Annotated in this window: 44 protein-coding genes and 3 rRNA genes (2 of these 47 running past the window's edge); 19 read left to right on the top strand and 28 right to left on the bottom strand. The window is 70.7% G+C overall.

What is annotated here, in order from left to right:
- Nucleotides 1-342, bottom strand: the 5' end (the start) of a protein-coding gene (locus OG764_RS41820) for a carbohydrate binding domain-containing protein (protein ID WP_443056269.1). Its footprint begins 1212 nt before the window's first position; the window shows 342 of its 1554 coding nt (coding positions 1-342); the start codon lies at nucleotides 340-342; its stop codon lies beyond the left edge, outside the window.
- Between the two features lie 809 nt (nucleotides 343-1151).
- Between OG764_RS41820 and OG764_RS35630 the strand changes: the two genes are divergently transcribed.
- Complete coding sequence (locus tag OG764_RS35630) at nucleotides 1152-1841, top strand: class III lanthionine synthetase LanKC N-terminal domain-containing protein (RefSeq protein WP_443056267.1); 690 nt, start codon at nucleotides 1152-1154, stop codon at nucleotides 1839-1841.
- Nucleotides 1842-1956: 115 nt separating this feature from the next.
- On the opposite strand, the gene OG764_RS35625 is transcribed toward OG764_RS35630, so the two are convergent.
- Complete coding sequence (locus OG764_RS35625) at nucleotides 1957-2448, bottom strand: DUF1772 domain-containing protein (RefSeq protein WP_328972482.1); 492 nt, start codon at nucleotides 2446-2448, stop codon at nucleotides 1957-1959.
- Nucleotides 2449-2558: 110 nt separating this feature from the next.
- On the bottom strand, nucleotides 2559-3524 hold the full coding sequence (locus OG764_RS35620; protein WP_328972481.1) for an SDR family NAD(P)-dependent oxidoreductase: 966 nt from the start codon (nucleotides 3522-3524) through the stop codon (nucleotides 2559-2561).
- Nucleotides 3525-3655: 131 nt separating this feature from the next.
- Here OG764_RS35620 and OG764_RS35615 point away from each other — a divergent pair, with 131 nt between their 5' ends.
- The 3 genes from OG764_RS35615 to OG764_RS35605 all read left to right on the top strand — a co-directional run bounded on the left by OG764_RS35615 (nucleotide 3656) and on the right by OG764_RS35605 (nucleotide 6260).
- Nucleotides 3656-4849, top strand: a complete 1194-nt coding sequence (locus OG764_RS35615) for a sensor histidine kinase (protein WP_328972480.1) — start codon at nucleotides 3656-3658, stop codon at nucleotides 4847-4849.
- Nucleotides 4846-5499, top strand: a complete 654-nt coding sequence (locus OG764_RS35610; protein ID WP_328972479.1) for a response regulator transcription factor — start codon at nucleotides 4846-4848, stop codon at nucleotides 5497-5499. The genes OG764_RS35615 and OG764_RS35610 overlap by 4 nt, the downstream gene beginning before the upstream one ends.
- A 185-nt stretch (nucleotides 5500-5684) precedes the next feature.
- Nucleotides 5685-6260 carry a 3'-5' exonuclease gene (locus tag OG764_RS35605; protein ID WP_328972478.1) on the top strand — a complete coding sequence of 192 codons (576 nt, stop codon included), beginning with the start codon at nucleotides 5685-5687 and terminating at the stop codon, nucleotides 6258-6260.
- 24 nt (nucleotides 6261-6284) lie between these two features.
- On the opposite strand, the gene OG764_RS35600 is transcribed toward OG764_RS35605, so the two are convergent.
- The 3 genes from OG764_RS35600 to OG764_RS35590 form a co-directional block, all read right to left on the bottom strand.
- Nucleotides 6285-7277: an ArsR/SmtB family transcription factor gene (locus OG764_RS35600; RefSeq protein ID WP_328972477.1), complete on the bottom strand. Its 993-nt coding sequence runs from the start codon at nucleotides 7275-7277 to the stop codon at nucleotides 6285-6287.
- A 125-nt stretch (nucleotides 7278-7402) separates the two neighbouring features.
- A complete protein-coding gene (locus OG764_RS35595) occupies nucleotides 7403-7843 on the bottom strand; it encodes a hypothetical protein (RefSeq protein WP_328972476.1) in 441 nt (146 codons plus the stop codon).
- 98 nt (nucleotides 7844-7941) lie between these two features.
- Nucleotides 7942-8388, bottom strand: coding sequence for a hypothetical protein (locus OG764_RS35590; protein WP_328972475.1), 447 nt, complete (start codon nucleotides 8386-8388; stop codon nucleotides 7942-7944).
- 302 nt (nucleotides 8389-8690) lie between these two features.
- On the opposite strand from OG764_RS35590, the gene OG764_RS35585 reads away from it, so the two are divergent.
- Nucleotides 8691-12458, top strand: a complete 3768-nt coding sequence (locus OG764_RS35585; RefSeq protein ID WP_328972474.1) for an nSTAND1 domain-containing NTPase — start codon at nucleotides 8691-8693, stop codon at nucleotides 12456-12458.
- A 126-nt stretch (nucleotides 12459-12584) separates the two neighbouring features.
- Here OG764_RS35585 and OG764_RS35580 read toward each other — a convergent pair whose 3' ends face one another.
- The 3 genes from OG764_RS35580 to OG764_RS35570 all read right to left on the bottom strand — a co-directional run bounded on the left by OG764_RS35580 (nucleotide 12585) and on the right by OG764_RS35570 (nucleotide 14677).
- Nucleotides 12585-13148, bottom strand: coding sequence for a dihydrofolate reductase family protein (locus OG764_RS35580; RefSeq protein ID WP_328972473.1), 564 nt, complete (start codon nucleotides 13146-13148; stop codon nucleotides 12585-12587).
- A gap of 84 nt (nucleotides 13149-13232) precedes the next feature.
- Nucleotides 13233-13961, bottom strand: a complete 729-nt coding sequence (locus OG764_RS35575; protein ID WP_328972472.1) for a dienelactone hydrolase family protein — start codon at nucleotides 13959-13961, stop codon at nucleotides 13233-13235.
- Nucleotides 13962-14239: 278 nt separating this feature from the next.
- A complete protein-coding gene (locus OG764_RS35570; RefSeq protein WP_328972471.1) occupies nucleotides 14240-14677 on the bottom strand; it encodes a DUF6223 family protein in 438 nt (145 codons plus the stop codon).
- A gap of 197 nt (nucleotides 14678-14874) precedes the next feature.
- On the opposite strand from OG764_RS35570, the gene OG764_RS35565 reads away from it, so the two are divergent.
- Entirely contained in the window at nucleotides 14875-16002 is a 1128-nt protein-coding gene (locus OG764_RS35565; protein ID WP_328972470.1) for a sensor histidine kinase, read from the top strand.
- Nucleotides 15999-16661 (top strand): response regulator transcription factor, encoded by a 663-nt coding sequence (locus tag OG764_RS35560; RefSeq protein WP_328972469.1) that lies wholly within the window; start codon nucleotides 15999-16001, stop codon nucleotides 16659-16661. Before OG764_RS35565 ends, OG764_RS35560 begins: the two co-directional genes overlap by 4 nt.
- A gap of 308 nt (nucleotides 16662-16969) precedes the next feature.
- Here OG764_RS35560 and OG764_RS35555 read toward each other — a convergent pair whose 3' ends face one another.
- From OG764_RS35555 to OG764_RS35540, 4 genes are all read right to left on the bottom strand, one after another.
- On the bottom strand, nucleotides 16970-20197 hold the full coding sequence (locus tag OG764_RS35555) for a S8 family serine peptidase (protein ID WP_328972468.1): 3228 nt from the start codon (nucleotides 20195-20197) through the stop codon (nucleotides 16970-16972).
- Nucleotides 20198-20587: 390 nt separating this feature from the next.
- A complete protein-coding gene (locus OG764_RS35550) occupies nucleotides 20588-21355 on the bottom strand; it encodes an ATP-grasp domain-containing protein (RefSeq protein ID WP_328972467.1) in 768 nt (255 codons plus the stop codon).
- Between the two features lie 230 nt (nucleotides 21356-21585).
- Nucleotides 21586-23298 carry a YVTN family beta-propeller repeat protein gene (locus tag OG764_RS35545; RefSeq protein WP_328972466.1) on the bottom strand — a complete coding sequence of 571 codons (1713 nt, stop codon included), beginning with the start codon at nucleotides 23296-23298 and terminating at the stop codon, nucleotides 21586-21588.
- Between the two features lie 328 nt (nucleotides 23299-23626).
- Nucleotides 23627-24613: an NAD-dependent epimerase/dehydratase family protein gene (locus OG764_RS35540; protein ID WP_328972465.1), complete on the bottom strand. Its 987-nt coding sequence runs from the start codon at nucleotides 24611-24613 to the stop codon at nucleotides 23627-23629.
- 282 nt (nucleotides 24614-24895) lie between these two features.
- Between OG764_RS35540 and OG764_RS35535 the strand changes: the two genes are divergently transcribed.
- The 5 genes from OG764_RS35535 to OG764_RS35515 all read left to right on the top strand — a co-directional run bounded on the left by OG764_RS35535 (nucleotide 24896) and on the right by OG764_RS35515 (nucleotide 30278).
- The gene (locus tag OG764_RS35535; protein WP_328972464.1) at nucleotides 24896-26611 is read left to right on the top strand and encodes an FG-GAP repeat domain-containing protein; all 1716 of its coding nucleotides are present in this window, start codon (nucleotides 24896-24898) and stop codon (nucleotides 26609-26611) included.
- A 157-nt stretch (nucleotides 26612-26768) separates the two neighbouring features.
- Complete coding sequence (locus OG764_RS35530) at nucleotides 26769-27020, top strand: hypothetical protein (RefSeq protein WP_328972463.1); 252 nt, start codon at nucleotides 26769-26771, stop codon at nucleotides 27018-27020.
- Nucleotides 27017-27994, top strand: a complete 978-nt coding sequence (locus OG764_RS35525) for an ATP-grasp domain-containing protein (RefSeq protein ID WP_328972462.1) — start codon at nucleotides 27017-27019, stop codon at nucleotides 27992-27994. The genes OG764_RS35530 and OG764_RS35525 overlap by 4 nt, the downstream gene beginning before the upstream one ends.
- Nucleotides 27995-28556: 562 nt before the next feature.
- Entirely contained in the window at nucleotides 28557-29603 is a 1047-nt protein-coding gene (locus OG764_RS35520) for a serine hydrolase domain-containing protein (RefSeq protein ID WP_328972461.1), read from the top strand.
- Nucleotides 29604-29816: 213 nt separating this feature from the next.
- Nucleotides 29817-30278 carry a hypothetical protein gene (locus OG764_RS35515; RefSeq protein ID WP_328972460.1) on the top strand — a complete coding sequence of 154 codons (462 nt, stop codon included), beginning with the start codon at nucleotides 29817-29819 and terminating at the stop codon, nucleotides 30276-30278.
- A gap of 106 nt (nucleotides 30279-30384) precedes the next feature.
- On the opposite strand, the gene rrf is transcribed toward OG764_RS35515, so the two are convergent.
- From rrf to OG764_RS35500, 3 genes are all read right to left on the bottom strand, one after another.
- A 5S ribosomal RNA gene (gene rrf / locus OG764_RS35510) occupies nucleotides 30385-30501 on the bottom strand.
- Nucleotides 30502-30575: 74 nt separating this feature from the next.
- Nucleotides 30576-33698: ribosomal RNA gene (locus OG764_RS35505) — 23S ribosomal RNA — on the bottom strand.
- 286 nt (nucleotides 33699-33984) lie between these two features.
- Nucleotides 33985-35508 (bottom strand): 16S ribosomal RNA (locus OG764_RS35500).
- The 16S, 23S and 5S rRNA genes sit together here, the layout of an rRNA operon.
- 1014 nt (nucleotides 35509-36522) lie before the next feature.
- Between OG764_RS35500 and uppS the strand changes: the two genes are divergently transcribed.
- Together uppS and OG764_RS35490 are read left to right on the top strand one after the other, a co-directional pair.
- Nucleotides 36523-37239 (top strand): polyprenyl diphosphate synthase, encoded by a 717-nt coding sequence (gene uppS / locus OG764_RS35495; protein WP_328973274.1) that lies wholly within the window; start codon nucleotides 36523-36525, stop codon nucleotides 37237-37239.
- Complete coding sequence (locus OG764_RS35490; RefSeq protein WP_328972459.1) at nucleotides 37239-38834, top strand: oxygenase MpaB family protein; 1596 nt, start codon at nucleotides 37239-37241, stop codon at nucleotides 38832-38834. The genes uppS and OG764_RS35490 overlap by 1 nt, the downstream gene beginning before the upstream one ends.
- Before the next feature lie 108 nt (nucleotides 38835-38942).
- Here the strand turns inward: OG764_RS35490 and OG764_RS35485 are convergent, their stop codons facing one another.
- The 4 genes from OG764_RS35485 to OG764_RS35470 form a co-directional block, all read right to left on the bottom strand.
- Complete coding sequence (locus tag OG764_RS35485) at nucleotides 38943-40037, bottom strand: C40 family peptidase (protein WP_328972458.1); 1095 nt, start codon at nucleotides 40035-40037, stop codon at nucleotides 38943-38945.
- Between the two features lie 305 nt (nucleotides 40038-40342).
- Complete coding sequence (locus OG764_RS35480) at nucleotides 40343-41014, bottom strand: DUF4097 family beta strand repeat-containing protein (protein ID WP_328972457.1); 672 nt, start codon at nucleotides 41012-41014, stop codon at nucleotides 40343-40345.
- 197 nt (nucleotides 41015-41211) lie between these two features.
- Nucleotides 41212-42003, bottom strand: a complete 792-nt coding sequence (locus OG764_RS35475) for a hypothetical protein (protein WP_328972456.1) — start codon at nucleotides 42001-42003, stop codon at nucleotides 41212-41214.
- A gap of 298 nt (nucleotides 42004-42301) precedes the next feature.
- Nucleotides 42302-42832 (bottom strand): MarR family winged helix-turn-helix transcriptional regulator, encoded by a 531-nt coding sequence (locus OG764_RS35470; RefSeq protein ID WP_328972455.1) that lies wholly within the window; start codon nucleotides 42830-42832, stop codon nucleotides 42302-42304.
- A gap of 97 nt (nucleotides 42833-42929) precedes the next feature.
- Between OG764_RS35470 and OG764_RS35465 the strand changes: the two genes are divergently transcribed.
- Both OG764_RS35465 and OG764_RS35460 read left to right on the top strand, forming a co-directional pair.
- Entirely contained in the window at nucleotides 42930-44240 is a 1311-nt protein-coding gene (locus OG764_RS35465) for an SgcJ/EcaC family oxidoreductase (protein ID WP_328972454.1), read from the top strand.
- 89 nt (nucleotides 44241-44329) lie between these two features.
- Nucleotides 44330-44959 carry a class I SAM-dependent methyltransferase gene (locus OG764_RS35460; RefSeq protein WP_328972453.1) on the top strand — a complete coding sequence of 210 codons (630 nt, stop codon included), beginning with the start codon at nucleotides 44330-44332 and terminating at the stop codon, nucleotides 44957-44959.
- 70 nt (nucleotides 44960-45029) lie between these two features.
- Here OG764_RS35460 and OG764_RS35455 read toward each other — a convergent pair whose 3' ends face one another.
- The 8 genes from OG764_RS35455 to OG764_RS35420 form a co-directional block, all read right to left on the bottom strand.
- Entirely contained in the window at nucleotides 45030-45806 is a 777-nt protein-coding gene (locus OG764_RS35455) for an alpha/beta fold hydrolase (protein WP_328972452.1), read from the bottom strand.
- 142 nt (nucleotides 45807-45948) lie between these two features.
- The gene (locus OG764_RS35450; protein ID WP_328972451.1) at nucleotides 45949-46599 is read right to left on the bottom strand and encodes an HAD family hydrolase; all 651 of its coding nucleotides are present in this window, start codon (nucleotides 46597-46599) and stop codon (nucleotides 45949-45951) included.
- 122 nt (nucleotides 46600-46721) lie between these two features.
- The gene (locus OG764_RS35445; protein ID WP_328972450.1) at nucleotides 46722-47750 is read right to left on the bottom strand and encodes an ABC transporter permease; all 1029 of its coding nucleotides are present in this window, start codon (nucleotides 47748-47750) and stop codon (nucleotides 46722-46724) included.
- Entirely contained in the window at nucleotides 47747-48700 is a 954-nt protein-coding gene (locus OG764_RS35440; RefSeq protein ID WP_328972449.1) for an ABC transporter ATP-binding protein, read from the bottom strand. Before OG764_RS35440 ends, OG764_RS35445 begins: the two co-directional genes overlap by 4 nt.
- Entirely contained in the window at nucleotides 48697-49098 is a 402-nt protein-coding gene (locus tag OG764_RS35435) for a GntR family transcriptional regulator (RefSeq protein ID WP_328973273.1), read from the bottom strand. The genes OG764_RS35440 and OG764_RS35435 overlap by 4 nt, the downstream gene beginning before the upstream one ends.
- Before the next feature lie 224 nt (nucleotides 49099-49322).
- Nucleotides 49323-50366 carry a PP2C family protein-serine/threonine phosphatase gene (locus OG764_RS35430; RefSeq protein WP_328972448.1) on the bottom strand — a complete coding sequence of 348 codons (1044 nt, stop codon included), beginning with the start codon at nucleotides 50364-50366 and terminating at the stop codon, nucleotides 49323-49325.
- Between the two features lie 228 nt (nucleotides 50367-50594).
- The gene (locus OG764_RS35425; RefSeq protein WP_328972447.1) at nucleotides 50595-52196 is read right to left on the bottom strand and encodes an FAD-binding oxidoreductase; all 1602 of its coding nucleotides are present in this window, start codon (nucleotides 52194-52196) and stop codon (nucleotides 50595-50597) included.
- 126 nt (nucleotides 52197-52322) lie between these two features.
- Entirely contained in the window at nucleotides 52323-53153 is an 831-nt protein-coding gene (locus OG764_RS35420) for a glycoside hydrolase domain-containing protein (RefSeq protein ID WP_328972446.1), read from the bottom strand.
- Nucleotides 53154-54082: 929 nt separating this feature from the next.
- Here OG764_RS35420 and OG764_RS35415 point away from each other — a divergent pair.
- The 3 genes from OG764_RS35415 to OG764_RS35405 all read left to right on the top strand — a co-directional run.
- Nucleotides 54083-55561, top strand: a complete 1479-nt coding sequence (locus OG764_RS35415; RefSeq protein ID WP_328972445.1) for a sugar transferase — start codon at nucleotides 54083-54085, stop codon at nucleotides 55559-55561.
- A gap of 73 nt (nucleotides 55562-55634) precedes the next feature.
- Nucleotides 55635-56951, top strand: coding sequence for a nucleotide sugar dehydrogenase (locus OG764_RS35410; protein ID WP_328972444.1), 1317 nt, complete (start codon nucleotides 55635-55637; stop codon nucleotides 56949-56951).
- Nucleotides 56941-57671, top strand: the 5' portion of a protein-coding gene (locus OG764_RS35405) for a glycosyltransferase family 4 protein (protein ID WP_328972443.1). The gene runs 541 nt beyond the window's last position; only the first 731 of its 1272 coding nucleotides appear in the window; the start codon lies at nucleotides 56941-56943; its stop codon lies off the right edge, out of view. The genes OG764_RS35410 and OG764_RS35405 overlap by 11 nt, the downstream gene beginning before the upstream one ends.

Raw genomic sequence — 57671 nt, 5'->3', positions numbered from 1 at the left:
GCCGTACGACGGGCTGTTCGGCGTCCAGGTGGACGTGGTGCCGGTGATGCCGGTGCCGGTGGCGCCGAGGTAGACGTAGCTGCCCTGGACGTAAGCGCTCAGCGTGTACTGGGAGTTGGGCTGGACGCTGACGGTCTGGGTGCACTGGGCGTTGTCCTGGCCGGTCGGCGCGGCCTTGAGCGCGGAGCTGCCGGTGCGGACCGGGCTGCTGACGGTCGCGCCCGAGCCGTTGGAGCAGGTCCAGCCCAAGAGCCCTTTCTCGAAGCCGGGGTTGGCCACCAGCTCTGCGGCGGCGCCCTCCGTGGTGACGGCCCCGGCCGAGACGGATCCGGCGACCGCCATGCCGGTGGCGATGACGGCGACGGCGCTCAGCCCGGCGAGGGAACGTCTCAGGGCGCTCGGCGGCCGGTTCGCGGTGCGGCCGGCAAACGGCTGCGGGCCGATGTCGCCCGACGGCAGACGTGAGGTGCGTGGGGTGTGTGAGGTGCGTGGGGGGCGTGGCCTTCGATGGAACATGCGGTGCTCCCTTTTCCGCCGAACGCCATGGTCATGACAGTCACGTGGGGGCGTGGCGCCGGCTCTGGGCGAGGTGGGGACATGTGGGGCTGCCGGACCGGATCGTAGGAGCGGAGGGAGTGACGGTCAATAGGTCTGGACCAATGGTCTGAATATGTCGTGGAGTCCATCGATCGGCCGGCCGCAGGGCCCCGGGGACAGGAGCCGGACCGCGGGGACAGCCGCAGGATCGCGGGGACACGCACGGGACCGCAGGGACAGGGGCGGCCCCGGTGGCCTGAACCAAGCGATCCCCGACGACCCTTGACCTTCCGTCCGGACCCGGCGGTCTTGCACGGGGAGCGGGCGGGCGCAAGGATTGCATAGGTGGAACGCATATTCCGGGGCGCGTTCGGCCATCGGCGCCACGCATGAAAGGCCCTACGCGCCCGGCATATGCGCTCCCCGCTCCCTGCCCGGCACCGCCCTGCTGCCCTACCTTCACATCACGGGTCACCGAGCGAAACGGAACGCACATCCCGCACCGGGGATGCGCACGGGGAGGGGCATCCGCACGATTTGCACGAGATTTGCTCGAGATCCGTTCGAGATCGGTTCAAGTCAGTTCCGATAGGGCGAAGGGGGCCGCTGTGGACATGCGTCATGAGGTGCATCCGTACGTCGACGACCTGTTCGGTGATCCGCCGGTACGGTGGGCGACGCGGGGCGAGTTCTCCGCTGTCGGTGCGCCCTTGCCCGCCGGCTGGCGGGGCGCCACCCGGGGCGCGTGGGTCGACCGGAGGCCGGACGGCGTCGAACTCCCCCACCAGGGCTGGAAGATCCACGTCTCCGCCTACACGGACAATGCCGAGCACGTACTGGCGGTCGTGACCGGCTACTGCTTCTTCCACCGCGTGACGTTCACGTTCTTACGCAGTCCGGCACTGCTGGAGACGCAGAAGCCGAGGTACGCCTCGCGCGGCGCCGGCGGCACGTTCATGACGCTCTACCCGGTCGACGAGCCGGCCCTCGAACAATGCCTCGACAGCCTGGACGCGCTGCTCTCCGGTCAGCCCGGACCCCCCGTCGTCAACGACCTCCGCTGGCGCAGCGGGCCCCTCTACGTGCGCTACGGCGCCTTCCCCGAGCCCGAGCAGCACTGCCGGCCGGAGACCGACGAACCGCTCCTCGGCCCGCGCCGGACGTACGGCGCCCTCCGTCCGGACGTACGGCGCGCCGCGTTCGGGGTGCCCGACGGAGCGACCGTACCGGCCGTCCTCGCCGAGGCCCTGGCCGACCGGGACACCGCAGGCCGACGGACCGCGCGCCGACTCGATCCCTGGTGACCGGCGTCGAACGCCGCGCCGTACCCGTTCGGCGACGTCGGCCGGCCGGGGGCGCGGCGGCCGTCGTCGCCGAGGTCCGTGCGCTCGGGGTGCAGGCCCTATGGCCCGGCTCAGGTCATCGGGCCGCCGTTCTCCCCCGATCGGCCTCGGCGCCGGGTTGACGCAGGGCGAGAAGGATCAGGATCGCGAAGGCGGCGAACGCGGTGCCGGTGCGGGCCTGGTTGAAAGCCTCCCAGCGATCCAGGATCTCGGCGTGATCGACGGGCGCCGTGGTGACGGCCCACTCCTTGATCCGGCCGTTGATGGGCACGTTGCCGAACCGGGTTATCAGGAAGGACGCCAGTACCAACAGCCCCGCCCCGCCGGCCAGCCACCGCGCAGTACCGCGGGTCATGGCGGCGAGCGTTGCGGCGCTGAGTGCGGACAGCCCCATGGCGCCCTGCATGGTGATGCCGTTCATCTCCATCAGCCGGGCATGGAAGGACAGCCTCATCTCCAGCGGCACGGCGTCGAACGTGGGGACGAGGTTGGCCGCGCCGTAGCCGAACGCGCCCGCGAGGGCACCGGTGGACAGCAGGGCAAGACCCTTGACGAGTCGGACGAGCATGGAGAACACCTCTGTGGATCGGATACGTCGGCGGGTGCGGAGCGCCTGAGCCGTCCGGCCCGTCGCAGCAGCCCGCCGTGGCGAACAGCTGCCGGCTCGGCACCTCGCCCTCAGAAACCGCTCGGCTGCACCATTCTCCGGCCCGCGGTGCTGCCGCCGTCCACGGTGATCGACGCACCCGTCATATAGGGGAAGTCGTCGGACGCGAGCCCCAGCACGGCGCGCGCGATCTCCTCGGCATCGGCCATCCGTTCCAGGCCGTCGACGTTGAGCGGCCCCCACGCCCGCTTGTACTGCGTCCACCCCTCGTCCGGGATGCCCTGCGGGCGGACGAAGGGGGTGTCGGTGGTGCCGGGCAGCAGGGCGTTGATCCTGATCTCCTTGGGCCCGTACGCGAGCGCCGCGGACTTCACGATGCCCTGCACCGCCCGCTTGCTCGCGGTGTACGCGGCGCCGTTCGGCCGCGCCTGTTCGGCCGCCGACGACGAGGTGCAGATGATGACGCCGTGCTGCGCCCCGAGCATGTGCGGAATCTCGTACTTGATCGCGAGGAACACTCCCCGGGCGTTGGTGGCCTGGATGTCGTCCCACTCCTCGACGCTCATCTCATGGGGCAGCCGGCCGCCACCGATGCCGGCGTTGTTGAACGCCACGTCGATGCCCCCGTAGCGGCTCGCGACCCGGTCCACGAAGCTGCGCACTTGGGCGTCCACGCGGACATCGGCCTCGATGTACGTCGCTTCGCCACCCGCGTCCCGGATCTCCCGTTCCACCTGGCGCCCCAACTCGGCTCGTCTGCCGCAGAATCCGACGTGGGCCCCCTCCCTCGCGAATGCGTTCGCCGCCGCCCTGCCGATACCGGATGTGGCGCCGGTGATGAGCACCGACTTTCCCCGGAAGCGGTCGGCCTTGGGGCGGGGCCTCCCCTGCGCGCCTACCGCGTGGGCGGGGCCGCCGAAGGCCACGCTGCCCAGCCCCAGGGCGGTCACACCGCCGAGGAGGGACCGCCGCCCCACGGCGGAGTCCCCACCGGCGCCGGCACCCGTGTTCGTCTTCCCGTTCGCGTTGATGTCCATGACGATCACCTTCGCCGCCCGCGCCGGGCTCCCGGCTCCCTCCACGGGCCGGACGTCGCGGCCGATGGGAGGAGTCGGCCTCCTCCCATCGCAGGACCCGGGGCGTCCGGGCGTCCGCCTATCGTGGGGGCGTGAACCGACCTTGGATCGAGCGCGCGTTCGACACGAGATGCGCCGGCATACGGGTCCTGGCGCTTGCCGGCGTACTGATCGGGTACCTCCTGCTGCTGCAACGGCCGTCCGGGGCGCGGGACTGGGGCCTGGCCGCAGCGGGGCTCGTGGTGTGCCTGGCGGCGGGGAAGTGGGTGTTCGGTGCGCTTCTCGCGCAGTCGGCCCTGCTCGTGGTCGCACACGCGCTGGGCGAGAGCGCGGCCTCTTCGGTGAAGGTGCTGGCCGCCGTCACTCTCTTCGAGCTGGCGCTACAGCGGTCCGGTCGCCGCCCCGCCGCCGGAGCGGCCGCACTGGCGCTCGCCGTGGCCGTGAACCGCGCCGGGGATCTGCCCGGCGAACTCCTTCCGGTCCTCTACAAGATGGGCATCGTCGCAGGACTGCCCCTGCTCCTGGGCTCGTACGTACGCGTGACCCGCGACGCGGCACTGCACGCGCGGGAACACGCGCAGCAGCAGGAACTCCGCGCCGGACAACGGCTGCTGGCCGCCCGCGCCGCGGAACGAACCACCATCGCACGCGAGTTGCACGACCTCGTGGCCCACCACGTCTCCTCCATGGTGCTGCGCGTCGGCGTCGCCCGGCACGTCATCGCAGCCTCCACCACCACCGACCCGCGGATCACCGACGTCCTCGACGATCTGCACTCCAGTGCCGGCGCGGCGCTGGCCGATCTGCGGCGCCTGGTGGCCGTACTGCGCGCCCCGGACCGCTCCGGTCCCGACACCGGCTCCCTCGTCGCGCCGGGGGCACTCCCGGCCGCATTGGAGTCGGTGGTGGAACACAGCCGCCAGACCGGCCTGACCGTCACCGCGTGCGTCGATCCCCGTGTCACACGGCTCGACGCGGTGCGTGGCCTCGCGGTCCTCCGCCTGGCCCAGGAGGGCCTGGCCAACGCGGCCAAGCACGGCGGGCCCGGCGCACACGCCGAACTGGCCGTGCGGATGGCCGATGGCGCCGTCCACGTGACGATCCACGACGACGGCGCCGGACGGACCCGGCCACCGGCCCCCGGCCCTTCCGGACACGGCTTGATCGGCATGCGTGAACGCGTGGACCTGCTGGGCGGCCGGCTGGACGCCGGTCCTGCCGCTCAGGGATGGCGACTCACCGCCGAACTGCCCGCCCTCGCACCCGACATGGAGCCCCAGACGTGATCCGCATCCTCGTCGTCGACGACCAGCAACTGGTGCGCATGGGACTTCGCATGCTCTTCGAGCAGGCGCCGGACATCGAGATCCTGGGCGAGGCCGACAACGGCGCGGAGGCGGTGCGCCTGGCCGAACACCTCACTCCCGACGTCGTCCTCATGGACCTGAGAATGCCCGGCACGGACGGCATCACCGCCACCCGCCGCATCCTGGCCGCGCGTCCTGCCACCCGGGTCGTCGCCCTCACCACGTTCGACGACGACGACCACGTGTATCCGGTGCTCGCGGCCGGAGCCTGCGGTTTCCTCGTCAAGGACACGCCACCGGCCGAACTCCTGGAGGCCGTGCGCCGCGCCGCCGCCGGAGAAGCGACCTTCAGCCGGGACGTCCTCGGCCGCCTCGTCGCCCAGGCCCTCCACACCCGTTCCTCCTCCGACACGCCCACGGACATCCTGGTGCCGGCCGTCACACCGCGCGAGCGGGAGGTACTCGGACTGCTCGGCGTGGGCCTGTCCAACAAGGAGATCGCCGACCGACTGCACCTCGGGGTCACCACGGTGAAGACACACGTGGCCAGCCTGATGGCGAAGACGGGCCGGGACAACCGCATCCGTCTCGCCGTTCTCGCCGTCCTGTCCGGCATCACACCGGACTGACCTGCGCCTCACCGTCCGCCCCCACGGCTCACAGGGGGTCCGCGCGGCCACCCGCCACGCCGGCAGGACAGCGGCCTGCTCCCCGGCCCTGGCGTACCGGAAGCGGTCCGGAACGATTGCCCCGCGGAATTCAGATCGCGGAATTCAGATGATCGGAAGCGCGCCCGCTCCTATCCTCACTTGTCATGAACGGGGATGAGGACGCACACCTGCTGAACGTGGTCGATGTCGAAGCGACCTGCTGGGAGGGCATGCCACCGGCCGGAGAAGTCAGCGAGATCATCGAGGTCGGGCTCACTGTGGTCGACCTGCGCGCCGGACGGCGCCTCGCCAAGCACCGGATGCTGGTACGGCCGGCCCGCTCGCGCGTGAGCCCGTTCTGCACGGAACTGACCGGCCTGACGCAGGCCGACGTCGACCGAGGCATGTCCTTCGCCGAAGCGTGCCGGACGCTCGCGGCCGAGCACCGCGCCGGCCTGCTGCCCTGGGCCAGCTGGGGCGACTACGACCGCAACCAGTTCACCCGCCAGTGCCGGCAGGCGGGCACGCAGTACCCCTTCGGACGGCGTCACACCAACGCCAAGGTCGCGTTCACCGCCTCCTACGGACTGCGCCGGCGCCCCGGCATGGCCCAGGCCCTGCGTGTGGCCGGACTCCCACTGGAGGGCCGCCACCACCGCGGTGACGACGACGCGTGGAACATCGCCGCGCTGGTACTGGACCTGGCCGGACGCGGAGACTGGCCCGGCCACGAGGAATGAACGCGGGCCGTACCCAAGCAGTCTTCACCCTGCCCGGGTCACGGCGGACGGGCCGCGGACGGGTGGGGCGCCGCCAAGGAGGCGGGAGCCACGCACCAGTGCGGTGCCCAGTGACGTGACGTTGTGGTGGACGCAGCCGCCCTGACGACGGGTGGTGATCAGACCGGCCGCGCGCAGGACGCCGGCGTGCTGGCTCGCGGCGGCGGGCGTGACCCCGAGCCGGCGGCCGAGCTCGGTGGTGGACAGGCTGCCCGTCTCGATCGCCTGGAGTGCAGCGGCGCGCGTACGGCCCAGCAGCGACGGCAGGGCCGCACCGGCGGCCTCCTTCTCACCCCACACCGTCGTCCGGAACGAGAGCGGATCGAGCGACACCGGGAACTTCACCTGGAGCGGCGCGCACTTCGGCGCCCGGGGAACGTGGACCTGGACGGTGGGCCACAGGAAGAAGGACGGGGCCAGGAGCAGGCCTTGGCCCTCCAGGCGGATGTCGACGCAGTCGGGGTGGGCGATTTCCAGGACGGGTGCGCACCACCGCACGGAACGGTGCAGCGTCCCCAGCAGCGCCTCGACGCCCTGCTCCGCCATGACCCTGCGGCGGATGGCGATCTCGGCGTGCTGAACGGCCGAAATCCTCGGCCAGTAGGGCGCGATGGCGATGCGGTGGTAGGCGCGGAACGCAGCGCCCAAGCGGTCGAGAGCCGTCCGGTCGACCGCGGTGTCCTCCTGTCCGTCGGACAGGAGGGCGAGTGCCTCGTCGAGGCTCCGCGTGCCGCGCAGTGTCGTGAGGAGGTCGGGGCGCTCGCCGGGCCTGCTGCCGGGCGGCACGAGGTCCAGGAGTGGCCCCATCGTGCCGAAGGAGAACCGGGACCGGACGAGCGATCGCCAAGGCTCGAAGGCGGCCTGCTGGTCGCGTCGTTGGAGTGTGCGGATGCTGTCGACGGTCTCCGCGAACGGTTCCGGGGCGTGGGCGATCCGCGCGCGTGCCAGATCGTCGGCCGTCAGGTGGACCCGTATCACTGTGATCCGCGCCGGGTGGGAGCCATGGCACCTCGGTTCCGATGAGTGGTGTCCGGCCCGCCCGCCCGGGGTGTACCCGGGCGGGCGGGCCGGACTGGTCGGGTCGTGCCGGAATCCGGATGGGATCACCGGCAGCCGTCGTTGAACCTCCGGGTGCCGATGTACAGCTGGCCGGCGTTGTTCATGTCGACGGTCGAGCCCGTCGCCTGGACGGAGCCGACGGTGTTGCTGGCCCACACGGCACGGCCGGCGGCGGTGTAGATGACGAGGTTCCCGTCGGTCTGGTAAGTGGCGTACGCGCCGCCCGAGTTCTCGGTGTGGGTCGCCCAGCAGACACCGAAGTACCGGCCGTACTCGACCAGGTTCCCGTCGCTCTGCATGATCAGCTTGACGTGGCCGGTGCTGGTGCTCCGCTCGATGAACTGCCCCGCGTTCAGGGTCTCTCCCCGGCTGAGGTGGTCGCCCGAGGCGGCAGCCGCCGAGGCCGTGCCGGTGAGGCCGGTCATCGAGACGGCGGCGACCGTTCCTACGGCGACTGCGTGCGCGAGCAGCTGACGTATGGTCATGAGGGAATGCTCTCCTTGGTTTTCGGGTGGCCCGCCCGCGGGTTTCGCGCCGGCGGACGGTGAAGACGGGTTGGGCTCCAGGGCATGGTGGCGGCTGCTCAGCAGTCGGGGACTCCGGGCACCCGCTGCCAGTTGTCGCCCTGGGCGATGTAGGTCGCCGGCAGGTAGCCCCAGTAGCCGGGGCCGCCCTCCACGCTCTCGTCGGCAAGGGTGAACAGCCACCAGTCGTTCTGGTTCGCCGATCCGTCGGCGTTGTGGGTGACCGGGTTCTGGTGCGCAGGGATCCGGATCTGGCAGGTGTACCAGTTGCTGCCGGCGTACATCCAGCTGTGCTGCGAGGCGAACGTCCGGCCGTAGACCGGCGCCTTCTGCCAGCTGTCGCAGTAGTAGACGGTGTTCACCACGTATCCGGACGGATACACCTTCGGCTCGTAGCGGGCGGTGCAGCTGACCGATGCGGCGCCCGCCGGGGTCGCGGTCCCCACGCACGTCGCCACGACGGCGAGCGCAGTGGCGCCGCATGCGACAAGTCGCTTCAGTTTCACAGGTGTTCCTCCGCAGGAGTCCGGATGTGGCGGAAGGCCGGTCGGTGACGTCCGGGACGTGCCGTTCACGCTTCGGCCCCTGCCCTCTGCAACACAACTTCGCCCCTCAGGGGTTTGTCCGACAGGGACGGGGGCGCCGGACAAACAACGCCGGACAACGCGGGCGCGCCCCGGCGGGGGAGGATCCTCACGTAGCGGGGCTCTAGCATGGCCGGGGTTCGTCAATGCTCGATGGGCGGTCGTGTCTCGCGACGTGCGGGCGAAGGCCGTTGGGGGGTGTCGTGGGTCGTCTCGAGAAGCCCGTGGATCCGGAGGCTGGCGCGGTCCAGGAATTGGCCTGGCAGTTACGGCAGTTGCGGCAGCGGGCAGGGAATCCGGGATATCGGGCGCTGGCCAGGCGGGTGCACTTCTCGGCGAGCACGCTCGCGGATGCCGCCAGGGGCGAGCGGCTCGCCTCGCTGGAGGTGGTCCTGGCCTACGCCGAAGCATGCGGCGGTGACGCCGACGAGTGGCGCGCCCGGTGGTCGGCGGCTGCCAAGGCCCGTGCGGCGGCCGGCTCCCGGCAGCCCCTACGGAGCGGCACGGACGGCGCGGACGGCGCGGCACAGCCGGAGGACTGCCCGTATCAGGGGCTGGCGTCCTTCCAGCCCGAGGAGGCGGCGCGGTACTTCGGCCGCTCGGAGCTCGTCGGGCGCCTCGTGGCCAGGGTCGAACAGCTTTCGTTCGTCGCACTGTTCGGGGCGTCGGGCAGCGGGAAGTCCTCGCTGCTGCGGGCCGGGCTGCTCGGTTCGATCGCCGCGGACCCCCAAGCGGCGGGACGCTGGCGGATCCTGCTGATGACGCCGACCTCGCATCCGGTCAGGGAACTCGCCGACCAGGTGGCGAAGGTGTGCGGCGCGGACGTACAGCGGACGTTCGACGACCTGTCACGGGATGCGGCCGCCCTCGATCTGGCGGTCCGCGGCGCGCTGGCCGCGGAGCCGCCGGAGTGCCGGGCCCTGCTGGTGGTGGACCAGTTCGAGGAACTGTTCACCCTCTGCGCGGACGGCGGCGAGCGCGCCCGGTTCATCGGGCTGCTCCTGGACGCCGCCCGCGGGCCCGGGCGCCGCACCACGGTGGTGCTCGGCGTACGCGCGGACTTCCTGGCCCACCTCACCGAGCATCCGGGCCTGGCCGAGGCGCTGGAAGACCAGGCACAGCTCGTCGTCGGGCCGGTGCCGGCCACCGGGCTGCGGGAGATCGTCGTCGGGCCGGCCGCCCGCGCCGGGCTGCGGGTCGAACCGGAGCTGCTGGTGACCGTGCTCGCCGACGCGGCCGGGGAGCCGGGCTCACTGCCGCTCGTCTCGCACGCCCTGCTGGAGACGTGGGAGCGGCGTTCGTCGAACTCCCTGACGCTGGCGGGATATCAGGCCAGCGGTGGGGTGCGCGGGGCGATCGCGCAGACCGCCGAGCGGGTCCACGATCGGCTCGGCCCGGAGGAGCAGCGGACCGCCCGCAAGATCTTCCTGCGGCTCACCGCGCTCGGGGACGGCACCGAGGACACCCGGCGTCCCATCGCCCGCACCGAACTCGACGGCGTCGCGGACCCCGCGGTGGTCGCCGGTGTGCTGGACCGACTGGCAGCGGCGCGCCTGGTCGTACTGGGCGACGGCACGGTGGAGGTGGCCCACGAGGCGCTGATCCGGGCCTGGCCCCGGCTGCACCGATGGCTCACCGACGACCGGGCCGGTCTGCTCGTGCACCGCGGGCTCACCGAGGCGGCCCACGCCTGGCAGTCGTCGGACCGGGAGGGCGGGGCGCTCTACCGGGGCGGGCGGCTGGCAGCCGCCCGTTCCTGGGCGCAGGAGCACCCCGGGCACCTCAACGAGTTGGAGGAGGCCTTCCTCGCGGCGGGCAGTGCCGCGGAACGGGCCGAACAGGACGGCGCCCGGCGCCGCGCCCGCCTCCTCAAGGGCCTGGTCGTGGGCATGGCCCTGCTCCTGACGCTCGCCCTGGTCAGCGGGTTCGTCGCGATGAACCAACGCAGCGACGCGCGCCGCCGGCAGCAGGCCGCGTTCGCCGATCAGCTCTCGTTGCAGGCCAGGAGCCTCCTCGCCACCGACCCGGCCATGTCCGGACGGCTGGCGGTGGAGGCGTACCGCCTGCATCCGGACACCGAAACCGCCGGCGGACTGCTCAGCGCCGCCGCGGCGCCCCGGCCGGCCGTCCTCAACGCCGGCGGTCCGGCCGTCTACTCACTGGCGTTCAGCCCGGACCGCTCGGTGCTGGCTTCGGCGTCCGTCGACGGAACGGTCAGCCTGTGGGATCCGTCGCGGCGCGTCCTGGTCGCGACCCTCGGCGGGCACGCCGGACGGGTCACGGCCGTGGCCTTCAGCGGGGACGGCACCCGGCTCGCCTCCCTGGCGGTCGGCGAAACGAACGGAACGGTCACCGTCTGGGACACCCGCACCCGCCGCCAGGTGAGACGGCTGACCATCGAACGCGCCTCGATGGCCATGGCGTTCAGCTCCGACGGCACGAGGGTCGCCGTCGGCACCGACAGCGGCGCCATCGCGCTGTACGACCTCGCCCGCCCCTCGGGGGAGCCGTCCGCGACGCTGCGCGGGCATCGGCACGCCGTCCTGTCCCTGGCCTTCAGCTCCGACCGCCGGTACCTCGCCTCTGCGGCATCGCAGGAGGGTGCCCTCGTGTGGGACACCACCACCGGAGCGGGGAGCGCCCTGCGCGGCGCCGAACACGTCGACGCGGTGGCGTTCGAGCCCTCCGGGCACCGGCTGGCCGCCGCGGCCGACGACCGGGGGGTGTACCTGTGGGCCGACGGGGATCTGACCGCGCCCGCCACCCCGCTCGACCTGCAGGGTTCGTTCGGTTGGGTGATCTCCGCTCCCGTCAGCGGCAAGATCGCGGTGGCGGACGAGAGCGGCACCGTCACGCTGCGGGACCTGCGGGGTGTCGAGCCTCCGCAGTCCTTCCGGGACCGGGGTCGTGTCTCGACCATGGCGGTGGCTCTGAGCCGCGACGGGTCGCTGCTCGCGTCCGCCGGCTGGGACGGCGGCATCGTGCTGCACGACCTGCGCAACCGGCCGTTCGGCGGGTTCGACGCACGCGTCAGCGATGTCGAGGTCAGCCCGGACGGGCGGACGATCGCGTCGGCGGGCAGCGACGGGCTGGTCAGGCTGTGGGACCGGGCCGGGAAGCCGACCGGTGTGCTGGGAGGGCATGCCGGCGGCGTCGAGGCCGTCGCCTTCAGCCCGGACGGACGCCTGCTCGCCGCCGTGTCCCGCAGTCGCACGCTGACGATATGGGACACGGCGCGGCGGCGTCTCGTCGGCCGGCCCGTGCGGATTCCCGCGGTCGGCGCCTCGACCGACGTGGCCTTCGCTCCCGGCGGCCGCCACCTCGCCGCGGCCACGCTCGGCCCCCACCTGTGGGAGGTGAGCCGTCCGTGGACGCCCGCTCCGGTGCCTCTGAAGAAGGCGCGCCTGGCCACGGCGCTGGCGTTCAGCCCCGACGGGCGGCGTCTGCTGACCACCAGCGTCGGCGGGTTCGTCAACGTGATCGACCTCGCGGCCGGCACGCAGACGGACCGCTTCGACACCCGTCAGGGAGTGGTGCAGGACCTGGCATTGAGCCCGGACGCCAGGATCCTCGCCACGGCCGGCGACCGCCGCACGATCGCCTTGTGGGACATGGCGACGCACAGCAGGCTCGCGGTGCTCGACGGGCACAGCGCCCCTGTCCAGGTCCTCGCCTTCAGCCGGGACGGCCGCACCCTCGCATCGGCCGGCGACGACCACACGGTGGTGGTGTGGGACGTCGGCACCGGCCGCCGCCTCGCCACCCTCACCGGCCACACCGGCACGGTCCGGGGCCTGTCGTTCACCGCCGACGGCGACCTCGTCTCCGGCGGGCAGGACGGCAGGATCATCCGGTGGTCCCTCGACACGGCCACGGCCGCCGCACGGGTGTGCGCCGCCGCCGGACGCGGCCTCAGCCGGGACGAGTGGGCCGCCTACCTGCCGTCCCTCCCGTACCGGCCGGCCTGCGACGGCGGCACCACGACGCGATGACCCCCGGGCCAGGCGGCCGGGCTGGTCGCGACCCCGCCCCGGGTCGCCGACGTCCGTTCCTCCTTCCGAGGGCTCGGCGGACGAGGCGACTAGCGCTGTGACCGGGAAGGTTCACCGGTCACAGCGCTAGCGCGCCACGCGGTAGCGGAGGTAGATGACTTTCGAGCGGAAGGTGCGGGTCTCGACGAGCTCGAGATCCACCCGGCGCTCGTGCCGGGGAAAGAACGGGATGCCTCCGCCGAGCAGTACCGGGCAGACCACCGCCCGGTACTCGTCGATCAGATCCAACGCGGCCGCCTCCGCGGCGAGAGTGGCGCCGCCGATCGCGATGTCGCCCTCCCCCGGCTCGGACCGCAACCGCTCGATCTCCTCCGCCAGGCCGCCGGAGGCCAGGCGGGCGTGGCCCTGCACCGCCGACAGCGTGGAGGAGAACACCACCTTCGGGAGCGGATTCCAGAGCGCGGCCCACTCGAGCATCGCGTCGTCGAGCGACGGATCCTGGTCGGCGGTCTCCCAATACAGCATCGTCTCGTACAGCCGTCGTCCCAGCAGATGGACGCCGACCTCTCGCGTCTCGTCGATCCAGAAGCGGAAGACCTCCTCGTCGGGCTCCGTCCAGCCGAAGTCGCCGTCCGGCCCGGTGATGTAGCCGTCAAGTGAGACGCTCATCGCATAGGTCACGCTGCGCATCAGAAGCCCTCCTCGGTAGCGGCTTCGACAGTACGACCGCCGTGCCCCGCGGGACTCGTCGCGACGCGCGGGGACCCGGCCGAATCACTTCAGGTGCCGGTCCAGGAACCGGCACCCGTCCTCCAGCTCGAACCACGGGGTGCCCGTGTGCCCGCCCGGATTGGCGTGCAGCGTCTTCTCCTTGGTGCCGAAGGAGTCGAACAAGTCCAGGGCCCGCTGCCGGGGGTTCCCCTCGTCGTCCCACTGCAGCAGGAACAGCAGCGGGATGGTGACCTGCCGGGCCTCCTCGCGCTGGGCACGGGGCACGTACCCGCCGGCGAAGAAGCCTGCGGCCGCGATGCGCGGCTCGACCACCGCCAGCCGGATGCCGAGGGCGGTCCAGCCCCCGGAGTACCCGACCGGGCCGTCGATCTCGGGCAGCCCGAGGACGGCGTCCAGAGTGGTTCGCCATTCAGGGACGGCGTTTTCGACCAGCGGGCCGATGAAGGACTCGAAGATGTCGTCGACCGGCTCACCGGCCCGCATGGCCCGGCGGAGTTCGGCGCGTGCCTGCTCGTCGGCGGCGGAGCGGGGACGGTCACCGCACCCGGCGGCGTCGATGGTGGCCACCGCGTAGCCGCGCGCCGCGGTGTACCGGGCCCGGGCCACCAGCCGGGGGTCCGCCCTGGGCAGGCCGTTGTTGTGGGCCATCAGGACCAGCGGGACCGGTGCGGCGGATGCGGGCGGCGTCCACAGGGTGCCGGGGATCTCGCCGAGGGTGAATTCGCGCTCGAGGACGCCGTCGTCGAGACGCTGTTCGGAAGTGACGTGCATGGTCGTGCCTTTCGGGAGTGCTCAGAGCGGCGCTCCCGGACGACCTGCCTATCGCCCGACCGTGACCCCGGAGGGGAGCACCCATGTCGATACTGCGTTCACGGGTACCACCTCCTCGTTCTCTCGCACGGCCTCCGAAACGGTAGCAGGGGCCGCCGTCTCCGCCCACCGGTTTTTGCACCGGCTCCGGGGACCGACGCCACACGGCCGCGCACGCAAAGCATGTTGCGCATCTTGTGCGCGACCGGCGCGGGCACCCGTTCTCGGCGCAGACCCGACTACGCGCTCCGCTGCAGTCGGCCGGTGCGGCGGGAGCGGGACGCGGCCCGCCCGCCGAGTGCTGTGCCGATCAGCCCCAGGAGCAGGGCCACGTAAGCCCCGCCCAGCCCGTTGCCCGTGCCGAGGCCTCCGTCGGCGGTGGCCGCGACCAGCCCGCCCAGCGCGATGCCGATCAGCCCCACCGCCATGGCCGTCACGGCCCCGAGCAACCCGTTGGCAGTGCCGAGCCGACCGGCGGGGCGGGCCAGTGCCAGTACGGCGATGACCACGGCGGCCAGCCCCAGCAGCCCGCCCGTGGTGGCCCCGAGCCGACCGAGACCGAAGTCGTAGACACTGGCGGCGACAGGATCGGCCGAAGCGTGCGCTGCCGCAGGTGTGGCAAGACCGAGCCCGCCGAGGGCGGTTGCGGAGGCGGCGAACAGGCGACGAGCAGACATCAGGGTGCTCCTTCTCTTTCCACGACTGGATGCGGTTCGAGCATGTCGGCCCGACCCGTGGAAGGTCGTCCAGCAGGCGCAGACACTTCGCGCTACCACGGACGCGGCAGTTGCCGCGGAACTACTGCGCGCGTGGTAGTCGGCCCCTCGTCCGCGAGCGGGATTCGCCCGCGGCGGGGACGGGTTACGGTGCGCGCATGAGTAAAGGACGGTTCCGTGTCCGGGCCGGTATCAGGGACGGGCTGATCGCCGTCGGCGTGGCGGCGGCACTGCTGGCGACCGGTCTGTCGGGGCATCATTCCGCAACGGGCCTCGGCCTGCTCGGCTACGTGCTGTTGGTGGTCGGCGGCCTGGCGCTGGCCGCGGGCCGCCGGGCTCCGGTGGCCGTCCTCGCCGTCACCGGGCTGTGCGCGGTGGGGTACCAGGCGGCAGGGTTCGACGTGGCGGCCGTCGCGTTCCTCTTCGCGGTGTACGCGGCCATGCGGGCGGGACACCGCATCGTCACGGTGGCGGCGAGCGTGGTCGTGCTGGCCTCCCTCCCCCTCGCTGCCCTGGTTTCGGGTCTGCACGACACGGGCGAGGCGTTCGCGCAGGCCCGGGGCGCCCTCCAGATCGCCTGGCTCATCGCCGCCGGCGCCGCCGGAGAGGCGCTCCGGCAGGCCGAGCAGCGGGCAGACGAAGCCGAACGTACTCGCGAGGAGACCGCGCGGCGCCGCGCCGACGAAGAGCGGCTGCACATCGCGCGGGAGTTGCACGATTCGCTCACCCATCAGATCTCGGTCATCAAGGTGCAGTCCGAAGTCGCCGTCCATGTGGCCCGTAAGCGCGGCGAGCAAGTACCTGAGGCACTACTGGCGATCCGGGAGGCCGGCCGTGAGGCGTCCCGGGAGCTGCGCGCGACCCTGGAGGCGCTGCGTGACGACGACAAAGCCCCACCCCGTGGGCTCGACCACGTCCCGGAACTGGTGGAACGGGCCGGCAAGAGCGGCCTGCGGGCGACGTTGACGATCGGGGGACAGCGCCATGACGTGCCGATTGCAGTGGGCCGGACCGTCTACCGGATCGTTCAGGAGTCGTTGACCAACATCGCCCGCCACGCGGACGCCGGCACGGCGTCGGTCCGCATCGACTACCGGCCGGACGCCCTCGCGATCCGCATCGACGACGACGGCAGAGCCACCCCGGACAGCGCGCCGCAGCCCGGCATCGGGCTCGTCGGGATGCGCGAACGCGTCACCGCCCTCGGAGGTCACCTGCGGGCAGCGCCCCGCAGCGAGGGCGGCTTCACCGTCCGGGCCGAACTCCCCCTGGAACGAGCCTCATGATCCGTGTCCTGCTGGTCGACGACCAGCCTCTCATCCGCAGCGGCTTCCGCGCGCTCCTCGACCTCGAGGACGACATCGAGGTCGTGGCCGAAGCCTCCAACGGTCGGGACGGCCTGGACCTCGCCAGGGAACACCTGCCCGACATCGCGCTCATCGACATCCAGATGCCGGTCCTCGACGGCATCGAGACGACCCGGCGCATCGCCGCGGACCCTGCCCTCGCCGGAATGCACGTCGTCATCCTCACCAACTACGGCCTGGACGAATACGTCTTCAACGCACTGCGCGCCGGCGCCGCCGGATTCCTCGTCAAGGACATCGTGCCGGAGGACTTCCTGCACGCCGTGCGCGTCGCCGCACGCGGCGACGCCCTGCTCGCGCCCTCGATCACCCGCAAGCTGATCAACCGGTACGTCACCCAGCCGCCCCCCACCGCCACCGGCACGGCGTTGGAAGAGCTGACCAGCCGCGAACGCGAGGCCGTCGTCCTGGTCGCGCAGGGCCTCTCCAACGACGAGATCGCGGACCGGATGGTGATCAGCCCCCTGACCGCGAAGACCCACATCAACCGGGCCATGACCAAACTCCAGGCCCGCGACCGCGCCCAGCTCGTGGTCTTCGCCTACGAATCCGGCCTGGTGAGGCCCCACAACTCCTGACGACCGGCAACGGCCGCGCCGATGTCACCCCCGTCCTTACGCGGATGCCCCGACGCAGCCGGCCGCCCGTCTCCGGCCATCGGGACGGCGGTGCTCGAGGGCACGACCCTGCCGGCCGCGACCCAGGAGCTGGTGAAGCCCCGCGCCCGGCCAGTTCGCGTAACGCGCCGGCGTCGGTGTCGCCGCCCCACGGGGAGGCGGCCGGAAACGGGCCGTGCCCCGGACCGCATGGCGGTCCGGGGCACGGCGGCTGCTCAACAGCGGCTGGTCAACGGCGGCTGGTCATCTGTGGCGGGCAAGGCCGCCGGTCAGGGGGTCAGCCGGTATGCGTTCACCAGCGTCTCGCGCAGCGTGTTGCCCGCCTTGTCCCTGACGTCCACCCGGTACGAGACCGCCTTCGCACCCGCCGGATGGGCGACGGTCGCCGTGTACCGACCGCCGGTACCGGCGGTGACGGGGACCTCGGTCCAGGCTCCGCCGTCGTAGGAGACGGCCACCTTCAGCGAGGCGAGTGCCCCGGGCCGGGCGGCCGCGCCCGCGAGGTTCAGCGGTACGGTCAGGCTGCTGCCCGCCTTGGCGGTCCCGGACAGCGAGAGCGCCGGCGAAATCCGTACGGTGGACAGGGGCAGCACCTCGTTGCGGTCCTCGGGGACGTGCGCGGAGGTGAACCCCCAGACCGCCGTGACCTTCGTACCGATCGCGGTGTCCTTGGGCGACCGGCTCGCTTCCATCGTCAGCTTGTACGCGGCGGACCCGGCGGGCACATCGGCGTACAGGGCGCCCGCATCGCTCCGGGCGAGGATCCGGCCGCCGCTCTCCAGCCGGCTGAAGCCCTGCGTGGTCTCCGACTCCCCCGGATGCCCGGCGCCGTCGGCGAAGAGGCCGACGATGGCATTGATCGAGTCGCCGTTGCGGGAGGCGTACTGCGAGGAGTCCGCCGCCAGGTCGGGGCCGAAGACCCCGGCGGCCAGGGTCAGGGTCCGGCTCTTGCCCGCGGTGGGCACCAGGTCGTTGGCGTAGTAGGCGAGACGGGGATTGCCCGCGGCGTCCAGCTGCCGGACCCGCCAGTCCCAGTGCAGGCCACCGGCCGTCACGAAGGTCCTGGCCGTGTGCGGCAGCGTCACCCGCTCCTCGCCGGGCTCGACGGCGAAACCGTCCGCCCCGCGCGGGGTGGCGGTGAGATCGCCCTTGGCGCCGGGCACGGACGCACCCACACCGAGCTTCACCTCGGCGAGTTCGGCCTTCGTGGTGGCATGGGCGAGTCCGGTGAACCAGCTGCCCGTCCGGTTGAACGCCAGCCGGTAGACGGCGCCTTGCCCCTGACCGGCCCCGGCGGGTGCCTTCCAGACGCCGCTGAACTGGGCGCCGAGTTCGGGCGCGGCCGGCCCGAGCGCCGCGCTGCGGAACGTGGACTGGTCGGTGACGCTCCAGGCCCCGGACAGATCGGTGGGCGTGTAGCCGTATCCGATCATGGCGCCGACGGCTTTGGCGGCCGGGTCGGGGGTGGTGACCGCGAGGGGCTTGGCCTTGCGGGCGTCGAGCGCGATGGTGGCCTTCCCCTTCACGTCGAGGACGGGCTGGACGAAGACGGCGAAGCGGTTCGCGCCGTCGAAGACCGTGCTCTCCAGCGAGTAACGGCCCTTGGGCAGCCGTACCGTGGTGCGGCCGCCGCCGCTCCCGTCCACCGCGGCCCGGAAGATCTCCCCGGTGCCGTGCCGGGTGAACTTCGTGCTGTAGTCGCGGGCGCCCTTCCCGTCGAGGCGGGTGTGGGCGAGCGTGAGGTCGTACGCCTCCGTCTCCCGGACGGCGACGAGCCCGGTGCGCACGGACTGGCCGCCGCCCGAGGCCAGCACGCTGCCGCCGAACGCGCCGTCGACCGATCCCTTGCGGAGGTCGACGGTCACGGTGGTCCGTGCGGTGCCTCCGGCCGGGACGGTGAGCTGCGCGTCCTTGATGGTGAACATGCCGGCGGGGGCGGGCCGGCCCGCTGGGTCGGTGCCCTGCGGGGTCAGCTTGAGGGTGACGGCCTTGGCGGCGAAGTTGCGGTAGGTGAGGGTCCGGGTGACCGTCTTGTCGTCGCCGTGCGGCCACTGCTGGGTGCCGAAGGCGAGCGAACCGGGCTCGGAGACGGCGCTCGCGGTCGAGGCCCGCTTCAGGTCGACCAGGCCGGCGCCCTGCCGGTAGGCGTCGAGCAGCGTGCTGGGCTTGGCGGATCCGGTGAGTACGGACTTGAGGCGGGCTCCGGTCCAGTCCGGGTGCTGCTGGAGCAGCAGTGCCGCCGCGCCGGCCGCGTGCGGGGCCGCCATCGAGGTCCCGCTGTTGGCGACGTAGCCGGTGCCGCCCGGGGTCGGCACGTCCGTGGATTCGGCGGCGGTGATCTCGACGCCGGGGGCGGTGAGGTCCGGCTTGGCCACGCCGTCGGCGTTCGGACCGTAGCTGGAGAAGTCGGCGATCACACCGCTCTTGTCGACCGCGCCCACGGTGAGGGCCGCCGGGGCGCTTCCGGGGCTGGTGATGGTGCCGGGGCGGCCGGTGCTGTTGAGGTTGCCGGCGCTGGCGACGAACAGGGCACGGCCCGACAGGCGGGCCACGGCCTCCTCCATGAGGTCGGTGCCCTGCTCGTCCTGGCTGCCCAGGCTCATGTTGACGACCTTGGCCCCCTGGTCGACCGCCCACTGCATGCCCGCGATGATCCCGGAGTCGGGACCGCCCTCGGCGCCCGCCAGGACCTTGGCGTCCAGAATCCGGGCGCCCGGTGCGACGCCCTTGTACCGGCCGCCCGAACGGGCGCCGGAGCCGGCGATGGTCGAAGCCACGTGCGTGCCGTGGCCGTAGGTGTCCCGGTCGTCCCCTGGGGTGACGAAGTTCTTGTGTGCCACCTCGACCCCCTTGAGGTCGGGGTGCTTCTCGTCCACGCCGGTGTCCAGGACGGCGACCTTGACGCCCTTGCCGGTGAACCCGTTCTGCCACATGGTGGGCGCGCCGATCTGGGCGACGCTCCGGTCCAGCGAGGGGCGCACCAGGGCGTCCAGCCAGACCCGCGCCACGGGGCCGGCGCCGGCGGCGTATCCGCCTGCGGCGGGGGTCCCGGTGCCTCGGGCGACGGCCGCCCAGAGGGCCGGGGTGTCGGACTTGCGGGCGTGGAAGGCCTCGCCGCCGACGGCGGGCAGTGGGGTGCGGTGGCCGGCCACGGCCGCGAAGGGGTCGCCGACGGCACGCGCGGACGGGGCGGCGGAGGCGGAGGGCGTGGTGGTGGAGGGGCCGCCGGGGCGCTGGTACTCGACGATCAGCGGCAGCGAGGGCCGGTGCGCGTCGTCGTACCAGTCGGCGACCAGCCTGGTGATGTCGAACAGGCGGCGGTCCAGCACGCCGCGGCCGATGAGGGCGAGGGCGTCGAGCGGGATCGCGTAGCTGTGCCCGGCCTCCCGCTGCAGGGAAAAGGCCGTCTTCTCGCGGCCCTTGGCGCGGATGACCCGGCGCACCGTGCCGTCGCGACCGGCGACGACCCGGTCGCCGGTGATCAGGGTGACGGTCACGGCCGGCCCCTCACCCCGCTGTTGCGCGGCTTTCTGCTGCCGCGGCGCCGCCGGCTGAGCGTCGGCCGCTGTCATGCCGGCGACGATTGCCCCGGCCGTCGCGACGGCTATGGCCGCCGCTCCCGCCCTTGATACGGATCGCACCTGTTCCCCCGGTCACACGTGTGCCTGTTGCTGTCGGACGTATCACGCGATCATGAGGAAATCCGGTTCCCGGACAAGACGACAAATCTCCGGAACGTCCGAAAACCCATGCGGCTCCAGCCCCGGATGCGTCGCGCACGCCCCTGGAACGGGTGGCCGCCGGGCCGGGAGTGGGACGAGGGGCGTCTCGTCACGAACGGACCGGATGGGGGTTCTGGAGGAACTGCAGGTACTGCAGTGGGTTGCTCATGCTGCCGCCGACCCGCTCAGGTGCCGGCGGTCCCGCTCGGCGACCGCGTCGATCGGACCGGCAGCGCGGAGCACCACATCGAGGACGCGGTCCGGCTCGGCAGCGTAACAGTGGGCGAACCAGGCCATGTTGGCCTCCACGACCGCCCAGCCGCCGTCGGCGAGCCGGCCGACGTCCAGGCACACCGCACTGGGAAGACCACCCGCCGCGGTGTCGAGGACGGTGTGGCCGAAGGCCCGGGCCTCGGCGTCCAGCGGCGCCGGGTCGAGGCGTCCGTGGACGGCGTAGCGGCTGCCGGTGACGACTTCGCCGTCGAGGACGAACAGGCGGTACTCGGCGGTGAACTCCACCACCCCGCTCACCAGGACGGGCGTGGAGCCGTCGAGCGCGCCGGGCAGGCTCGTGCCGTCCGGGTGGACTGCGGCGGGCAGCAGGTCGAGTTTGGCCGACGGCGGCTTCACGAAGGCCCGCTCCCGCAGCCCCCGGGCCTCGGCGAGGGTGGTGAGCCGTACCGAGCGCCGCAGGAGGGAACCAGGCAGGTGCGTCAGCCAGTCGTCAGCCGGCTCGAGCAGGCCGAGGCCCAGCGCGCCGGCCAGTCGTGCGGCCGCGCGCGGGCCTCCGTACCAGTGCACCCGGCGCCCTTCGACACCCCCCGCCCGGTCCACCACGTCGAACCCACGCCACGCCGCCGCCCGCGCAAGGAGTTCGGCGGTCGAGGTCCGGGGCGCGGACAGGAGAAGGACGGGAGGGGTACGGGCTTCCATATCGGTGAGCCTAACCAACCCGCCACGGACGAACGCGTACTGCGCGAGCACGGACGGCTCCGCGGGCGGCGGCCGACAGAGCGCGGCCGGTGCTGCACGACCTGGTGGTCGGCGCCGGGCTCGGCGGGCGGCCGGTGACCTGCCGTGGCAGGTCACCGGGTCGCGGTGGGCGGTGCATCCGGCCTGCCATCGTCTGCCGGACTGCGCAACGGGCTCGCCCCGCAGGCGCGTCAGGGGCAGGTGACCAGGACGATGGAGAGGGCGGTGCAGGTGACGGTCGCGGTGTCGTTGGCCGGGTTGGGGTCGGTGGGTGTCGAGGCGGTGCGCACTGCGGTGGCCTTGATCTGGCCGAGGGTCAGCAGGTGCAGGGGGACGCGGAACGACTTGCTCGCGCTCGCGTTGTCGGCGATCGTCCCGTAGCCGCAGGTGACCGTGGTGGCGGCGCTCGTGCACCCGGCGGACAGGTGGGTGGCGGACGCGCCGGGCGGGAGCGCGGCGGTCAGGGTCGCGGAAGTGACGGCGCCGGGGCCGGTGTTGTGGGCGGTGAGGGTGTAGGTCAGGTAGGGCACCAGGAGGCCCAGGGTCGGCCGGGTGGTGAGGTTGACGTCGATGTCCGCCGGCGGCGCGAGGTAGCTGTACCGGCCGGCCGCGGTCACCGGGCTGGTGCCGCCGGGAGTGGTGACCCGTACGTCGACGGTGCCGGCCGCGTGGGCGGGGGTGGTGACGGTGCAGGCGGTGGCGGTGCAGGTGACGCCGCCGGCGGGGGTGGTGCCGAAGGTTACGGCGGTGGCGCCGGTCAGGTTGGTGCCGGTGATCGTGACGGCGGCGCCGCCCGCTGCCGGGCCGGAGGCCGGGCTGACGGCGGTCACGGCCGGCGTTGCCGCGCCCACGCTCAGCACGTCGAGGGTTTCGCTGCCGTTGTTGACGACATAGGCCAGGGTGCCGTCCGGGCTCGTCGCTGCGTCGACGGGGCCGCCTCCGACCGATGCGTCCTCGGTGACGGTGTTCGTCGAGGTGTCGATCACCGACAGGGTGTTGCTGCCGATGTTGGGCACATACGCGGTCGTGCCGTCGGGGCTGACCGCCGCGCCCCCCGGGTTGGCACCGGTGGTGATCGTCGTGGTGACGGTGAGCATGGCAGGGTCCACCACGGACACGAAGTCGTCGTTGCCGTGACTGGCGTACACCGCCCCGGTGACGGGGTTGACCGTGACCGCGAACGGCTGGTCGCTCAGTGCCACGTTCGCGGCCACGGTGAGGGTGGCGGTGTCGATGACGTCCAGCGTGTTGTTGCCGGCGTTGGTGACGTAGGCGCTCGCGCCGTCGGGGCTGAAGGCGACGTCGCGCGGGAACGGACCGACGGCGACCGACGCGGTGACGGTGTTGGTGGCGGTGTCGATGACGCGGACCGACCCGTTGGGGCCGGCGGAGTCGACGACGTAGGCCTGGGTGCCCGCCGGGTTGACCGCCACCGTCTTCGGATCGTGGATCCCGCTGATGGTGGCCGTCACCGTGTTCGTGGCGGTGTCGACAACGCTGACCGTGGCTGCGCCCCGGTTGACGACGTAGAGGTGCGCGCTGTCGGGGGTGACCGCGAGGCCGGCCGGGCCGTTGCCGACGGCGATGGTGGCGCCGACGGTGTGGGTGGCGGTGTCCAGCACGGTGACGGTGTTGCCGGGAGAGCCCCCGAAGACACCGGAGTTGGTGACGTAGACGTGCTTGCCGTCCGGGGCCACGGCCAGGTTCTCGGGGTTCGCGCCCAGCGGCACGGTGGCGATCACCGTCGGTGTGACCGCGGCCGCCGGCGTGGCGCTCAGGGCGCCCAGGCCGGTCACGGCGAGGGCGAACGCGGCGACCACCGCTGTGCGGCGCCGTCTGCGGATGCGGTGCGGGCTGGACGTACGCTGCGGGCCGTGCGGGCGTAACTGGGTAATCGCGGACACGATGAATCCCCCCTCGAAGGCCGCGGCACGACGGCGGGAAGCGGAGGCCCCCGGGAACCGGCGGTGGCGCGGTCGCACAAGACGCCCCGTGCCGTCGGCGTCAACCACCCCCGCAGACGACAGGCGCGTCCCTCGTGCACCGTCACGGCGCCATCCGGCCGCAACAGCCATCCGACCCCGCCCGTCGAGCGGGCACAGAGAGTCGCCGACATCGTCCCAGCGAACCATCACCCGCTGCGGGAGAGCTTCGCAGTTGTCTCTTTCACATCATGTGATGACCGGTTCGGTGATCGGACTGACCGCTTGCATCGCCGGCAACCGGGAACCGTCAGCCGAGAGCGTCGAGCAATTCGCGCTCGCGCTGTGCGCTGAGCCCGGCCCGCCTTGCCCGGTCCAGGCCCTGCTCGCGTTCCCAGCTCAGCGTGTCGGCAAGCAGCTCCGCCCGGGGCCGATGGCGCAGCCCTGCGGCGCGCGCCGCAGACCCGTCCCGCGCCGAAAACCCCTCCCAGCCCGCTTCCACCATCCACATCGGCAGCGACTCGGCCCCCATGTACCCGGCCACACCGTTGGCGAGCAGCCATGCCGAGTCGGCGCTGATCACCGGACCGGTGTGCCCGCCGGCGGCGCGGGACAGCGCGATCCACTCACCGAACGGAACGACCGGCCCGACGGCGTCGTACGTGCCCACGGTCCCCGACTCCGCGGCGTCGAGCAGCCAGGCGGCGAGGTCCCGTACGTCGACCGCCTGTGTCGGCATGGCCGGTGCGTCGGGAACGAGCATCGGCCCGTGCGGGTCGCGCGCGGCACGGGCCACCCAGTAGCCGGAACGTCCGCTCTGATCCCCCGGGCCGCCGATCAGACCGGCGCGCGCGATGAGAAGGCGGTCGCCCACCGCGGCCGTCGACGCCCGTTCGCAGGCGACCTTCGCCTCGCCGTACAACGCACGGTCGACCTCGCTCCGTTCGGTCGGGGCGAGCAGGGCCGCGGACTCGTCCGCGGCCGGCGCGGCATGAGAGGCATACGCGCTGACGGAGGAGACGTACGTCCAGTGCCCGGCCCGGCCGCCCAGCGCGTCGAGCGCCTCACGAACGAACCCCGGCTGCCACGACACCTCGATGACCGCGTCCCATTCGCGCTCGGTCAGGGGCGCGTACGCCGCAGGATCACGCCGGTCGCCGGCCACCAGCGTCGCTCCGCCCGAGACGTCTCCGCTTGCCCCGCGAGCCAGGCACGTCACCCGATGACCGCGCCCGATCGCCTGCCGCGACAGCTCCCGCCCCACCCAAGCCGTTCCACCCAGAACCAAGATCTCCATCCCACCACCCAACCACCACGAACACGACCACCCACACGGGTTCGCCGACAGCAGACCCACGAGCACCCTCAACCGGCCGGCGCCTCCACGCACGGCACGTCCCTTCTTGATCTTCAGGCGCCCGAAAGGTTGTACGGGGACACCCTTCTTTCTTCCGGAGCCCGGTGGATAGCCTCCGAATACATTCCGGGGGTCCCTCCCGTGCGCCGACGTCACGCGTGCGGTGCCTGCCGACCGGCCGGCACTCCCCCCGGGCCGACCACGACCGTCCCTGGGGGGACCTTGAACTCCACGCGCACCTCGCGCCGCCACCTCCGCCGCGTCGCCGCCTGCACCGCCACCGCCCTGTCCGCCGGCCTGCTGCTGTCCGCGGGCCCCGCGTCCGCCGTGAACAGCGCGGACGGTGTGGAGCTGCCGCGCGTGCAGTTCACGCTGCCCGTGCCGGCCGGGGCGCCCACGGTCCCCGTCCCCGCGAAGCCCCGGACGGACATCGACCTCGACGGCAGGAACGACCTGCTCTACCGGTACGTGGACGGCTCCCTGTCGGTCCTGCCGGGCAACGGCGGCCCGGAGCGGCCGGCGGAGTTCGTCCGGCAGATTTTCGAGTACGCCAAGGAAGTCATCCCGATCGGCGACGTCCGGGGGGACGACCGGCCCGAGCTGCTGTACCTCCAGAACCAGATTCTCATTCTGGAGACGGCGGGGGGCTACGACGCCGGGTACCGGCAGTGGGCCGGCGGCGACTGGCAGCTGTACAACAAGGTGACCTCGCCGGGTGACGTGAACGGGGACGGCCACCCCGACCTGGTCGCCCGCACCCATTCCGGGGACCTGTACTTCTACGCCGGTACCGGACTCGACCGGGACCAGCCCTTCGCGCCCCGGGTCAAGGTCGGCGGAGGCTGGCAGGCGTACGACCAGATCGTCGGCGCGAACGACCTCGACGGCGACGGGCTCGGCGACCTCGTGGCCAGGGACGTCTCGGGTTCCCTCTGGTACTACAAGGGATCCGGCGGTTCTGCCCAGCCCTTCGCGGTGCGGGTGAAGGTCGGCGCGGGCTGGAACGCCTACAACCAGGTCGTTCCGCTCGACGACGTCACCGGAGACGGCCGCGCCGACCTCGCGGGCCGCACCCCGGCGGGTCAGGTCTTCCTGTACGCGTCGAAGGGCGACGGCGCCTTCGCCGCCCCAACCCAGCTGGGCACGGGCGCCGAGTACCTGAAGACCCTCGCGGGCCAGGGCGGGGTTCCGGACCACGGGAAGCACGCGCTCGCCGCCGCGAAGCCCGGGCACGACGGCAGGGTGGAGGTGTTCCGCACCCTCGCCAACGGCACCTTCCTGCCCGCGCAGGTGGAGTACACCTCGGTCGGCGACGAAGGCACCGGCTTCTACTTCGCGGCCACCGGGCTGAATGGGACGGACTACCCGAGCCTCGTCATGGACGAAGGTGTCCTGTGGGACCACGAGGGCCAGAGGGTCCTGACGGACAAGGCGGGCGCCTCGCTGACCCCGGGCGGCATCTGGCAGGCCCCGGGGGACCTCACGGGCGACGGCCGGGCCGACCTGCTCCAGGTGCAGTCCGGTGTCCTGTACCTGCACGACCGGGGCAGCGGCGGTTCCGGCTACGACTACCGCAAGACCTCGATCGGCAAGGGCTGGGAGGTCTACGACAGCCTCGTCGGCTCCGGCGACTTCACCGGTGACGGACGTGCCGACGCCGTGGCCCGCGACAAGAGCGGCCTCCTCTACCTGTACGCGGGCACCGGCAACGCTTCGGCGCCCTTCGCCCCGCGCGTGCTGATCGGCAAGGGCTGGGAGGTCTACGACCTGCTCGCCGCCCCCGGCGACCTCAACGGCGACGGGCGCGCCGACCTGGTCGCCCGCGACGCCGCCGGCGATCTGTACCGGTACTCCGCGACCGGTCTGGGCGGATCCACGGTCTTCGGACCGCGGGCCAGGATGAGCGGCGGCTGGAACGCGTACCGCCTCATCGGCTGAAGCCGGACGAACGCACCGGCCCGGGGAGGTAGTTGAAGGATCCACCAGGCCGTCCGTCGGCCGGATGCGGCGCGGAACCGGCGGTGGTTCAGTGGAAGGAGAAGCAATCCACAATCGGGACTCGGGGCGAGAGACACGATCGAGGGAGGCCGGGACCATGAGCGGCTTCAAGCTGGGCGAGCCTTTGGACCAGAAGCAGGACGGTTTCGCCAGCACTGCCCCGCCGGTGGTGTTCAGCACCCAGGCGACCGGATTCGTAGAGCTGAAGACACCGCAGGAGCTGCAGGCTTGGGAGGAGGCCCTTCGGACGACCACCGGTCTGGAGATCTCCGCCGCGAGCCTGGCCGGCCACGCGTGTGAGACGGGGTGCGGGCCCAACTGCTGCTCGGACATGTGCGACGCGGCATGATCCTGGCCCTGTCGTTCCACGACGACCTGCACGCCATCGCGGTGCAGCACGCAGTGCGCGGCCGGGGCGAGGAGTTCCACATCCTGGAGTGCGACGCGGTGAGCGGGAAGCCGGGCCTGACCTGGCACCTGTCCGGAACCACGGACGGCTCCGGCGCCTCGGCGTCGGTGCCGACGTCGGAGGGCCGGACGGTGCCCCCCGGGCAGGCGGAGGTGCTGTGGTGGCGCCGCGCCCGGGCGGACCAGCAGCTCACCATGTCCGCCGCCGCGTCGGACGGCGGGGGCTTCGGCGCGCAGCAGATCAGCTTGGTCAACAACGACTGCCGCGGAGCACTGGCGGGCATCCTTGCCGCTTCGTTCCATGGCGAGTGGATCTCGCCGCCGGAGGCGACCGACCGGGCCTCGGACAAGGTCTACCAACTGTGGGTGGCCCGGCAGGCCGGCTTCCGGGTCCCGCGGACGCTGATCACGCAATCACGTGACGAGGTGGTCGACTTCACCCGCGAGATCGGGAGGGTCATCGTCAAACCCGTCGTGGGCGCGCGGGGCCCTTCCCTGTACACACGGTGGATCGAGGACCCGCAGGCGCTGCCCGCGGAGTCCTTCGCGGTGTGCCCGGCGACGTACCAGGAGTACATTCCGGGCCGGCACCACATCCGGCTCAACTGCTTCGGCGAGCGCATGTTCGCGGCGCTGATCGAGACGGAGGAACTGGACTGGCGCCCCGATCTCAACGTCCCGATCACGCGGTGGCCGGTCCCCCAGGACCTGGCCCGGCAGGTCCGTACGGTGCTCGACCGGCTCGGGCTGCCGATGGGCGTGATCGACCTGAAGCTGACCCCGGGAGGGGAAGCCGTCTGGCTGGAGGTCAACCCGCAGGGGCAGTTCCTCTTCCTGGAGCCCCTCACCGGCGAGCCGCTGACCGAGCACTTCGCCGACTATCTGATCACTACGGCTGCGGCCGCTGCCCGGTGAAGGCTGCGCGTGGGGAGCGGCGCGTCCAGGCCGGGGATGCCGCAGCCGTACCGCGCCGCCTCCCGCGTCCACGCGGGGGTCGGGTCGACGAAGTACTGGACCTCACCGCGACGGTAGGCGTCGACGTCACGCTGAAGAGTCGCGCACCGGCACTGATCCGACGGGGCGACGGCCGCGGCTGCGGGCAGGGCCGGCAGACCGCAGACGACTGCGGTGGCGGTGGTGGCTGTGAGGGCGGCCGCACGGAGGCGTGCCTTGAATGCGTGATGGCTGCGGAACGGCATCGCGTTCGAGTACTCCCTCCGGCGGAGGCGGGGTGGGTGCGGGTGCGGGTGCGGGTGCGGGTGCGGGTGCCCACCGTACCGGCGGGACAGCGGCTCTTCGGGCGGCGCGCCGGGGCTCCGGTGGGGACGCGTACCGCACCCGCGCCGGCAGCGGTCCGTCGCGATCAGAACGCATAGCCGTTCGTATCGGCCGTGCTCCTCCTCAAGTCGCACGGTGGCGGCCGGAAATCATCATCCGGGCGCTGTGACAGGCGCTGGCCCGCCCGCAGGATTCAGACATGCACACGTCTCAGGATCTCGAAACGCTCGCCCGGAGGACCGCGGACGGCCTGGCCCGCAGGCACGTCTGCATCGTGGTCGCCGCCGTCGCCGGCGGGCATGTCGGGTACGCGGGGGCGGGCGCCACCGGCGGGCCCGGTGGCGGAACTCCGGGCCCCGGCACGCTGTTCGAGATCGGGTCGGTGACCAAGACGTTCACCGCACTGGCCCTCGCGCGGATGGCGGCCGCCGGCACGGTGGACCTCGACGAACCGCTGGCCCGTCTCCTCCCCGACGGCACGAACGTACCGTCGCGGGACGGGCAGGAGATCACCCTGCGGCACCTGGCCACACACACCTCCGGTCTGCCCCGGCTGCCCCGGGGCATGCTGCTGCGGGCGCTGCTGCGCCCCGGCACCCCCGATCCGTACGCCGGATGCACCGCGGACGTGCTGCTGTCCGGGCTGGCCCGTACCCGCCTGGGTGCCGCCCCAGGGCGGCGGATCCGCTACTCCAACCTCGGCGCCGGGCTTCTGGGACTGGCCCTGGCCCGCCGCGCGGGCAGCACGTACGAGGAGCTGGTCACCACCCAGGTGTGCGCGCCGCTCGGCATGTCCGACACCTTGCTCACCGCCCCCGACTCCCGGCCCGGCCGGCTCGCCCAGGGCCACGACAGGAGGCACCGCCCCACCCCGGCATGGCACCTGGCCGATCTCGCCGGGGCGGGCGGCCTGTGGTCGACCGCGACCGACCTGGTGGCCTATGTGCGGGCCCAACTGGAGGGCGGGCCCGCCGAGCTGGCGGAGGCGATCCGGCTGAGCCGCGAGGTCCGGCACCGCAGGAGCCCCTTCGCCTGGATGCACCTCGGGTGGACGGCCCACCGCCTCCACCGACGCCAGGGCGGCCACTTGCAGATCTGGCACGACGGGGCCACCGGAGGCTTCGCCTCGTTCGTCGGGTTCGACACGGAGACCGACACGGCCGTCGTCATCCTGAGCAACACCCGGCGTCAGGTCGACTCCGCTTCCTTCGAGCTCCTGCGCACCCTCCAGGGCGAGTTCGCCTGAGAGGCTGTGCGCCGGCAGCACACACAGGGGAACGCCTGACGGAGGGACATTCGTTGAGCGATTCACATTGGATCGCATCAACCCTTGAACTGTGCGCGAACTAGCCTGTCCCGACTTGCGATCAGGATCTGACGGTGCTGGCCTGGAATGAGCAGGGGGCGAAAAAGGGCCAACTCCGGCCCGCCTGTGCAGCCCCGCTACCGGAGGTCAACGATGGCACCCGTCACCTCTGCCCGCGGCCGACTGGCCCGAATCACGGCCCTGTTCGTGACGGCCGTCTTGATGCTGCCCCTCTCGGTCGCGCTGACCATCGTCTCCGCGACCCACGCGTCCGCTTCGTGCGTGGCAAATGCGTATTCAGGAAGGTGGCGTTCGTCCGATGACAGGCTGAGCCGGATCGACGTGTGGTCCGGAGAGGACTGCGGCCTCTATGTCAAAGTCTGGTCCACCTGCGAGTCCGACGCGTCACGTGACTGCAGTTGGGGATCGCGCCCGAAGGTGCTGGAGGGCACGCCGAATCCGAACTTCCGATTCGTCTCGTACACCTGGAACAACGCGAGCGAGGTTCTCCATCTGAAGCTGCAGAACAGCACCCGCATGTCGGTGTGGGACCACACTGAATACCACTCCGGCCGTGAGGTCAGCTTCACCGTGTGGATGGACAAGGACCGCTGAGGGCGTGCAGGACTGGAGCACTCCGCCCCGCGGACGCCCACGCGTCAGGGCCGGTGAACGCAGAAAAGCCCCGCACCATAAGGTGCGGGGCTTTCCCACAATGATTGTTCGGCGGCGTCCTACTCTCCCACAGGGTCCCCCCTGCAGTACCATCGGCGCTGAAAGGCTTAGCTTCCGGGTTCGGAATGTAACCGGGCGTTTCCCTAACGCTATGACCACCGAAACACTATGAAGTTGACCAACCGGGCATGGACACGGTTCGTTACTTCAGAACTAACACAGTGGACGCGAGCAACTGAGGACAAGCCCTCGGCCTATTAGTACCAGTCAGCTCCACCCGTTACCGGGCTTCCACATCTGGCCTATCAACCCAGTCGTCTACTGGGAGCCTTACCCTCTCAAGGAGGTGGGAATACTCATCTTGAAGCAGGCTTCCCGCTTAGATGCTTTCAGCGGTTATCCCTCCCGAACGTAGCCAACCAGCCATGCCCTTGGCAGGACAACTGGCACACCAGAGGTTCGTCCGTCCCGGTCCTCTCGTACTAGGGACAGCCCTTCTCAATATTCCTACGCGCGCAGCGGATAGGGACCGAACTGTCTCACGACGTTCTAAACCCAGCTCGCGTACCGCTTTAATGGGCGAACAGCCCAACCCTTGGGACCGACTCCAGCCCCAGGATGCGACGAGCCGACATCGAGGTGCCAAACCATCCCGTCGATATGGACTCTTGGGGAAGATCAGCCTGTTATCCCCGGGGTACCTTTTATCCGTTGAGCGACGGCGCTTCCACAAGCCACCGCCGGATCACTAGTCCCGACTTTCGTCCCTGCTCGACCCGTCGGTCTCACAGTCAAGCTCCCTTGTGCACTTACACTCAACACCTGATTGCCAACCAGGCTGAGGGAACCTTTGGGCGCCTCCGTTACTCTTTGGGAGGCAACCGCCCCAGTTAAACTACCCATCAGACACTGTCCCTGATCCGGATCACGGACCGAGGTTAGACATCCAGCACGACCAGAGTGGTATTTCAACGGCGACTCCACAACCACTGGCGTGGCTGCTTCAAAGTCTCCCACCTATCCTACACAAGCCGAACCGAACACCAATATCAAACTGTAGTAAAGGTCCCGGGGTCTTTCCGTCCTGCTGCGCGAAACGAGCATCTTTACTCGTAGTGCAATTTCACCGGGCCTATGGTTGAGACAGTCGAGAAGTCGTTACGCCATTCGTGCAGGTCGGAACTTACCCGACAAGGAATTTCGCTACCTTAGGATGGTTATAGTTACCACCGCCGTTTACTGGCGCTTAAGTTCTCAGCTTCGCAACCCCGAAAGGTCACTAACCGGTCCCCTTAACGTTCCAGCACCGGGCAGGCGTCAGTCCGTATACATCGCCTTACGGCTTCGCACGGACCTGTGTTTTTAGTAAACAGTCGCTTCTCGCTGGTCTCTGCGGCCACCCCCAGCTCACGGAGTAAATCCGATCACCAGTGATGGCCCCCCTTCTCCCGAAGTTACGGGGGCATTTTGCCGAGTTCCTTAACCATAGTTCACCCGAACGCCTCGGTATTCTCTACCTGACCACCTGAGTCGGTTTAGGGTACGGGCCGCCATGAAACTCGCTAGAGGCTTTTCTCGACAGCATAGGATCATCCACTTCACCACAATCGGCTCGGCATCAGGTCTCAGCCTTAATGAGGGACGGATTTGCCTACCCCTCGGCCTACACCCTTACCCCGGGACAACCACCGCCCGGGCTGGACTACCTTCCTGCGTCACCCCATCGCTTACCTACTACAAGTCTGGTTCGTCGGCTCCACCACTTTCCTTTCCCCGAAGGGTCCGGAACGGCTTCACGGACTTAGCATCGCCTGATTCGATATTGGGCGTTTCAAAGCGGGTACCGGAATATCAACCGGTTGTCCATCGACTACGCCTGTCGGCCTCGCCTTAGGTCCCGACTTACCCTGGGCAGATCAGCTTGACCCAGGAACCCTTAGTCAATCGGCGCACACGTTTCTCACGTGTGTATCGCTACTCATGCCTGCATTCTCACTCGTGAACCGTCCACAACTAGCTTCCGCTGCTGCTTCACCCGGCACACGACGCTCCCCTACCCATCACAGCGGGCGTTGGCCCTATTGCTGCAATGACACGACTTCGGCGGTACGCTTGAGCCCCGCTACATTGTCGGCGCGGAATCACTTGACCAGTGAGCTATTACGCACTCTTTCAAGGGTGGCTGCTTCTAAGCCAACCTCCTGGTTGTCTCTGCGACTCCACATCCTTTCCCACTTAGCGTACGCTTAGGGGCCTTAGTCGATGCTCTGGGCTGTTTCCCTCTCGACCATGGAGCTTATCCCCCACAGTCTCACTGCCGTGCTCTCACTTACCGGCATTCGGAGTTTGGCTAAGGTCAGTAACCCGGTAGGGCCCATCGCCTATCCAGTGCTCTACCTCCGGCAAGAAACACACGACGCTGCACCTAAATGCATTTCGGGGAGAACCAGCTATCACGGAGTTTGATTGGCCTTTCACCCCTAACCACAGGTCATCCCCCAGGTTTTCAACCCTGGTGGGTTCGGTCCTCCACGAAGTCTTACCTCCGCTTCAACCTGCCCATGGCTAGATCACTCCGCTTCGGGTCTAGAGCGTGCAACTCAATCGCCCTATTCGGACTCGCTTTCGCTACGGCTTCCCCACACGGGTTAACCTCGCTACACACCGCTAACTCGCAGGCTCATTCTTCAAAAGGCACGCAGTCACGACGCATTGAGTAAACTCAATGCGCGACGCTCCCACGGCTTGTAGGCACACGGTTTCAGGTACTATTTCACTCCGCTCCCGCGGTACTTTTCACCATTCCCTCACGGTACTATCCGCTATCGGTCACCAGGGAATATTTAGGCTTAGCGGGTGGTCCCGCCAGATTCACACGGGATTTCTCGGGCCCCGTGCTACTTGGGAGATTCTTAAGCAAGCCGCTGATGTTTCGTCTACGGGGGTCTTACCCTCTACGCCGGACCTTTCGCATGTCCTTCGACTACATCAACGGTTTCTGACTCGCCGACCGGCCGGCAGACCGATCAAAAGAATTCCCACAACCCCGCATGCGCAACCCCTGCCGGGTATCACACGCATACGGTTTGGCCTCATCCGGTTTCGCTCGCCACTACTCCCGGAATCACGGTTGTTTTCTCTTCCTGAGGGTACTGAGATGTTTCACTTCCCCTCGTTCCCTCCACACTGCCTATGTGTTCAGCAGTGGGTGACAGCCCATGACGACTGCCGGGTTTCCCCATTCGGACACCCCCGGATCAAAGCTCAGTTGGCAGCTCCCCGGGGCCTATCGCGGCCTCTCACGTCCTTCATCGGTTCCTGGTGCCAAGGCATCCACCGTGCGCCCTTAAAAACTTGGCCACAGATGCTCGCGTCCACTGTGTAGTTCTCAAGCAACGACCAGCCACCCATCACCCTGCTCTACAAGAGAACAAGTTCACTGGGGCCGGCATCGCGAAGGTTCGACCAAATCGGCCGTACCCTCAGATACCCAACAACGTGCCAAGCACGATTCCCGCCGCTATCACTGATTTCCACGCCGAAGCAGTACTTTCAGGATGCTTGAAGAACCGTGCCAACTAATCAACGTTCCACCCATGAGCAACCGTGCGATTCATTCGATCGCAGTCGGCTATATGCTCCTTAGAAAGGAGGTGATCCAGCCGCACCTTCCGGTACGGCTACCTTGTTACGACTTCGTCCCAATCGCCAGTCCCACCTTCGACAGCTCCCTCCACAAGGGTTGGGCCACCGGCTTCGGGTGTTACCGACTTTCGTGACGTGACGGGCGGTGTGTACAAGGCCCGGGAACGTATTCACCGCAGCAATGCTGATCTGCGATTACTAGCGACTCCGACTTCATGGGGTCGAGTTGCAGACCCCAATCCGAACTGAGACCGGCTTTTTGAGATTCGCTCCACCTCACGGTATCGCAGCTCATTGTACCGGCCATTGTAGCACGTGTGCAGCCCAAGACATAAGGGGCATGATGACTTGACGTCGTCCCCACCTTCCTCCGAGTTGACCCCGGCGGTCTCCTGTGAGTCCCCATCACCCCGAAGGGCATGCTGGCAACACAGGACAAGGGTTGCGCTCGTTGCGGGACTTAACCCAACATCTCACGACACGAGCTGACGACAGCCATGCACCACCTGTATACCGACCACAAGGGGGGCACTATCTCTAATGCTTTCCGGTATATGTCAAGCCTTGGTAAGGTTCTTCGCGTTGCGTCGAATTAAGCCACATGCTCCGCCGCTTGTGCGGGCCCCCGTCAATTCCTTTGAGTTTTAGCCTTGCGGCCGTACTCCCCAGGCGGGGAACTTAATGCGTTAGCTGCGGCACCGACGACGTGGAATGTCGCCAACACCTAGTTCCCAACGTTTACGGCGTGGACTACCAGGGTATCTAATCCTGTTCGCTCCCCACGCTTTCGCTCCTCAGCGTCAGTAATGGCCCAGAGATCCGCCTTCGCCACCGGTGTTCCTCCTGATATCTGCGCATTTCACCGCTACACCAGGAATTCCGATCTCCCCTACCACACTCTAGCCTGCCCGTATCGAATGCAGACCCGGGGTTAAGCCCCGGGCTTTCACATCCGACGCGACAAGCCGCCTACGAGCTCTTTACGCCCAATAATTCCGGACAACGCTTGCGCCCTACGTATTACCGCGGCTGCTGGCACGTAGTTAGCCGGCGCTTCTTCTGCAGGTACCGTCACTTTCGCTTCTTCCCTGCTGAAAGAGGTTTACAACCCGAAGGCCGTCATCCCTCACGCGGCGTCGCTGCATCAGGCTTTCGCCCATTGTGCAATATTCCCCACTGCTGCCTCCCGTAGGAGTCTGGGCCGTGTCTCAGTCCCAGTGTGGCCGGTCGCCCTCTCAGGCCGGCTACCCGTCGTCGCCTTGGTAGGCCATTACCCCACCAACAAGCTGATAGGCCGCGGGCTCATCCTTCACCGCCGGAGCTTTTAACCCCCGCCCATGCAGGCAGGAGTGTTATCCGGTATTAGACCCCGTTTCCAGGGCTTGTCCCAGAGTGAAGGGCAGATTGCCCACGTGTTACTCACCCGTTCGCCACTAATCCACCCCGAAGGGCTTCATCGTTCGACTTGCATGTGTTAAGCACGCCGCCAGCGTTCGTCCTGAGCTAGGATCAAACTCTCCGTGAATGTTTACCCGTCTGCGCTTAATTAAAAGCTGCGGGTGCACACCACGCAAGAGCGGGACGATCACGCCGGAATAAGGCAGATCGTCCACAGCGTCCTCGCTGTAGTGTTGCCTGCCAGATCCGAAGACCTGCCAGGACTTTTTCAAAGGAACCTCAACTCACCGAAGTGAGTCGGGGTATCAACTTCTGGCGTTGATTTTTGGCACGCTGTTGAGTTCTCAAGGTGCGGACGCTTCCTTTGTACTGACCCTCTCGGGCTTTCCTCCGGGCGCTTCCTTCGTTCCTGCGTTTCCGACTCTATCAGACTCTTTCGGGCCTGACTCCCAGTCAGCGGGGTTTGCCTTCCGGGCTTTTGGGCCTTTCCGACTCCCGAACTCTAGCGGATTTCCCGGGCGACTCGAAATCGGGTCTCGGTCGTGAATTCAGACATGCCGAATTCACTCCCGCTGGGAGATCGTGCTGTGTGGGGTTGCCGCGATGAAGCGGCGGATCGTCGTCGCAGAACCGTTCCGACTCCGGGACAACTCGGAGGACACTAAGCGCCTGAGGCCGCCACGTCAATTCGAGAGGTCGCAGCCGCGGGTCGTCGGCCGGTCAGGGCCGACCCACCGACCGGAGGGCGGGGGCCAGCCCGGGCGCCCCGGCGCGGCTCGGGGTCCTCGGAGACGGGAGGGGCCGGTGGCGGCGAGGGCGTCCGCGAGCAGTCACGGGCTCCCGGCCGTCGGCGTGGGACCGGCCTCCCCGGCACCCTATTCGGACGCGCGTGCCAGGGGTGAAATGCACCGGCTCGGGGTCATGGGGGCGGGGCGCGCTGCAAGACTGCGATGTGATCATCGCGGCGCGCCGGTACGGACCAGGGCGCGCCGCGCCGGCGTCCTGGGGGTGCCGGGCGGGCGGGGGAAGCGGGTGTGTGGGCGTGGGTGCGGGTACAGGCGTGGGTGTTGGTGCCGGCATGGGCGTGGCGGACAGTGGTGTGGGGGGTGAGGTCCGGATTCTGGGCGAGCGGCCCGGGGGCATGCGGGCCGTACCCCGGCACGTGGCGTGCGTGATGGACGGCAACGGCCGGTGGGCGCGGCGGCGCTCGCTGCCGCGGACGGCCGGGCACCGGGCCGCCGAGACGGCCGTGATCGACGTCATCGAGGCGGCCCGGGCCGCCGGCGTCGAGTGGCTCAGCCTCTACGCCTTCTCCACGGAGAACTGGAGCCGGCCCAGTGACGAGGTCGACTACCTGATGCGGCTGGTCCGCCGGGTCGTGCGCAAGCACGCGCCGCTGCTGCTCGCGCGCGGCGTCCGCTGCCGCTTCCTCGGGGTGTCGGACCCGCGGATCCCGCCGGAGCTGGCTCAGGACTTCGACGACCTCACGACCCTGACCGGCGAGAACCGGGGCATGACCCTGACGGTCGCCTTCGACCACGGCGGCCGCCGGGACATCGTCGAAGCCGCCCGGTCGCTCATCCGCAGCGGAACTCCCGCCGGCGAGGTCACCGAGGCCGTGCTCGCAGCCCACCTGCCGTTCCCCGACACCCCCGACGTGGACCTCGTCATCCGCACCTCCGGCGAGCAGCGCATCTCCAACTTCATGCTCTGGCAGGTCGCCTACGCCGAGATGGTCTTCCCCCAGGTGCTCTGGCCCGACTTCCGCGCACCGCACTTCGTCGAGTGCCTGCAGGCCTACCGGCGGCGCGACCGCCGGTTCGGCGGCGCGCCGACCCAGCCGAACGGAGAACACTGATGGCGACCGTCCCCGAGGGGCGCGCCCCGTCCGCCCCCACCCCCGACGGCCCGCCGCAGCCGAGCGCGCGGGCGGACGCTCCCACGCCGGGTGAGCCTCCGCAGGCGGACGCCACGGACTTTGAACACGTCCTCGGTCCCGGCTCCCGGTTCCACACCCTGTTCGACGACCCGCGCTGGGCCCTCGCCCTCATCCGGGCGACCGTGCTGGAGGCCGCCCACCCCCAGGTCGGTGCCGCCCTGCTCGACAACTCCACTTTCGTCACCCATCCGTGGCGCCGGCTGCGGAACACCCTGCTGAGCCTCCAGCGGATCTTCGGCACCTCCGACGACGTACGCCGCAGGGAGGCGGCCCGGCTCAACCGGCTGCACGGCCGCCTGCACGGGACCGACTCGCGGGAACGGCCGTACCACGCCATGGACCCCGAGGCCCGGGCCTGGGTCGTGGCGACGCTGTTCGACAGCGTCGTGACCATGCACCGGCTCAGCGGCCAGCCACTGGCGCAGGAGGCGATGGAACAGCTCTACGGCGAGTTCCACGCCTTCCTCGCCGTCCTCGGCGACCACGCCGGGCACCTGCCGGACAGCCTGCAGGGCTTCTGGCAGTACTACGACCGGGTCGTCGAGGAGGAGCTGGAGAACACCGAGGCGGCCCGCATCATCCTGTACAAGCTCTTCGACCACCTTCCCGCGCCCCCGCTGCTCACCGGCGTACCGGCCCTGTGGGCGGCCGGCCGCGCCCTCGGCGGGCCGGTCGTCGGCGCGATCACGGTCGCCTCGCTCCCCGAGTCCTTCCGGCGGCGGGCGGCGCTGCCGGAGTTGCCGGGGGCGCAGACGCTCATGCAGGGCGCGTACGTAGCCGCCGGGCTGGCCCGTTTCCTGCCGGCCGGGTGGCTGTCGGCGGACGGCATCATGGCGCTCCTGGACATGTCCCCGCAGAGCGACGATCCCCGCGCCCGGACGGTCACCGCGCTGCAGCACAGGATCAAACGCGCCGCGGCCCTCCTCCGACTCCTCAACCCCCTGCCGGACCCCGTACCGGAACCGGAGGACGGGCCCGGTGCGTACACGGCGGGCGGGGCGTACGCCGGAGCCGGGGCGGGCTCGGGCGCCGGTGTCCGGCGCGCGTCGGAGACGTTCTTCCGGGAGGTCCTCGACCAGACCGGCGACGGCTACCTCGACTGGCCCGACCTCGCCGCCATGGCCCGCGAGCTGTCCACCCGCCTCGACCTCGACGAGCCCGAGGAGACCCGGCTGTACAACGCCTATGCCGACTGGTGGCGGGAACTCCAGCGCGCCCTCGACACCGACGGAGACGGCCGCGTCAGCGCCCGGGAGTACGCCGCTGCCGCGCCCTCGCTGGCCGGTCCGGCCCTCATCCGCGTGGCCGAGGTCCTCTTCGACGCCACCGACAAGGACGGCAACCAGTCCATCGACGCCGACGAGTACCGGACCCTGTTCCGCACGGCGTTCCGACGCGACACCGCGGCGTCGGCGGCGGCCTACTCGCGCAGCGCTTTCGTCGGCGACTTCCTGGCGTTCATGTCGGCCCGCCACCGCAGCACCCCCTTCGACCCCCTGCTCGCCGACGCGTAGTACGCGTAGTACGGGTAGTACGGGTAGTACGGGTAGTACGGGTAGTACGGGTAGCCATGAACCGCCGGTCCTGGGAGTGGTGACCGGATGGCGCGCCGGGGCACGAGTTCAGGAGCCGATGAAGCGGGTGGCGCCCACGAACGGACGGTTGCTCAGGGGTTCCTCCCTCACCTTCTCCCCGGTCCTGGGCGAGTTGATCATCATCGGTTCGCCCTGGTCGTTCCTGCCGACGTAGATGCCCACGTGGGTGACGCTCGAGGTGCTGCTGCCGAAGCCCACGACGTCGCCCGGCCGCAGATCCGCCGGCGAGGTGATCCTCTCGCCCTCGGCCGAGCCGGCGGGCGCCGCGCCGCCGCCCGCGTCGAACTGCGGCTGGCTGTCGCGCGGGATGGTGATGCCGAGGGCCGAGTACACCTGGCTCGTCAGGCCGGAGCAGTCGTAGCCGAAACCGGCCGTGCCGGACCACAGGTAGTCCAGGCCCAGGAACTTGCGCGCTTCGGCGACCACGTCGTCGCCGGTCACCCCGGACGCCGGGACCTTCGCGAGGTCGTCGCGCTCGAAGTAGATCGGGGTGCCGTCGTTGGCCCGGGCCTCCACGACGGACGGGGCGCCCGCGACCGCCTTCACCGCGAACTCCGTGTTGAACGAGTACTCGATGGCTCCCTTGGAAGGCGCTCCCGCCTCCAGCGCCTGACGAGAGCCGTAGCCCCAGGCCGTCGGGCCGGTGACGCGCTCCGGGGTCGTACCGGACGGGGCCTTCTTCCGGACCTTCGTCAGCTGCCGGTCGGGCATCCAGCCGGGATAGCCCGCTGCGTCCCTGGGCGTCGGCTGGCCGTGGACCACCACCTTGTCCCAGAGCACCCCGTCCTTGGTCATCGTGTCGACCACGGTGACCCGGCCCCCGTACAGGGCCTGCGTCTCACCGGGGACGTCCCGGCGCAGGTTGATGTCGTGGGCCATGGCGGCGAACCAGCCCCGGATGTCGACCGGGTTGGTGAGCGCCTTCGCGTCGACCGTCCGCACTTTGTCGGGGCTCTCCCAGACCTGGGCGACGGACACGTCCACGTAGCAGGTCCTGGCGCCCTTGCAGGCGGACGAGGCCGCCGATCGGGAGACGTCCGCGGCGGAGACATGAGGCGCCAGGGGAACCAGAGCCATGACGGCGCCGACGGCAACGGGAAGCGCGATGCTCGAAAGGGGCATACGACGATTGTCCTGCGCGTACCGCAGCGGACCAGGGACCGATCGGCCGACCATGCGGCTGATATCGGACATGCCGGTCGCCCTGCCGCGCCGGCAATGGGCCGCCGACGACCCGCACTTCGCCCTCGCTCCCGCCGGCAAGGGTGGCCGGGGGCGGCGGCTCCGCGTCGGCCGGCCCCGGCGGCGAGCGTGGAGTGGAGGAACACGTCGCGGCGCTCGCCACCCACCTGCTGCCTCCGCGGACGGCCCCCGCTCGCGAAGAAGGGGTGGGGCATCAGCCCTCACCCCTTCTGCCGCGCGTGCTGTTACAGGCTGCGGGCGGTGATGTCGCCGTACGAGGTGGTGGCGTGGATGTTCAGGGCGGCGGAGGCGCCGTCGGTGTTGGTGAGCGCGTTGTCGATCCGGCCGTAGGAGGTACCGGCGTCCAGCGACGCGGACACGCCGCGGGCCGCGCCGACCGCGATCTCGCCGTGCTGGGTCGTCAGCTTGACCGTGCCCTTGGAGGCCTCGGCGATACGGATCGCGCCCTGCTGGGTGGCGATGTCCGCGGAACCGCCCAGGCGCCCCACCGATACGTCACCGGACTGGAGCACGATGCGGGCGCCGGCGGCCTCCTCGATCTCGACCGTGCCCTGCGCACCCTCGTAGGCGACGTCGCCGAGCCGCCCGACACCGCGGAAGTCGCCGGCGGCGGACTTCGCCTCGATGTGGGAACCGACGGGCAGCTGCACGGTCACCGCGACCGAGCCGGAGCTGCCGAGGATCCGGCTCGTCGCCGCCGGAGCCTCGACCCGCAGCACACCGTCGGCATAGGCGACCTCGATCTGCTCCGCCGCCTTCACGTCACTGCCGTTCGAGGCGTCCGCGGGAACCACCTCCACCGTGGCGTCGGCCCGCTCGCCGGCCTCGATCCGGACGTGCCCGGCGGGGATGTCGAGAACGGCGGAGATCAGGGCGGCGGTGTCGAAGTGCTGCATGGTGCTCTCCCTCTACTGCATCGCGCGCCCCGGCGGCCCGCGGTTGTACGACACCGGGGCCTGCAACAACCCCGGAACCAGACCATGGTGACGGTTCCTCCGCTTCCTCGCCACCAGCGCCCTCAAGGACCACTCGAGGACCGGTCGAGGGCGATTCGGGGGACGCGCCGCCCTGGGTGGGGGTCAGGGGTGGGGGGTCAGGGGAGCTTCTTGACCTGGGTGTTGATCACGGCGGTCGGGGTCACGGTCTTGCCGACGAGGCTGAGGGCGGAGAAGGACGCCACCGTGTTGCCCTTGCGGACCACGCTCAGCAGGAGCGCCGTGGGCTTCCCCTTGCCCTCCAGGTCCAGCGCGAGCTCCAGGCTCAGCGCCTCGTCGCCGCCGGTGACGGCCGGGCCTTCCTTGACCGACGTGACCTTGGTCTTGTCGCCGTTCGACGTCATCGTGAAGCCGCCGGCGCAGGCCTCGCCCGCGTTCTTGAAGGAGGCGGTGAGCTCCTCGGCGCCCTTTCCGTCGTACGAGTGCAGGCCGACCATGGACACGGTCACGCCCAGCGCGTTCTCGATCGCCTTCATCTGCTCCTCGACGCTCGCGCCCGGCTTCGGCTTCTCGGACTTGGCGGAGACGACGGCCCGCGCGTTGCCGGTCGGGCTGCCGATCTTCTGCGCGGCATGCACCTGGGTCAGTACCTTGCACTCCGGCTTGTCGGTTTCGACGGGCGCGTCGGCGGACTGGTCGACGCCGGAGTTGCCGGTCGGGTCCAGCTTGTGGTCCGGCAGCTCGGCCTGGGTGACCAGGAGGCCCTTCAGTTCGGCGTCCGTCCTGCCCTTGGCGGGGGCGGCCGGGGCTGCGGATTCGGTCTCCTTCTTCGTACCGCTCTTCGCCCCGTCCTTGGTGTCGTCACCCCCCGACCCGCAGGCGGTGGCCAGCAGCGCCAGCGACACGGCAGAAACGGTGACGACACCACGACGAACGAGAGCAGTACGCACGGAAACCCCCCGATGGGACAGCAGAGACGGAATGCCACCGGCCGCGTGCGGCGGATCCGTACGCGTGGCGCGCGGCCGGGCACGGCGGGCGGGACGCACCGAATCTACGGCCGTGCCGCTCCACTGATCGCCGCTGCCCGCCCCGACGGCAAGATCGTTGTGGGTGCGATGCCGGGTCATCGCGAAATCGATACCGAGATCGGCACAACCGATCGGCCCAACCGTCGGGTTCGCCGCGTGACCGGTCCGGTCCGCGCCCGCCGTGGGGTGGGGCCGTCCGGCCCCGGAGTGGCGACGGCTACTGCTGGGCGGGGTCCTCGGCGTGGTCGCCGAGGGTGAGGAGGACGCGGCGCAGCAGGCCGGTGAGCTGGTCGCGTTCGGCGGCGGTGAGCCCGGCGAGCTGGCGTTCCTCGCCGACGAGGTGGTGCTCGACGAGGCGGTTGGCCAGTTCCCGGCCGGTGCCGGTCAGGGAGATCAGCACCCGGCGGCGGTGGGCGGGGTCGACGGCCCGGTCGACCAGACCCTTCGTCACGAGGTGGTCGATGCGGTTGGTGAGGGCCGCGGAGCTGACCATCGCGGCCGAGCTGAGCTCGCCGGCGGTGAGGACGTACGGCGGGCCGCAGCGCAGCAGGGTGGCCAGGACGTCGAACTCCCAGGGTTCGACCCCGTGGTCGGCGAGGTTGGTCTTGATCCCCCGTTCCAGCAGGCGCGAGGCGCGGGAGAGGCGGCCGATCACGGCCATGGGCGAGGTGTCCAGGTCGGGGCGGACCGCGCGCCACTGTGCGGTGATGCGGTCGACGCCGTCGTGCTGCGGCTGCTGTTCCGTCATGCCCCGAGCCTAACATCTCGACATGGAAATGTTTGACATCAATGACCACCCCTGCCTATTGTTTCGACATCGAAATTTTCGTCCGAGGGGGAACGTCATGAAGGTTCTGCTCACCGGCGCCACCGGCTACATCGGCTCCGCCGTCACCGACCACCTCACCGCCGCCGGCCACCGGGTCGTCGCGCTCACCCGCGGCGCCGAGCCCCAGCCCGGCCGGGGCTGGCACGCCCAGCTGGTCGGCGACACCGCCGACCCGGCCTCCCTGGTCGGTGCGGTGACCCCCGACATCGAGGCCGTGATCCACCTGGCTCCCCCGAGCGGCGACGCCGACATCGACACGACCGTCATCGAGGCGCTCGCCGCTCCGCTGCGCGGCACCGGCCGGCCCTTCGTCTACACCAGTGGCGTCTGGGTGCTCGGCGCCACCGGCGAGGCGCAGGAGGTCGGCGAGGACGCCGCCACCCACCCGATCGACATCGTCGGCTACCGCCCGCGCATCGAGCGCCAGGTGCTGGCCGAGGTCGCCGAGGGCGTGCGCGCGGTCGTCGTCCGACCCGGCATCGTGTACGGCCGCGGCGGCGGCATCCCCGCCATCCTGGTCGACCGGGCCCGCCTCCAGGGGGTACCCGAGTACTACGGGGAGGAGGGCGTGCGCTGGCCGACCGTCCACGTGGACGACCTGGCCGAACTGTTCGTGGCCGCCGTCGAGCGGGCCGAGGCCGGCACCGTCTGGCACGGCGTCGGCGAGTCGGCCGTCCCGGTCCGCGACCTCGCCCGGGCCGCCGGCCGCGCGGCCGGCGTGCTCGCCGCCCCGCAGGTGGTGCCCGTGGAGCAGGCCGCCGAGGTCTTCGGCTCGCCCTTCGCGGACGCGCTCGCCCTCGACCAGAGCGTCAGCGGCGCCGCCGCCCGTACCGCCCTCGGCTGGCGGCCGGGCCGGCCGGGCGCGGTGGCCGAGCTGGTGTCGGGGTCGTACCGGCCGGTCGAGGTGTTCGGCGCCCCCGACGGCCCGGAGACGGACGCCGAGGTCGCCGCGATCCGCCGCCTGGTCGCCGAGGTCGAGCACGCCCAGCAGAACGAGCTGGTCGACCGGTTCCTGACCCTCTTCCGCCGGGAGGACCCGGTGTGGACCACCGGCCACGGCAAGCGGCTGTCGGGCTTCGAGGAGATCGCGTCCTTCACCGGGAAGGTGCTGCCCGGGGCGACGGCCGAGTCCACCGCCGTCTACGACGTCGAGCGCGTGCTGTTCCTGCGGCCCGACGTCGCCGCGGTGAACGTCCGTCAGCAGCCGGTCCGCCACGACGGCACCCGGATCGCCGACCGGCCCGAGGGCCGCCCGTTCTACGTCCTGGTCAAGGAGGACGGCGCCTGGCGCGTCGGCGCCGCCCAGAACACCATCGCGGTCGACTGACCGGGGCTCCGGGGCGGCCCGGCCCGCCCCGGGCCCGCCCGCCCCGGCCGAGAACGGCTGCGAACGGCGCGGGTGTTAGCTTCTTCCCCGTGGTGGGACATCAGAACGAGACCAGGGCCGCCTATGACGGGGTGGTCGAGCTGTACGCGTCGCTGTTCGCGAATCGGCTGGAGACTCAGCCGTTCGCGCGGAACATGATCGGCACCTTCGCCGAGCTGGTGCGCGGGACGGGGAACCTGCGGGCGGCCGACGTCGGGTGCGGGCCCGGGCATCTGACGGCCATGCTGCACGACTTGGGGCTGGACGCCTTCGGGATCGACCTCTCCCCGGCCATGGTCGACCACGCCCGGCGGGCCCATCCTGCACTGCGGTTCGACGAGGCGCGGATGGAGGCCCTGCCCGTCGAGGACGGCGCGCTCGGCGGTGTGCTGGCCCACTACTCGATGATCCACACCCCGCCTGCGGAGCTGCCCGCGCTGCTCGCCGAGCAGGTGCGCGTCCTGGCACCGGGGGGCCTGCTCATGGTCTCGTTCTTCGCGACCGAGGGACCGGGGCCGATCCGCTTCGACCACAAGGTGACGCCCGCGTACAGCTGGCCGGTGGACCGGTTCGCCGAGCTGCTGGCCGGGGCCGGGCTCGTACCGTTCGCCCGGCTGACCTACGACCCGGCCTCCGAACGGGGTTACCTCGACGCCCACTTGCTGGCCCGCCGCCCCTAGTGCCTCGGCCGTGTCACGGCAGGTGTGACAGCAGGAGCCTGGTGAGGCGTTCGGGTGTGCGGAGGGGCAGCTAGTGGTCGGCGTCCGGGATCGTCTCGCCGTGGGCGCCGGGGATGTCGGTGACGAGTCTCCGGGCGATCGCGGCGATCTCCGAGTGGTCGTGGTCGCCGTGGACGACGAGCGTCGGCACGGCGATCTCCCCGAGGTGCGGTTCGGCGTCACGGCCCGTGGAGACGACGCAGTGCTGTTCGCTCACCAGTCGCCGCTCGGCGTTCGAGGCGACCATGGCCTCGATGAGTTCTCCCCCGGGAGCCGTGCGGCCCATGGCTGCCCAGACCGCCAGTTCCAGGTCCGCCAGCGTGGCCGCCGACCGCTCGCGGCGGGCCGTGGCGTACGCCGACGACTCGGTGCTCTGCGGCCAGACGTGGCCGCTGACCGAGGCGCCGACCAGGGCGAGTGCGGTGACGCGCTCCGGGTGGGCGAGCGTGAAGTCCAGCGCGGTCTCCCCGCCCATGCTCAGACCGACCAGGGCGGCTCGGCGGAGGCCGAAGTGATCAAGGACGGCGCACAGATCGTCGACGTCGCTGAACGGCTTGTCCGGTGGCGTGGAGCGTCCCAGCCCGCGGGCGTCGTAGCGGATCACGTCGTGGTGGCGGGCCAGCTCGGGAACGACGGCGTCCCACAGGCGGGAGTCCATGCCGGCGCCGTGCAGGAGCACGACCGGGCTTCCGGTGCCATCGCCGTGGCCGTCGCGCTCAGCCCACAGCCGGCCGCTGCCGTCGGAGGTCGGCACGCGGAATTCGCGTGCCGTCACGTCAGGTCGTTCGTGGGAGTCGGTCGTCGTCACGCGGTGATCATTTCAGAGCATCAACCGCTCGCGTGGCGGCGGCCGGCGGGAGCCGTCCGTACGTGAAGCGTGCGCCCGCCGTTCAACGGGGCCGATCCTCCTCGTCCGGGCAGGTGGTCGGGCCGCGGACGGTCCCGGGTGGTCAGGCCGTGGCGAGGAGCGTCGGCAGCTTGCGCATGTCGTCGAACACCACGGTGTTCGGGCCTTCGAGCCACTCGGCCGGCGTCAGGCCACCGGCGTAGCCGAGCGACCGCATGCCGGCCGCGCGGGCGGCCTGGACCCCGTACTTGCTGTCCTCGATGACGATGCAGGCCGAGGGTTCGACGCCCATGCGCGCCGCCGCGTGGAGGAAGAGATCGGGGGCGGGCTTGCCGTGGGCGACCTCGCTGGCACTGAAGATGCGCCCCTCGAAGTGCTGGTAGAGCCCGGTGTGGCCGAGGGTGTGGCGCATCTTGTCGTGGCTGCCGCTCGACGCCACGCAGGTGGGAAGCGCGATGGCGTCCAGCGCTTCGCGAATGCCGTCGACCGGCGTGAGTTCGGCATCGACGGCCTCGCGGTGGAGCTGCGCGGACCTCTCCTGCCAGGCGGCAGCCCGATCCGCGCCCAGACGGGCGGCGATCAGCTCGCCGATCGACGCACTCGACCGGCCGACGAACCTGTCCATCACCTCGGCTTCCGTCAGCGGCCACCCCATCTCCGCACCCACGGCGGCCTCCACGCGCACGGCGATCCGCTCGCTGTCGACGAGCACGCCGTCGCAGTCGAATATGACGAGTTCAATGGGAGTGATCATCCGGACAGGATAGGCGGGGCTCAGGACGGGTCGGCGGCAGGCGGATCCGGCGCCCGCCGCGGTCCTCGGCGCGATGCCGCCCGCAGGCGGACGGACGAACCGGGCCCGGTGAAGAGCCGCGCTCACACCGCGCTTCCCGGACGCCGCGGGGTGCCTCCCGTACGGCGCTTCAGCACGCCGAACGCGGCCAGGACCAGCAGGCCACCGATGGTGAGGATGAGGGCGGTCCCGGTGAGCTGGAGGGGCCAGTAGTGGGAGAGGGGGTGGTACTCGCGGAAATAGCCGACGGCGTCGAGCCTGTCGTACACGGCGCGGCAGTCGGGATAGCCGTCGCCACCGCAGTAGGGGTCCGGCAGCCGGGCGCCGGTGGAGGTGAGGAGGCCCATCCGGACCGCCAGCCCGGAGCCCGTCGGGGTGCCCTCCGCCCGGAGGCTCACGTCGGTCACGGTGGGCCACAGATGGGGAAGTGCCGCGAGGCCGATGCCGAACACGCCGACAGTCGCGACGACCGAGGTGACGAGAGCGGGCAGGGAGCGGCGCCACAGGAGGCCGACCAGGGCTCCGACAGCGAGGCCCAGCAGGGCCAGGGCGACCGTGAGGGGCCCGCCCGCGTAGAAGGTCGGGAGGTCGGACCAGGGCTTGGCGCTCCCGATGCGACCCCGGCCGGCCGACCAGGCATGGTGGTGGAGCGCGACCAGCAGGCTCGTGCCGGCGGCGACGAGGACGGCCGGGACGGCGAGTCTGGCGGTGAGCCAGCGCACCGGGGAAACCGACTGGGTCCAGGTCAGCTGGGCGGTGCCCGTCTCCAGTTCCCTGCTGGTCAGCATGGCTCCGGCCCAGGCGGCGACGAGGAAGGGAACGGCGAGGACGCCGAAGGTGGTGAGGGAGTAGACGTCCTTGTAGCGAAGGATCGCGGGCTGGTCGTAGGCGCAGGTCAGCGCGCCACCGCAGGCGTCGTACTGCTGCCACGCCGCCGCGGAGGCTTCGGTGAGCGGACCGCCCAGCCACAGCAGCGCGGCCGACAACGCGACCGCGAGGCCGACCCAGACGCACAGGGCCGGGCGGTGCAGGCGCAGCAGCCACCGGGTCAGACGGGGCACGCCTGCAGAACTCCACGCGGCCTCGGGAGTGGTGGGGGCGGGGGCGGTCATGCGGTCGTCTCCTGGGACAGGGTGGAGGCGGATATCGCCTCCTGGGGCGTGGCGGAGGCACGAGGGGAGCCGAGGGTCAGTGGGGGCGCCGACGGGTTGCGCAGATGGGCGAGAACCAGTGCCTCCAAGGTCAGCTCTCTGGTCTTCCAGTCGTCGGTCAGAGGCCCCGCGGGGCGGACGAGGGCGGTGATCTGGCGGCCGGTGATACGGGCTTCCACGGGGACGTGCGGGGCCAGGTCGCAGTCGGCGGCGGTGGCCCCGCGCGCGGGGCCCGTGATCAGCGTGTGTGCGGCCAGCAGGTCGTCGATGTTGCCCGCCAGGCGCACCCGGCCGTCGCCGACCAGCAGCAAGTGGTCGCAGCAGTCCTCCAGTTCGGCGATCACGTGTGAGGACATCACGATCGTGGTGCCGTACCGTGCGGCCGTGACCATGAGGGTGGCCATCAGCTCGTGCCGGGCCAGCGGGTCGAGGTCGGCCATCGGCTCGTCCAGCAGCAGGAGTTCGGGCCGCTTGGCCAGGGCGAGGGCGAGTGCCACCCGGGTGCGCTGGCCGCCGGACAGCGAGCGGACACGGGCTCCGAGGTCCAGGCCGCCGCCCGTCACGATCCCCTCGGCGGTGCCCGCGTCCCAGCTGTCGGGGTTGAGGTCGGCGCCCAGGCGAAGCGTCTCGGCGACGGTGAGCTGTGCGTACAGCGGCTTGCCCTGGGAGACGAAGGCGATGCGGGACCGGACGTGGGCCGGGTGTCCGCCGAGCACCGTGACCGAACCCTCGTCGGGGGCGATCAGTCCCGCCGCCAGGGCGAGCAGCGTGGACTTGCCCGCGCCGTTGGGCCCCACGAGCGCACAGACACGTCCGGCCGGCAGCTGGAACGTACAGTCGCGCAGGGCCCATCCGCCTCGCCGCCGGAACGTCTTCGTCAGCCCGATCGCCTCGATGGCATGGCCCGTCATCGGTTTTCCTGTCCCTTTGCGGTGGAATCGAAGTGCTCGTCCAGCACGGCGGCGAAGAGTGCCGCCACGTCGTCCCGCTCCAGGCCGGCCGTCCGAGCACGTGACGTCCATTCGGAGAGCTCGCCCCTCAGCGGCGAGTCACCGGGTGCGGCACCGAGCGATCTGCGCACGAACGTGCCGAGCCCGCGGCGGGCCTCGACCAAGCCCTCCCGTTCGAGCTCCCGGTAGGCCTTGAGCACCGTGTTCGGGTTGACCGCCGTGGCCTCCACGACCTCCCGGGCGGCCGGAAGCTTGTCCCCCGGCTCCAACAGGCCCAGGCGCAGGGCCTGTTTGGTCTGCTGGACGATCTGCACGTAGGTGGCGACCCCGCTGCGCCGGTCGATCCGGTATTCGATCATCCCGGCAACCACCATTTCACTATTTGAGTAGTGAATAGTGAAGCGAGGGAGCGGGGGATGTCAAGGCGAGAACCGACGACGGGTGCCCCGCGTGCGGGCCCAACCACCAGAGCACGACGGAAAGGCCGGGGGCCTTCCACACGTGGCGGTCGTCGCCGCCCTCGGGCTCCTGTGCCGTCGCCGTCGAGCCGGCCTTCGCCGTCCTGATCGCGAACGGTGCCCGCTCAGGGCTCGGACAGGCGTACGGCGAGGGCGGCGATGTCGTCGTCCAGGCGTCCTCTGCTGTAGCGGAGGAGGTCGCGGTGGAGAGCCGCGAGCAGTTCGCGGGGCGGTCTCTGGGGCTGGTGGCGCATCCAGGCCGCCAGGGGGAAGAACTCGCCGTCGCGGGCGCGGGCTTCGGCGATCCCGTCGGTGTACAGGAGCAGCAGGTCGCCGGGGGCGAAGTCGACGGTGTCGGCGTTGTAGTGATCGCCGATCAGCTCCGCTAGACCGAGCAGCGGCGAGGGGACGGCGGACTCGATGACGCGGACCTGCCGGCGGTTCACGAGCATCGGCGGGGGGTGCCCGCAGTTGAGGATGTCGATGCGCCCTCCCCCGTGCGGGATCTGCACGAGAAGGGCGGTGGCGAAGCGCTCCAGCGGCCCGTCCGTGGAGAAGGCGGCGTTGTAGCGGCTGCTGCTGGCGTCCAGCCTGCGCGCCACGTCGACCAGGTCTCTCTCCCCGTAGGCAGCCTCCCGGAAGGCGTTGACGATCGCCGCGGCCGCCCCCACGGCCGGCAGGCCCTTGCCCCGCACGTCACCGATGAGCAGCCTGACGCCGTACGGGGTGTCGACCACCTCGTAGAAGTCCCCGCCGATGCGGGCCTCCGCCGCGGCCGCGAGGTACAGCGATTCGATTTCGACGTTCCCGAAGCGGCGCGGCATGGGGCTCAGCACCACCTGCTGCGCCGCGTCGGCGACGAGCCGCACCTGGAAGAGGGTCCGCTCCCGCTGGAGCCGGACGTGGCTTCCGTACGCGGCGGCCACGGTGACCGCGATGATCCCCGCGGCCGTCCACCACGTTCCCAGGTCGGGGAAGACGAGGCTGAGGCCGATCATCAGCAGGAGGCAGACCGTCCCGAGCAGCACGGTGGGCAGGACCGGCCACATGGCGGCGGCCAGGGCCGGCGCGGCGGGCAGGAGGCGGCTGAAGGCCATTTCCGGCGGGGTGGAGTAGGCCAGGCTGGCGATCACGACGGTCAGGATGACCGGCGACAGCCGCACGAGCATTCCCCGGCCGTATCGCCGACGGGGCCGCGGCCGTCCAGACTCGATCACACCCTTCAGAATATCTACGCAATGCAGACATAGCGCCCCGACGAACGGGTCGGCCGGCCGGCGCCCCGCGGGATCCGCCGCGGTGGACGCCGCGATGAGCGCGCTACGGGCGGAGCCGGCGCGGGTAGGCCGTCAGGGTGACGACGCGGTCACTGTGCGTTCCTCCCCGTCGTCACGGCTTCACAGGGCCTGGGGGAAGTCGAAGAGGCGGTTCGGGTCGTAGCGCTTCTTCAGCCTGGTCAGCCGGTCGGCGGCCGGTCCGTAGTACGCGGAGCGCCAGTCCTTGAGGGTCGCGTCCGTGTAGTTCTGGTACGCCGCGCCCGAGGCATAGCGCCGCATCGCCGCGTGCGCGCCGTCCAGCCAGGCCGTCTGCACGCTGCCGGACCCGCCGGCGGGCCAGGACGCGGTGTACTGCGCCAGGAAGCGCGAGTTCCGGTGCACGAAGGCCGTGGCCTGCGGGGAGACGCGGTTGACGGCTCCGCCGAGCGCGGTGAGCGCCACGGAGACGGCTCCGCCGCCGCCGGTGCGGCGCCCGTAGCGTTCGACCTGGTCGAGCAGCGCCCGGATGCCGGCGGCGCTCAGCGAACGGTCGAAGAAGTCCGAGCGCGCCCCGTACGTCTCCCGCTGGAGCATGCCGGTGGGCTGCCGCCCGGGGGTCTTGCCGGGCAGGTGGCACTGGGTGGTGGACTTCGTCGCGCAGCCCGCGTACATCCGCATGGTGTCGAGGTAGCCGCGGCGCTTCAGGGTGACGTACGAGGCGGGGCCGGGGCCGCCGACCCCGTCCGCGAGCCGGTCGACGGCGTTCTGCAGCGCGCCGTACGTGCCGAGCGAGAAGCAGGCCACGGAGATGGTGGGGGTGCGGCCGGGGGCGGCGGACAGGTGCAGCGCCGACCAGATCTCGTCGGGCTGGCGCGGGCCCCATTCCTGCCAGGAGCGGAGCACGGCGGCGGCCTTCGACCAGGGCCAGGTCATGTAGGCGGTGACGCCGTCGGCGGCCTTGTGGGTGCGGAACCGCAGTTCGGTGACGACGCCGAAGTTGCCGTTGCCGGCGCCGCGCAGCGCCCAGAACAGGTCGGCCTCCCGGTCCTTGGACACGTCGAGGGTCCTGCCGTCGGCGGTGACGATGCGGGCGCCGGTGAGGCTGTCGGAGGTGAGGCCGTAGGCGCGGGAGACCACGCCGTGGCCGCCGCCGAGGGTGAGGCCGGATATGCCGACCGTGGGGCAGGAGCCGCCGGGGACGGTGACGCCGTGCGCGCCGAGCTGTGTGTAGACGTCGATGAGCTTGGCGCCGGCGCCGATGACGGCGCTGCCGGAGTCGGTGCGTATGGACTTCAGCGCGGAGACGTCGATGACCAGGCGTCCGTTGCCGCTGGACCAACCGGCGTACGAGTGTCCGCCGTTGCGGATGGCGACGGGCGTGCCGTGGCGGCGCGCGAAGGCCAGGCACTCGGCGACGTCGGTGGTGTTGGCCGTGTAGGCGACGGAGGCGGGACGCAGGCCGTCGAAGCGGGTGTTGTACAGCTGGCGGGCGGTGGCGTAGTCGGCGTCGCCGGGCCGTATGAGACGGCCCTGGAGTCCTCTGCCGAGCGCGGTCCAGTCGGCGGCGGTGGGCGCGCCCGCGCGGCCGGCCGCGGCGGACGCGGTCCCCCGGGTCCCCGCCCGGCGGCCGGCGTTGGCGGTGGAGCCGTGCCCGGGCGCGGCGTTGACCTGCCCGTTCCCGACCGTCCAGGCGGCGGCCGCCGCGAAGCCGGTTCCCGCTGCGAGCAATGTGCGCCTGTTCATGGCGTCCCCCGTTCGTCGTACTCTGCCTGCCCCAGCAGAGAGTGCGAACGGGGGCCAATGGTTCCGCGTGAGTGACCATCCGCCGTGTTCGGTACGGTCGGTGGCGTGGTCGCGGACGCCCGCCGGTCAGCCGATGATGGCGACCGGGGCGTCCCAGGCGTTGCGGTCGACGTTGATGGTGTGACCCCCGCGGGTCTCCTTGCTGTTGGCCTTGTACTGGTGGCCGCGGCTGTGTCCGGTGTACAGCTTGGGGTCCCATGGCCAGTCGCCGGTGGTGGTCTCCCGGCCGTTCCAGAGGGCGTACCAGAGGTTGCCCGGCAGGTCCGTGCGGTCCTTGGCGGTGGCGATCGCCTTGGCGCTGGAGCTGCTGAAGCCGTAGAGGCCGGCGCGGTAGGTCTTGGCGCGCAGGGTCCGGCTGAAGGCCCGCACGTACGTCAACGTGGCGTCGTTGCAGGCCTTGTCGGAGATGTCGTAGGCCTCCATGTTGAGGTAGACCGGGCTGCCGGGGACGATGCCGAGCGCCGCGGCCTTGGAGAGCGCGTCGTTGGCGTTGCTCACGCCGACCGAGGCCGCGTTGGCCGTGGTGAACCGCTCCTTGCTCCCGCTCTGCTGACAGGGCGGTTGGGCGCCCACGTACAGCGGGATGACCCGCCAGCCGAGCGCGTCGACGGACTTCACCCAGGGCTTGGTCAGATTGGGCTGGGCGCAGCCGCGGTTCCTGCCGCCGATGTAGACGGCGACGCCGCCGTAGTAGGCGTCCCTCTTCCACGCCGTCATCGCGGTGAGCGAGGGGGCGGTGCAGGCGTCGAACGCCCGGCCCGTGTAGGTCCTCTGCGCGGGCCACGCCGTGGCCGCCACCGAGGTCTGCGCCGCGATCCCGGCGCCGGCCACGACGACGACGCTTGTCGTCGCCAGGGCGATGTAGCGGCCTTTTCTGGACAAACGGTGCTTCGCCATTCCCTACCCCATAAGTGATCGGACCCCGGCCCTCCGGAGCGCGCTCACCCTACCCACAGGCCCCGGGCCGTCCCCGGCCGGGCGGTGCGTAACGGATCCGCGCAGCTGCGGCGGCGATCGCAAACGGCAACTGGAATGCTTTCCGGAACCGCGCCCGCACTACGGCTCCGGGCAATTGGACGACGATTGCTCTACGCGTGCGCGAAGGGTCGACGCATGGTTCGGATTCTCATTCCGTCGCTGCCGCGCGGCGATCCCCACCGGCCGGCCGGAGAATGGAATTCCGGCCAACGCGGGGGAAAGGATCTCCATCCTGCGGGCAGGCATCGAGGCATCCGACGCGCACTCGACGGTCTCGCGGCCGCCGTCGAATCGACCAGTGCGCCCCGTTGCGCCCCCGGTGCACCCCCACACCCCACGCGTGCGGACCCGCCGGCGACCGGCGGGAACACTGCCGGAGAATTCACGTCGCCACAGGTCACCGGGCACGTCTCCGCTGCCGGCACACCGGCGGGCGGGGACCCGCCGGTGGTCCGCCTTCGCAGCTTGAGCGCAGATTCCACACATCACCTCTCCGGATGAGCCCCGATGGTCTAGATTGACCCGTGCTTCAGCTGCTCGGCCACAAGGCGACAATGAGCGATCTACAGGTTTGGCGCTACGGACAGCCGCAAGTCGCATTCTCGGCGCCGGCCGGATAAGTGATCAATTCCTGGTGCCCGAGAGGGGGGCGCGGGGAGCACTCCGATATTTCGACGGGTTCCCGCGCACTGAAGAGTCTGATAGAACATCCGGGTCCGCTGCCGCCTGGGTGAGTGTTCAAGTAACGCCGCAATAGCCGGTATGCCATTCGTGAGGTGGGGGCCTCCCGAATGAGAAACACAGTGTGGAGAGAACACTCCGAACCACTGGTGACCTGGGGGGGTCCTGTGCAGCAGAGGGAATTAGTCAACCCGTTTCCGGCGGCGCGCGGGCGGCCGGCAAACGGGAAAGTCGACCGGCCCGCGATGGACTGGGAACAGCGGTATCGCCGGACCGTCGTCACCGCTGATGCCGTGGCAACCGCCGTCGTGGTGGCGGCGATCGGAGTCTTCTTCGGGGCCAGGGACGCGGCCAACTGGCACGAGAAGTGGGGAATTCTCGCATTCGGCACCGAACTGCTGGTGCTGGGGGCGCTCGCGGTGGGCCGCGCGTGGGCTCCGGCGGTGCTCGGCCAGGGCGCCGAGGAATTCCGCCGGCTGGGACGCTCGCTGTTCACGGCGGCCGTCGTGCTGGCGCTCGGCGGGATAGCCCTCACCTCGCGCAACATCAAGCTGTGGATCTTCGTCGCGATCCCGGCCATCACGCTCGTCACCATGACCGAGCGGTACCTGCTGCGCCTGTGGCTGCACAGGCAGCGGAAGGACGGACGGTGCCTGCGCCCGGTGCTCGCCGCCGGGAGCCTGGCCACCGTGCGCGACCTCATCACCCGGACCCGCAAGTTCCCGCACCTCGGCTGGCGGGTGGAGGCGGTCTGCACGCCGGACGGCCTCGGGGCCGACGGTGACCACGTCGACGGAGTGCCGGTCGTCGGACCGCTGGCGGCGGTCGCCAACCACGTCCGCCGCGACGGCTACCGTGTCGTCGCGGTCACACCCGACCCGCACTGGTCGCCGGACCGGCTGCAACGACTGGCGTGGAACCTCGAAGGCAGCGATGCCGACATGGTCGTGGCCCCCGTGCTGATGGAGGTGGCCGGCCCGCGGCTGCACGTCGACGCGGTGCTCGGGATACCGCTGCTGCGGGTCAGCATGCCGACCTTCACCGGAGGTCCCCGGGCGGTCAAAGAGGTCGCGGACCGGATGGGCGCGGCGCTCCTGCTGATGCTGTTCGCACCGCTGATGGTGTGCGTCGCGCTGCTCGTGCTGACGGACAGCCGCGGCGGGGTGTTCTACTGCCAGCGCCGGGTCGGCAAGGACGGCCGCGAGTTCACCATCGTCAAGTTCCGCACCATGGTCGCCGGGGCCGACGGGACCCGTGCCGAGCTGGCCGACCTCAACGAGGGCGCCGGCCCGCTGTTCAAACTCCGCCGGGATCCGCGGGTGACCCGGGTCGGATCGATGCTGCGCCGGTACTCGCTCGACGAGCTCCCGCAGCTGTTCAACGTACTCACCGGATCGATGTCGCTCGTCGGTCCGCGGCCTCCGCTGCCGGAGGAGTCGGCCGCGTACGGACCGGACATCCGGCGGCGGCTGCTGGTCAAGCCCGGGCTCACCGGCCTGTGGCAGGTCAGTGGACGCAGCGATCTGCCGTGGGAGGAGGCGGTGCGGCTGGACCTGCGGTACGTGGAGGACTGGTCGCTCGCCCTCGACACGGTGATTTTGTGGAAGACGCTGCGTGCGGTGCTCCAAGGGCAGGGGGCCTACTGATGCGCGGGGAGCGCCGCCCGGTCGGCGCGCGGACGGCGGGCCACAAGGGCCTGCCCGGGGGGAGGAACGCGTCATGAGGGTCAGCGTCTTAGGGCTGGGCTACGTGGGCTGTGTGTCGGCCGCGTGCCTGGCCAGCATGGGCCACGAGGTCATCGGGGTGGACGTGAACCAGGTGAAGGTCGACCTGGTCAACGAGGGCAAGGCCCCGGTGGTCGAGGAGCGGATCGGCGAGCTCATCGCCGAGGTCGTACGCACCGGAGCGTTGCGCGCCACCCGCGACGTCCGCGAAGCGATCATGGGCAGTGAGGTGTCGCTGATTTGCGTGGGCACGCCGTCGGAGCCCAACGGCAGCCTGTGCACCACGTATCTGGAGCGGGTCACCGAGCAGATCGGTGCCGCGGTGGCCGAGCGGGGCGGGCGGCAGACCGTCGTGTTCCGCAGCACCATGCTCCCGGGCACCTGCCTGAACCTGCTGGTCCCGATCCTGGAGAAGTACGTCGGCGGCACCGCCGGGGTGGACTTCGGGGTCGCGGTCAACCCGGAGTTCCTGCGCGAGGGCACGAGCGTGCGGGACTTCTTCGACCCGCCGAAGACCGTCATCGGCGAGCTCGACCCGGCGAGCGGCGACGTGGTCGCGGCGCTGTACGAAGGCCTGTCGGCCGAGGTGTTCCGGGTGCCGATCCCGACGGCCGAGGCGATCAAGTACGCGGACAACGCTTTCCACGGCCTCAAGATCGGCTTCGCGAACGAGCTGGGCGCGGTGTGCCAGGCGCTCGGGGTGGATTCGCACCAGGTGATGGACGTGTTCCTGGCCGACCGCAAGCTGAACATCAGCTCCGCCTACCTGCGGCCCGGCTTCGCCTTCGGCGGCTCCTGCCTGCCCAAGGACCTGCGCAGCCTGGTCCACGCGGCGGGCCGGGCCGACGTCTCGGTGCCCATCCTCGCCCATGTGCTGCCCTCCAACTCCGAACACCTGCAGCGCGCGGTGGAGCTGGTCGAGCGCACCGGCAAGCGCCGGGTGGGACTGTTCGGACTGTCCTTCAAACCCGGCACCGACGACCTCCGCGAGAGCCCGCTCGTCGAGCTGGCCGAGCGGCTCTTCGGCAAGGGGTACGACCTGCGGATCTACGACCCCAACGTGAACCTGTCCCGGCTGCTCGGCGCGAACCGCGAGTACATCGAGACCCGGCTGCCGCACCTCGCGCAGTTGCTCGCCGAGTCCGTCGACGAGGTCCTCGAACACGCCGAGGTGTGCCTTGTCGGGACCAAGGACCCGGCCGTCCTGTCGGCGCTGCCGCACGGCGACGGCCCGGTGATCGTCGACCTCATCCGCCTTCCCGACGCCGAGGCGCGCCGGACCGAACCGGGGTACATGGGCCTTGCTTGGTGACGCGAACGGCGGCGACGGGCGGACCCGTCGCGCGCTGGTCCTGGTGGAGAACCTGTCGGTGCCGTTCGACCGGCGGGTGTGGCAGGAGTGCACGACGCTGCGCGACGCGGGCTGGACGGTGCACGTCATCTGCCCCCGGGGGGAAAAGCGGGACACGGAGGCGGAGGCGGTGATCGACGGGGTGCGGATCCACCGCTACCCGTTGCGCGCGGCCACCGGCGGGCCGGCCGGCTTCGTCCAGGAGTACGGAACGGCGCTGTGGCACACGTTCCGGCTGGCCCGCAGGGTCGGCCCGGTCGACGTGGTCCACGCCTGCAATCCGCCGGACCTGCTGTTCCTGCCGGCGCTGTGGCTGAAGCGGCGCGGGGCGCGGTTCGTCTTCGACCAGCACGACCTGGTGCCCGAGCTGTACCTCTCGCGGTTCGACCGCGGAAAGGACCTGCTCTACCGCGCGGTGTGCGCGCTGGAGCGGCTGACCTACCGGGCCGCGGACGTCGTGCTCGCCACGAACGAGAGCTACCGGGACGTGGCGCTGCGCCGCGGCGGCCGGCGCCCGGGGGACGTCTTCGTGGTGCGCAGCGCGCCCGACACCGACCGGTTCCAGCCGGTGCCGCCCGAGGAGGAGCTGAAGCGCGGCAAGCCCCATCTGCTGTGCTACCTCGGCGTGATGGGCCCGCAGGACGGTGTCGACTACGCGTTGCGGGCCCTCGCGAAGCTGCG

The sequence above is a fragment of the Streptomyces sp. NBC_00239 genome, assembly GCF_036194065.1.
Lineage (GTDB): Bacteria > Actinomycetota > Actinomycetes > Streptomycetales > Streptomycetaceae > Streptomyces.
Note: the sequence above shows the minus strand (reverse complement) of the source record. Positions and strands in the feature narration are given on the sequence as shown.

Coding starts and splice junctions, on each gene's coding strand:
- OG764_RS35630 (WP_443056267.1), top strand. CDS start 1,152: ATGCGTCATGAGGTGCATCCGTACGTCGACGACCTGTTCGGTGATCCG.
- OG764_RS35625 (WP_328972482.1), bottom strand. CDS start 2,448: ATGCTCGTCCGACTCGTCAAGGGTCTTGCCCTGCTGTCCACCGGTGCC.
- OG764_RS35620 (WP_328972481.1), bottom strand. CDS start 3,524: ATGGACATCAACGCGAACGGGAAGACGAACACGGGTGCCGGCGCCGGT.
- OG764_RS35605 (WP_328972478.1), top strand. CDS start 5,685: ATGAACGGGGATGAGGACGCACACCTGCTGAACGTGGTCGATGTCGAA.
- OG764_RS35595 (WP_328972476.1), bottom strand. CDS start 7,843: ATGACCATACGTCAGCTGCTCGCGCACGCAGTCGCCGTAGGAACGGTC.
- OG764_RS35580 (WP_328972473.1), bottom strand. CDS start 13,148: ATGCGCAGCGTGACCTATGCGATGAGCGTCTCACTTGACGGCTACATC.
- OG764_RS35575 (WP_328972472.1), bottom strand. CDS start 13,961: ATGCACGTCACTTCCGAACAGCGTCTCGACGACGGCGTCCTCGAGCGC.
- OG764_RS35570 (WP_328972471.1), bottom strand. CDS start 14,677: ATGTCTGCTCGTCGCCTGTTCGCCGCCTCCGCAACCGCCCTCGGCGGG.
- OG764_RS35565 (WP_328972470.1), top strand. CDS start 14,875: ATGAGTAAAGGACGGTTCCGTGTCCGGGCCGGTATCAGGGACGGGCTG.
- OG764_RS35560 (WP_328972469.1), top strand. CDS start 15,999: ATGATCCGTGTCCTGCTGGTCGACGACCAGCCTCTCATCCGCAGCGGC.
- OG764_RS35550 (WP_328972467.1), bottom strand. CDS start 21,355: ATGGAAGCCCGTACCCCTCCCGTCCTTCTCCTGTCCGCGCCCCGGACC.
- OG764_RS35540 (WP_328972465.1), bottom strand. CDS start 24,613: ATGGAGATCTTGGTTCTGGGTGGAACGGCTTGGGTGGGGCGGGAGCTG.
- OG764_RS35530 (WP_328972463.1), top strand. CDS start 26,769: ATGAGCGGCTTCAAGCTGGGCGAGCCTTTGGACCAGAAGCAGGACGGT.
- OG764_RS35525 (WP_328972462.1), top strand. CDS start 27,017: ATGATCCTGGCCCTGTCGTTCCACGACGACCTGCACGCCATCGCGGTG.
- OG764_RS35520 (WP_328972461.1), top strand. CDS start 28,557: ATGCACACGTCTCAGGATCTCGAAACGCTCGCCCGGAGGACCGCGGAC.
- OG764_RS35515 (WP_328972460.1), top strand. CDS start 29,817: ATGGCACCCGTCACCTCTGCCCGCGGCCGACTGGCCCGAATCACGGCC.
- uppS (WP_328973274.1), top strand. CDS start 36,523: ATGCGGGCCGTACCCCGGCACGTGGCGTGCGTGATGGACGGCAACGGC.
- OG764_RS35490 (WP_328972459.1), top strand. CDS start 37,239: ATGGCGACCGTCCCCGAGGGGCGCGCCCCGTCCGCCCCCACCCCCGAC.
- OG764_RS35485 (WP_328972458.1), bottom strand. CDS start 40,037: ATGCCCCTTTCGAGCATCGCGCTTCCCGTTGCCGTCGGCGCCGTCATG.
- OG764_RS35480 (WP_328972457.1), bottom strand. CDS start 41,014: ATGCAGCACTTCGACACCGCCGCCCTGATCTCCGCCGTTCTCGACATC.
- OG764_RS35470 (WP_328972455.1), bottom strand. CDS start 42,832: ATGACGGAACAGCAGCCGCAGCACGACGGCGTCGACCGCATCACCGCA.
- OG764_RS35465 (WP_328972454.1), top strand. CDS start 42,930: ATGAAGGTTCTGCTCACCGGCGCCACCGGCTACATCGGCTCCGCCGTC.
- OG764_RS35450 (WP_328972451.1), bottom strand. CDS start 46,599: ATGATCACTCCCATTGAACTCGTCATATTCGACTGCGACGGCGTGCTC.
- OG764_RS35445 (WP_328972450.1), bottom strand. CDS start 47,750: ATGACCGCCCCCGCCCCCACCACTCCCGAGGCCGCGTGGAGTTCTGCA.
- OG764_RS35440 (WP_328972449.1), bottom strand. CDS start 48,700: ATGACGGGCCATGCCATCGAGGCGATCGGGCTGACGAAGACGTTCCGG.
- OG764_RS35435 (WP_328973273.1), bottom strand. CDS start 49,098: ATGATCGAATACCGGATCGACCGGCGCAGCGGGGTCGCCACCTACGTG.
- OG764_RS35430 (WP_328972448.1), bottom strand. CDS start 50,366: ATGCTCGTGCGGCTGTCGCCGGTCATCCTGACCGTCGTGATCGCCAGC.
- OG764_RS35425 (WP_328972447.1), bottom strand. CDS start 52,196: ATGAACAGGCGCACATTGCTCGCAGCGGGAACCGGCTTCGCGGCGGCC.
- OG764_RS35420 (WP_328972446.1), bottom strand. CDS start 53,153: ATGGCGAAGCACCGTTTGTCCAGAAAAGGCCGCTACATCGCCCTGGCG.
- OG764_RS35410 (WP_328972444.1), top strand. CDS start 55,635: ATGAGGGTCAGCGTCTTAGGGCTGGGCTACGTGGGCTGTGTGTCGGCC.